This window comes from Gracilibacillus sp. D59 (genome assembly GCF_052246695.1).
Lineage (GTDB): Bacteria > Bacillota > Bacilli > Bacillales > Amphibacillaceae > Gracilibacillus.
This window is the reverse complement of record NZ_JBQQCK010000008.1, coordinates 115,344-173,014: the sequence shown is the minus strand read 5'-3', so window position 1 is coordinate 173,014 and position 57,671 is coordinate 115,344. Positions and strand designations below refer to the sequence as shown.

Annotated in this window: 47 protein-coding genes, 1 tRNA gene and 2 pseudogenes (2 of these 50 cut by a window edge); 36 read left to right on the top strand and 14 right to left on the bottom strand. The window is 34.6% G+C overall.

Features of this window, described 5'->3' with window-relative positions; all coding sequences use genetic code 11:
* Nucleotides 1-574, bottom strand: partial view of an alpha/beta hydrolase gene (locus ACTWP4_RS14775; protein ID WP_443129547.1) — the 5' portion only. Its footprint begins 143 nt before the window's first position; 574 of the gene's 717 nt are visible here — the first part of the coding sequence; it begins with the start codon at nucleotides 572-574; its stop codon lies beyond the left edge, outside the window.
* A gap of 53 nt (nucleotides 575-627) precedes the next feature.
* On the bottom strand, nucleotides 628-1,797 hold the full coding sequence (locus ACTWP4_RS14770) for a cation:proton antiporter (RefSeq protein WP_443129546.1): 1,170 nt from the start codon (nucleotides 1,795-1,797) through the stop codon (nucleotides 628-630).
* 107 nt (nucleotides 1,798-1,904) lie between these two features.
* Between ACTWP4_RS14770 and ACTWP4_RS14765 the strand changes: the two genes are divergently transcribed.
* Nucleotides 1,905-2,561 (top strand): DUF3298 and DUF4163 domain-containing protein, encoded by a 657-nt coding sequence (locus tag ACTWP4_RS14765; RefSeq protein WP_443129545.1) that lies wholly within the window; start codon nucleotides 1,905-1,907, stop codon nucleotides 2,559-2,561.
* A 22-nt stretch (nucleotides 2,562-2,583) separates the two neighbouring features.
* On the opposite strand, the gene ACTWP4_RS14760 is transcribed toward ACTWP4_RS14765, so the two are convergent.
* Nucleotides 2,584-3,171, bottom strand: coding sequence for a cell wall hydrolase (locus ACTWP4_RS14760; RefSeq protein WP_443129544.1), 588 nt, complete (start codon nucleotides 3,169-3,171; stop codon nucleotides 2,584-2,586).
* A 307-nt stretch (nucleotides 3,172-3,478) separates the two neighbouring features.
* Here ACTWP4_RS14760 and ACTWP4_RS14755 point away from each other — a divergent pair, with 307 nt between their 5' ends.
* The 5 genes and pseudogenes from ACTWP4_RS14755 (at nucleotide 3,479) to ACTWP4_RS14735 (ending at nucleotide 5,433) form a co-directional block, all read left to right on the top strand.
* Nucleotides 3,479-3,664 (top strand): hypothetical protein, encoded by a 186-nt coding sequence (locus ACTWP4_RS14755; RefSeq protein ID WP_443129543.1) that lies wholly within the window; start codon nucleotides 3,479-3,481, stop codon nucleotides 3,662-3,664.
* A 173-nt stretch (nucleotides 3,665-3,837) separates the two neighbouring features.
* Nucleotides 3,838-3,909, top strand: a tRNA-Val gene (locus ACTWP4_RS14750).
* 164 nt (nucleotides 3,910-4,073) lie between these two features.
* Nucleotides 4,074-4,246 (top strand): annotated as a pseudogene (locus ACTWP4_RS14745) (amino acid permease); the annotation flags it as partial.
* 71 nt (nucleotides 4,247-4,317) lie between these two features.
* Nucleotides 4,318-4,893, top strand: coding sequence for a bifunctional transcriptional activator/DNA repair enzyme AdaA (locus ACTWP4_RS14740; protein WP_443129542.1), 576 nt, complete (start codon nucleotides 4,318-4,320; stop codon nucleotides 4,891-4,893).
* Between the two features lie 3 nt (nucleotides 4,894-4,896).
* Complete coding sequence (locus ACTWP4_RS14735; protein ID WP_443129541.1) at nucleotides 4,897-5,433, top strand: methylated-DNA--[protein]-cysteine S-methyltransferase; 537 nt, start codon at nucleotides 4,897-4,899, stop codon at nucleotides 5,431-5,433.
* Between the two features lie 313 nt (nucleotides 5,434-5,746).
* Here ACTWP4_RS14735 and ACTWP4_RS14730 read toward each other — a convergent pair whose 3' ends face one another.
* Nucleotides 5,747-6,508 (bottom strand): protein kinase domain-containing protein, encoded by a 762-nt coding sequence (locus ACTWP4_RS14730; protein ID WP_443129540.1) that lies wholly within the window; start codon nucleotides 6,506-6,508, stop codon nucleotides 5,747-5,749.
* Nucleotides 6,509-7,300: 792 nt separating this feature from the next.
* Here ACTWP4_RS14730 and ACTWP4_RS14725 point away from each other — a divergent pair.
* Nucleotides 7,301-8,803 (top strand): extracellular solute-binding protein, encoded by a 1,503-nt coding sequence (locus ACTWP4_RS14725; RefSeq protein WP_443129539.1) that lies wholly within the window; start codon nucleotides 7,301-7,303, stop codon nucleotides 8,801-8,803.
* A 144-nt stretch (nucleotides 8,804-8,947) separates the two neighbouring features.
* Nucleotides 8,948-9,961, top strand: coding sequence for a pectinesterase family protein (locus ACTWP4_RS14720; RefSeq protein ID WP_443129538.1), 1,014 nt, complete (start codon nucleotides 8,948-8,950; stop codon nucleotides 9,959-9,961).
* 134 nt (nucleotides 9,962-10,095) lie between these two features.
* Here the strand turns inward: ACTWP4_RS14720 and ACTWP4_RS14715 are convergent, their stop codons facing one another.
* Entirely contained in the window at nucleotides 10,096-12,411 is a 2,316-nt protein-coding gene (locus tag ACTWP4_RS14715; RefSeq protein WP_443129537.1) for a helix-turn-helix domain-containing protein, read from the bottom strand.
* Nucleotides 12,412-13,049: 638 nt separating this feature from the next.
* On the opposite strand from ACTWP4_RS14715, the gene ACTWP4_RS14710 reads away from it, so the two are divergent.
* The 3 genes from ACTWP4_RS14710 to ACTWP4_RS14700 all read left to right on the top strand — a co-directional run bounded on the left by ACTWP4_RS14710 (nucleotide 13,050) and on the right by ACTWP4_RS14700 (nucleotide 18,735).
* A complete protein-coding gene (locus ACTWP4_RS14710; RefSeq protein ID WP_443129536.1) occupies nucleotides 13,050-14,558 on the top strand; it encodes an extracellular solute-binding protein in 1,509 nt (502 codons plus the stop codon).
* A 63-nt stretch (nucleotides 14,559-14,621) separates the two neighbouring features.
* Nucleotides 14,622-16,925, top strand: coding sequence for a glycoside hydrolase family 95 protein (locus ACTWP4_RS14705; protein WP_443129535.1), 2,304 nt, complete (start codon nucleotides 14,622-14,624; stop codon nucleotides 16,923-16,925).
* A 298-nt stretch (nucleotides 16,926-17,223) separates the two neighbouring features.
* On the top strand, nucleotides 17,224-18,735 hold the full coding sequence (locus tag ACTWP4_RS14700) for a glycine betaine uptake BCCT transporter (protein WP_443129534.1): 1,512 nt from the start codon (nucleotides 17,224-17,226) through the stop codon (nucleotides 18,733-18,735).
* A 94-nt stretch (nucleotides 18,736-18,829) separates the two neighbouring features.
* Here ACTWP4_RS14700 and ACTWP4_RS14695 read toward each other — a convergent pair whose 3' ends face one another.
* From ACTWP4_RS14695 to ACTWP4_RS14680, 4 genes are read right to left on the bottom strand one after another with little or no spacing between them, the layout of a single operon-like run.
* Entirely contained in the window at nucleotides 18,830-20,404 is a 1,575-nt protein-coding gene (locus ACTWP4_RS14695) for an FMN-binding glutamate synthase family protein (protein ID WP_443129533.1), read from the bottom strand.
* Between the two features lie 14 nt (nucleotides 20,405-20,418).
* Entirely contained in the window at nucleotides 20,419-22,905 is a 2,487-nt protein-coding gene (locus ACTWP4_RS14690) for a cbb3-type cytochrome c oxidase subunit I (RefSeq protein ID WP_443129532.1), read from the bottom strand.
* Between the two features lie 42 nt (nucleotides 22,906-22,947).
* Complete coding sequence (gene coxB / locus ACTWP4_RS14685; protein WP_443129531.1) at nucleotides 22,948-23,652, bottom strand: cytochrome c oxidase subunit II; 705 nt, start codon at nucleotides 23,650-23,652, stop codon at nucleotides 22,948-22,950.
* A gap of 14 nt (nucleotides 23,653-23,666) precedes the next feature.
* Nucleotides 23,667-25,379, bottom strand: a complete 1,713-nt coding sequence (locus ACTWP4_RS14680) for a pyruvate oxidase (protein WP_443129530.1) — start codon at nucleotides 25,377-25,379, stop codon at nucleotides 23,667-23,669.
* Nucleotides 25,380-25,629: 250 nt separating this feature from the next.
* Here ACTWP4_RS14680 and ACTWP4_RS14675 point away from each other — a divergent pair, with 250 nt between their 5' ends.
* The 3 genes and pseudogenes from ACTWP4_RS14675 (at nucleotide 25,630) to ACTWP4_RS14665 (ending at nucleotide 27,391) form a co-directional block, all read left to right on the top strand.
* Nucleotides 25,630-26,085, top strand: a complete 456-nt coding sequence (locus ACTWP4_RS14675) for a GNAT family N-acetyltransferase (protein ID WP_443129529.1) — start codon at nucleotides 25,630-25,632, stop codon at nucleotides 26,083-26,085.
* Between the two features lie 63 nt (nucleotides 26,086-26,148).
* A complete protein-coding gene (locus ACTWP4_RS14670; RefSeq protein WP_443129528.1) occupies nucleotides 26,149-26,667 on the top strand; it encodes a GrpB family protein in 519 nt (172 codons plus the stop codon).
* Between the two features lie 153 nt (nucleotides 26,668-26,820).
* Nucleotides 26,821-27,391 (top strand): annotated as a pseudogene (locus tag ACTWP4_RS14665) (GNAT family N-acetyltransferase).
* Between the two features lie 151 nt (nucleotides 27,392-27,542).
* On the opposite strand, the gene ACTWP4_RS14660 reads toward ACTWP4_RS14665, so the two are convergent.
* Nucleotides 27,543-29,405 carry a beta-L-arabinofuranosidase domain-containing protein gene (locus tag ACTWP4_RS14660; RefSeq protein ID WP_443129527.1) on the bottom strand — a complete coding sequence of 621 codons (1,863 nt, stop codon included), beginning with the start codon at nucleotides 29,403-29,405 and terminating at the stop codon, nucleotides 27,543-27,545.
* A gap of 131 nt (nucleotides 29,406-29,536) precedes the next feature.
* Here ACTWP4_RS14660 and ACTWP4_RS14655 point away from each other — a divergent pair, with 131 nt between their 5' ends.
* Nucleotides 29,537-30,370: a helix-turn-helix transcriptional regulator gene (locus ACTWP4_RS14655; RefSeq protein ID WP_443129526.1), complete on the top strand. Its 834-nt coding sequence runs from the start codon at nucleotides 29,537-29,539 to the stop codon at nucleotides 30,368-30,370.
* 140 nt (nucleotides 30,371-30,510) lie between these two features.
* On the opposite strand, the gene ACTWP4_RS14650 is transcribed toward ACTWP4_RS14655, so the two are convergent.
* Nucleotides 30,511-31,407 carry a selenium metabolism-associated LysR family transcriptional regulator gene (locus ACTWP4_RS14650; RefSeq protein ID WP_443129525.1) on the bottom strand — a complete coding sequence of 299 codons (897 nt, stop codon included), beginning with the start codon at nucleotides 31,405-31,407 and terminating at the stop codon, nucleotides 30,511-30,513.
* A gap of 24 nt (nucleotides 31,408-31,431) precedes the next feature.
* On the bottom strand, nucleotides 31,432-32,436 hold the full coding sequence (locus ACTWP4_RS14645; protein ID WP_443129524.1) for a YeiH family protein: 1,005 nt from the start codon (nucleotides 32,434-32,436) through the stop codon (nucleotides 31,432-31,434).
* Between the two features lie 295 nt (nucleotides 32,437-32,731).
* Here ACTWP4_RS14645 and ACTWP4_RS14640 point away from each other — a divergent pair, with 295 nt between their 5' ends.
* The 13 genes from ACTWP4_RS14640 to ACTWP4_RS14580 all read left to right on the top strand — a co-directional run bounded on the left by ACTWP4_RS14640 (nucleotide 32,732) and on the right by ACTWP4_RS14580 (nucleotide 46,324).
* Nucleotides 32,732-33,676 carry a hydroxyacid dehydrogenase gene (locus ACTWP4_RS14640; RefSeq protein ID WP_443129523.1) on the top strand — a complete coding sequence of 315 codons (945 nt, stop codon included), beginning with the start codon at nucleotides 32,732-32,734 and terminating at the stop codon, nucleotides 33,674-33,676.
* Between the two features lie 15 nt (nucleotides 33,677-33,691).
* Nucleotides 33,692-34,405: a FadR/GntR family transcriptional regulator gene (locus tag ACTWP4_RS14635; RefSeq protein WP_443129522.1), complete on the top strand. Its 714-nt coding sequence runs from the start codon at nucleotides 33,692-33,694 to the stop codon at nucleotides 34,403-34,405.
* A 28-nt stretch (nucleotides 34,406-34,433) separates the two neighbouring features.
* A complete protein-coding gene (gene dgoD / locus ACTWP4_RS14630; protein ID WP_443129521.1) occupies nucleotides 34,434-35,582 on the top strand; it encodes a galactonate dehydratase in 1,149 nt (382 codons plus the stop codon).
* 37 nt (nucleotides 35,583-35,619) lie between these two features.
* On the top strand, nucleotides 35,620-37,053 hold the full coding sequence (locus ACTWP4_RS14625) for an ABC transporter substrate-binding protein (protein WP_443129520.1): 1,434 nt from the start codon (nucleotides 35,620-35,622) through the stop codon (nucleotides 37,051-37,053).
* A gap of 47 nt (nucleotides 37,054-37,100) precedes the next feature.
* Complete coding sequence (locus ACTWP4_RS14620; protein WP_443129519.1) at nucleotides 37,101-38,078, top strand: carbohydrate ABC transporter permease; 978 nt, start codon at nucleotides 37,101-37,103, stop codon at nucleotides 38,076-38,078.
* Entirely contained in the window at nucleotides 38,075-38,905 is an 831-nt protein-coding gene (locus ACTWP4_RS14615; RefSeq protein ID WP_443129518.1) for a carbohydrate ABC transporter permease, read from the top strand. The genes ACTWP4_RS14620 and ACTWP4_RS14615 overlap by 4 nt, the downstream gene beginning before the upstream one ends.
* Nucleotides 38,906-39,006: 101 nt before the next feature.
* Entirely contained in the window at nucleotides 39,007-39,636 is a 630-nt protein-coding gene (locus ACTWP4_RS14610; RefSeq protein WP_443129517.1) for a bifunctional 4-hydroxy-2-oxoglutarate aldolase/2-dehydro-3-deoxy-phosphogluconate aldolase, read from the top strand.
* A gap of 114 nt (nucleotides 39,637-39,750) precedes the next feature.
* A complete protein-coding gene (locus ACTWP4_RS14605; RefSeq protein ID WP_443129516.1) occupies nucleotides 39,751-40,539 on the top strand; it encodes an MBL fold metallo-hydrolase in 789 nt (262 codons plus the stop codon).
* Nucleotides 40,540-40,578: 39 nt separating this feature from the next.
* A complete protein-coding gene (locus tag ACTWP4_RS14600; protein WP_443129515.1) occupies nucleotides 40,579-40,860 on the top strand; it encodes a UxaA family hydrolase in 282 nt (93 codons plus the stop codon).
* A gap of 2 nt (nucleotides 40,861-40,862) precedes the next feature.
* Nucleotides 40,863-42,017, top strand: coding sequence for a UxaA family hydrolase (locus ACTWP4_RS14595; RefSeq protein WP_443129514.1), 1,155 nt, complete (start codon nucleotides 40,863-40,865; stop codon nucleotides 42,015-42,017).
* Nucleotides 42,018-42,062: 45 nt separating this feature from the next.
* On the top strand, nucleotides 42,063-43,115 hold the full coding sequence (locus ACTWP4_RS14590) for an Ldh family oxidoreductase (RefSeq protein ID WP_443129513.1): 1,053 nt from the start codon (nucleotides 42,063-42,065) through the stop codon (nucleotides 43,113-43,115).
* A 46-nt stretch (nucleotides 43,116-43,161) separates the two neighbouring features.
* The gene (locus tag ACTWP4_RS14585; RefSeq protein WP_443129512.1) at nucleotides 43,162-44,610 is read left to right on the top strand and encodes an NAD-dependent succinate-semialdehyde dehydrogenase; all 1,449 of its coding nucleotides are present in this window, start codon (nucleotides 43,162-43,164) and stop codon (nucleotides 44,608-44,610) included.
* A 313-nt stretch (nucleotides 44,611-44,923) separates the two neighbouring features.
* The gene (locus ACTWP4_RS14580; RefSeq protein WP_443129511.1) at nucleotides 44,924-46,324 is read left to right on the top strand and encodes an ABC transporter substrate-binding protein; all 1,401 of its coding nucleotides are present in this window, start codon (nucleotides 44,924-44,926) and stop codon (nucleotides 46,322-46,324) included.
* Between the two features lie 283 nt (nucleotides 46,325-46,607).
* Here the strand turns inward: ACTWP4_RS14580 and ACTWP4_RS14575 are convergent, their stop codons facing one another.
* Nucleotides 46,608-47,441: a helix-turn-helix domain-containing protein gene (locus ACTWP4_RS14575; protein WP_443129510.1), complete on the bottom strand. Its 834-nt coding sequence runs from the start codon at nucleotides 47,439-47,441 to the stop codon at nucleotides 46,608-46,610.
* A 222-nt stretch (nucleotides 47,442-47,663) separates the two neighbouring features.
* Here ACTWP4_RS14575 and ACTWP4_RS14570 point away from each other — a divergent pair, with 222 nt between their 5' ends.
* Complete coding sequence (locus ACTWP4_RS14570) at nucleotides 47,664-49,619, top strand: beta-galactosidase (protein WP_443129509.1); 1,956 nt, start codon at nucleotides 47,664-47,666, stop codon at nucleotides 49,617-49,619.
* Nucleotides 49,620-49,849: 230 nt separating this feature from the next.
* On the top strand, nucleotides 49,850-50,800 hold the full coding sequence (locus ACTWP4_RS14565; protein ID WP_443129508.1) for an acetylxylan esterase: 951 nt from the start codon (nucleotides 49,850-49,852) through the stop codon (nucleotides 50,798-50,800).
* 141 nt (nucleotides 50,801-50,941) lie between these two features.
* On the opposite strand, the gene ACTWP4_RS14560 is transcribed toward ACTWP4_RS14565, so the two are convergent.
* The gene (locus ACTWP4_RS14560; protein WP_443129507.1) at nucleotides 50,942-51,553 is read right to left on the bottom strand and encodes a YesL family protein; all 612 of its coding nucleotides are present in this window, start codon (nucleotides 51,551-51,553) and stop codon (nucleotides 50,942-50,944) included.
* A gap of 152 nt (nucleotides 51,554-51,705) precedes the next feature.
* Between ACTWP4_RS14560 and ACTWP4_RS14555 the strand changes: the two genes are divergently transcribed.
* The 6 genes from ACTWP4_RS14555 to ACTWP4_RS14530 form a co-directional block, all read left to right on the top strand.
* Entirely contained in the window at nucleotides 51,706-52,734 is a 1,029-nt protein-coding gene (locus ACTWP4_RS14555; protein ID WP_443129506.1) for an iron-containing alcohol dehydrogenase, read from the top strand.
* Between the two features lie 552 nt (nucleotides 52,735-53,286).
* Nucleotides 53,287-54,219: a ribokinase gene (gene rbsK, locus ACTWP4_RS14550; protein WP_443129505.1), complete on the top strand. Its 933-nt coding sequence runs from the start codon at nucleotides 53,287-53,289 to the stop codon at nucleotides 54,217-54,219.
* 154 nt (nucleotides 54,220-54,373) lie between these two features.
* Nucleotides 54,374-55,720 (top strand): ABC transporter substrate-binding protein, encoded by a 1,347-nt coding sequence (locus tag ACTWP4_RS14545; protein WP_443129504.1) that lies wholly within the window; start codon nucleotides 54,374-54,376, stop codon nucleotides 55,718-55,720.
* Nucleotides 55,721-55,784: 64 nt separating this feature from the next.
* Nucleotides 55,785-56,678, top strand: coding sequence for a carbohydrate ABC transporter permease (locus ACTWP4_RS14540; protein ID WP_443129503.1), 894 nt, complete (start codon nucleotides 55,785-55,787; stop codon nucleotides 56,676-56,678).
* A gap of 13 nt (nucleotides 56,679-56,691) precedes the next feature.
* A complete protein-coding gene (locus ACTWP4_RS14535) occupies nucleotides 56,692-57,519 on the top strand; it encodes a carbohydrate ABC transporter permease (RefSeq protein ID WP_443129502.1) in 828 nt (275 codons plus the stop codon).
* 39 nt (nucleotides 57,520-57,558) lie between these two features.
* On the top strand, nucleotides 57,559-57,671 hold the 5' end (the start) of the coding sequence (locus ACTWP4_RS14530) for a DUF6259 domain-containing protein (protein ID WP_443129501.1). Its footprint extends 2,125 nt past the window's final position; the window shows 113 of its 2,238 coding nt (coding positions 1-113); its start codon is at nucleotides 57,559-57,561; its stop codon lies off the right edge, out of view.

The following is a 57,671-nucleotide window of genomic DNA, read 5'->3' as shown; positions in this document are numbered from 1 at the left end:
CAGCAGATTCACCGTTTGTCATCTGTACTTTGGTTTCTTCTTTTCCAATTGAATGATATATTTCAAGATTGGGAAATATAGTGGTTATTCGTGCTCTTTCCAAAACATCTCCATCTACATACGGTGATTGCATTATGACGGTATCAAATGTATGTGGGAATTGAGTTGCGATCATAAATGCTAAAGTTCCAGCTAGCGAATCTCCCATTAATATCCGCTTTACCGGTGTTATATGTAAATGATTCTCGACATAAGGAATCGCTTCTTTTACGAGAAAAGCGATATAGGTATCCTGTTGTTCACCACTTGGATGGTATTTTTCCCGTCGATCATGCTTATCTTGATAATGAATGCCAACAAAAATGGTCGGTTCAATTTCTATATTTTCATGTAGCTGATCACTTAAAGTGGCAACTCGTCCCATTCTGAAATAATCATCACCATCATTCATGATACATAATTGATAATCTTGAAAAGCTGTAAATCCTTCTGGAAGGTACCATTTTATCTCAATTTCTTCACGTAAATGTTTACTTTGAATAGTTACATCTTCCATTGTGCCATTACGTCCCACAGAAACTCCCCCCTTATCATAAAGTATTTTAACAGGATTTTTCTTTACATGCATTATTTTAACAACCATCGTGAGATTGGTGCCATGCTAAGACTTTGTATGGTTAGTGACAATAAAATAACGGTAAAGCTAACTCCAACAATCCAATCACTATTTATACCACTGGCACTTTTGGCGTATAAGGTCAGGACTAAAAATACAGACATAGAACCTTTTAATCCTGCCCATGATATTAACAGGTTGTAACGCCAGGAAAGGGGGGCGATTACCTTTGTTACAGCGTAGGTAATAACAAACCTTACGAAAATCATGAACAAAAAAATGATGATAGCATAAAGCCAGTAATTAAGTGATAAGTACTCGGTTATTTCAATCCCGATTACTAAAAACAATATCGCAAGTAAACTGTTTTCAACAATTTCCCAAAATCCGTCCAATGATTCTCGAAAATGATCTTCTTTAATTGCGCGACCATATTCAAATGAAATCATCATGCCGCTTGCAACAGTCGCTAAGACTCCAGAAACATGTAGAGCTTCAGCAATTAAGAAAGAACCATATGCCAAAATAATACTGAGCATAATTTGATAATTACGATAATGAGAATAGTGAACAATTTTGCTTACTAAATAACCACAAAAAAGCCCAATTGCAATTCCTCCTAATGAAATGAGCAGAAAGTCACCTAAAAATGCAGAAAAAGAAAATCCTTTTTCACGCGTGGCTATAGCAATTAAAGTTGTGAAAAGTACAATACTAGTTCCGTCATTCACCATCGATTCCCCTTCGACCATACTAGCTACCTCTTCGTTTCCGGTTGCTTTTTTGATTATGGATACAACTGAAACTGGGTCAGTAGGTGTCAGTATAGCGGCAACAACAAATGCTCCGGCTAAACTAATAGGGGAAATAACAGAAATCAAATAACCTAATAGCAGTACATTCAAAATGATTCCGATAGTTGCAAGGGATATAATTAAGTTAGCATTTTGACGGAAATCCTTTATGGGAAATTGGTAAGCCGATACAAATAGTACCGCTGGCAAAAAAATATGATAAATGGTATTCTCCGTTAGTTTTACCGATTCGAAAAAAGGAATAAAAGCTAGTCCGATTCCCAGTAATATTAATACGGATGGGACAGGAAAGTTTTCTTTCTTTGTATCAATCGTAAAAATGATATAACCAATAAAAAGTAAGATAACGATATGTTCAATTGACATTTTCTTCACCACCTATGATGTAGTTATTCCCATAATTTTTCATCAAAAACACATGTATGAATCTTATTATTCAAGGTAAGCTAAGCAAAAAAAGGATGTGTGCTTTGGTGAAGAAGCTTTGTTTATTTTTATTAATTTTCACGATGATGACTTCAACAGCATTTGCGAATAGTCAAACTGCTCTTGTAACAGATGAACTATATAAAGATATGGAGGCATTAAAATATCCGCAAGTTTCGGAAATGGAAAAACCTGAGATGGAGGATAAAATTAATAAAACATTTCAGAAGTATATTAAAGAGTCATATAAAGAACTAAAGGAAAATGAAAAACAAGCAGAAAAATACGATTTCCAAGCGGAATATCAGACAGATTATGAAGTGAAATATAACAAATCTCCTAAATTAAGTATTTTGACAAGTAATTATATTTTCAGTGGAGGAGCCCATGGTAACACTACTGTTGAATCGTTTAATTTTGATGTTGATAAGGGAAAACGTGTATATTTAACCAATATACTTACGGAAAAAGAACAAATTGAAGCTGTTCGTGATTATGTGTGGGAATATGCCACTGATCGTCCAGATATATTTTATCCGGATTTAAAAAAGGAAGATATTAAGTTAACGAAAGATACTGCTTTTTATTTTACTGATGATGGTATTACATTGGTGTTCCAGCAATATGAGATTGCACCATATGTTGCAGGGAATCAGGAAATCCATATACCGGCAGAAGTATATATAAATAGCAATAAAAAATAAGAGAACTGGAGCTCCAGTTCTCTTATTTTGCAAATACATGATTGCCAATTTTAACAGTAGTTTGTTGCTCAAAAATCCAAGAGCTTACTGCTGTATCTGGGTTGTAAAAATAAATTGATCCTTGTCCTTGTCCACGAAAAGCAATGGCTTCTTCGACAGCACGTTTTGCTTCACTATTAGCAGGCTTGTTGATTTCTCCATTAGCAACAGGGCTGAACGCATGAATTGCTCCATTCTCATAAGTTTCATACACAACGCCTTTTATCGTATTTGGAAAATTCGGATGATCAACTCTATTTAAAATAACAGTTGCTACTGCCACTTTTCCTGCATAAGGTTCTCCTTTTGCTTCTGCATGAACTAATCTAGCTATTAATTCTTTGTCAGATTCTGAAATAGACGCTGGTATCGTGAGATTCTCTCCAGGGTATAACATAGAAGAAGAGTAGTTATTAATATGCATAAGTTCATTCGTAGATACACCGTATTTTTGCGCTATTTTCCAGAATGTATCCCCTTGTTTGACTGTATATCCTTCAACGAAACCAGGCATGACTGTCAAGCCTGTAACGATAATGAAACTAGCTAATAAAACTTGAATTTTTCTCATCTAATACCTCCTGCAATTTGATCTATTTAATAGCTTAGCAGATGTAATATAAAGAATCGTTATGATAAATTTCCCAATCTATAGGAAGCTTGATATAATAAGTAACAGAAAAGTTTACCAATTTCAATAGATTGGTAAGAAGAGGGTAATATGTAAATAGGAGCTAAGAATATGACAATTGTAATGGTATTGAAACAATGGGTAGGAGCATTATTCAGTAAAAATGGTTGGACAATTTACAAGGAAAGTGACATAAAAATTTGACTATCCTATGATCGATGTAATGAATCAACAGGTGGAAGCAAGAGTGTTGTACAAGAAACAAGTATATTTTCGTGTTTTGGTGGATTTCAAAAACGAAAGTATGGATGTTGAAGGAGATATAGACAAGTTAAATAGAAAGATAAAAAGAGAATTACGTGCTTCAGAAGAAGAGTATATGAAATTACTGCGAGCTAATTCATGGTATGTCATGGAAAACATTAAAAGATAATTGAATTCTTTTTATGGATGAACTAGGATTTTAAACAGTTTTCATCATACATCGGATAGCTCGTGATATTATTTATTGACAGATTATAATAGGTTGATTATAGTAAAATTACTGCTATTATTGTATAGCTCATTTGATTGATCACTTTGAGTGGGAGCAAAGTTAAATATTACGATCTGATAGTTCAGCGGGAGAATGCTTGCTTGACAGGCAAGAGGTCGGGGGTTCAAATCCCTCTCAGATCATAGTTTCAAGACACATGTCATAATTTTGAATGTGTCTTTTTTTGTTCATTTTTTGGATTTAGAGTTATAACTTACTAAATCTATAATCAGAATTAGAACGCAAGAAAAGATAAGATTCTAATTTCTTTCAAGTGTTAAAGTTTTATTGAAGGAAGGGATGTTTAATGGAAAAGCGTTCTATTGGTTTTTATGAAGGTATAGCATTGTATATTGCTTCCATATTGGGTTCGGGTTTCTTTTTATATCAGCAGTTACTGCTTCTATAACAGGTCCTGCATCGATCTTGTCTTGTATAATTGTTATTTTTATTAATTTCCCATTAGCCTACTCAATTGCTTGATTGGATTTAATTAGAAAAGCCTAGAGTGGTTGTCAGTTGGTAGATTCTTTATTGATTGGACTGATTTTATGAAATCAAATACTCTGTCTTTAAAGTTAATGTTTAAAGCAGTAGCTACATGTGATAAAAGATATGATGGTAAGTTTATTTATGCGGTAAAGACAACTGGTATCTTTTGTCGACCATCTTGTAAATCTAAAACCCCGAATTTTGAGAATATATGTTTCTTTGAAAATGCTGTGATTGCAAAACAACAGGGGTTTCGACCATGTAAAAGGTGTCAACCTGAACTATCTGTCGACATCTTCGATCCTCAGCAAGATATGGTAGTGGAAGCAAAAACCTTTTTAGAACAGCACTATCAAGAAAAAATCACGTTAAACATACTTGCGTTCAAAATTGGTGTAAGCCCGTATTATTTAAGTCGAATCTTCAAAGAAAAATATGGTGTGACACCACACAAATACCTTGAAATCATAAGAATTCACAAAGCAAAGAATTTGTTATTAAACACAATGCATAACAGCACGGAAATATGTTTTCAAGTAGGATTCAACAATTTTTCTAGTTTCTACAAACAATTTAAAAAAATATGCGGTTGCTCACCATCTCAATTTAGAAGTAAAAACGGAAGGGGAATTTAAGCTGTGAAGCAAACAAAACGTAAAGTTGCTTATTGGAGTTTGTTTTCCCACGATCAATGGAAAATGTACCTCATTGCTACAAATAAGGGGTTGTGCTACTTAGGCCCTCAGGATAACAGTTTTAAGAAATCTACAAACTTTTTTGAATCGAGATTTCCAGATTATCATTTAGAACAAAATAACGAAAAGTTACAGCCTTATCTAGCTGAGTTAACGGAATATTTTCAACGGCAAAGGACTTTTTTTACTTTTCCATTTGATATGCGTGGAACTGATTTTCAATTAACCATATGGTATGAATTAAGGAAAATTCCGTATGGACAAACCTTTTCCTACTCACAAATCGCATCTAAACTTGGAAGACCTCATTCTGCTCGTGCTGTTGCAAAAGCCATTAGTGCTAACCCGGCGCTAATCGTAATTCCTTGTCATAGAGTTGTAGGTAAAAACGGAGGTTTAGTTGGTTATCGTGGGGGCGTAGAAATGAAGAAACAACTTCTGGAGCTAGAAGTTAGTAAATTTTACAATAAAGCGAAGTAAAGAAAGAGCTAACTTAGGGTTAACTCTAATGTATCATAATAAATCCTTCTACAAATAATAATGAAACCTTTTGATGAAGATTACCGTATCTAATATAAGGAGGTTTTGTTATGTTTAAGAAATTCCTGAAAAAAATATCGCATGAAATGAACAAGCATAGTAGTAGTCGAAGATCCAGACACCATCACTATAGCTCCAGTAAAAGAAAAAAGCACCGCTATTACGGAAGCAGCAGTAGTGGACGTCGAGGTCATTATCCGTACTCCGGGTCCCATCGTTATAAAAAACGTGGTTTCTTTGGGAGCAGTAGCAGTTAATTGATATGATCACTAATAGCATGATTGACATCTTGTAAAATGTCATTAACATTTTGGTACGGCTCTTCTATTTGTAGTAGCTTTTTTAAGATGCAAGTGGTATTAGTTTGCAAATTTAATTCTTTGGTCCAAGGTTGATTTTTTTTAGATGGAGCATCATATGTAGAATAAAGTATGAACAGAAGAAAGTCTCCTAAGTCATAAAAATCATCTTGGACGTTTTTCTTGTGAAGGTTTTGTGATAATCCAAAATCAATTAAAAATAACCTTTCATTGTTCATAATAACATTTGGGATTCTTATATCCCCATGTGCCACTCCTTTTTTATGAATATGTTGAACTATCTCTAGCAATTCTTTAAAAAATAGTAAGGCCTCTTTCTCTTGATATTGTTTTTTCTTAGTAAATAATAAATCTTCTAAATTTTCTCCATCTATAAATTCCATGGCAAAAAACATGTTGTTTTGGTAAGTAAAGGTTTCCATTAGTTTTGGTATGCTTGGATGATTTAATATGCTAAGTACGGCTGTTTCTTGCTTATACATCGTTTCATTCTCTTTCCGCTTACTCTTGCGCATTTGTTTTACCACGCATTTTCCACTTGTGTTCAAATCCCAACATAAATAAACAATTCCATAACTTCCCTCGCCTAACACTTTTTCAACTTTATAGCGATTCGCTAATATATGGATAGGAGAAAAAGTTTTGTCCATAAGTGTCTGCCATAATTTTTTTATAATCCAACGTATGACTTCCATAGGCACCTCGTATTTTTAATGAAAAATAGTACTATTATTATATCAAATGGAAGCAACGGAAGGAATATAAGGGACAATGAAAATTAATGGTATTGTTTCGTAAAACGTTTAATGAAAGAATCTAATGCTTCTTGGAGACAATCACTGGATTAACTTGTCTAATAATTGGTAAGTTAGAAAATCCCATCTAATATTAGAAAGCCTATTTCTTGCCTAATTATATTTTAGAATAGCTAGATAATCATTTAACTAGTTAAAGCAAAATTCTTTGTGGAGCCGAATAGCAGATAATATCTTTACCATTAAGCTTTTCCTAACATTCCTATTGTTAGCCAGGGATAATCATTTTTACAGAAGGATATTCAGATACGTAGGATTCAAGTATTTTGTTGGTATACTTATGAAGATTCCTGATTGAAAGGGGGGTAATCTGTAATTTTGTAATCGCTTTCTGTTTGGTTTAATTTTTAGTTTCAAATAAGAGGAGGTAAAAAAATGAAGGGTATAAATTTAGATTAGTAAGTATTTTCTCCATCTTATTTTATTAATTAAACACAACATCCTGGAAGTGAAAAGGAAAGAAGAAATGGCCCTGGAGGGTAAGGTTTTACGATACTGGAGCATCAAACATATGAGGAATGTGCTTATGTAAAGGATGTGAATGATTACTCCTATATCAAAGTTGATCGAACATTAAAAATCGGTGGATTGCATCGATCGAATCAGAATAATGAAAAATGTGAAGGGATTTATCTTTTTCTTAAAACGTTAATTACGAAAGGTGGATTATTTATGAGAAAGGTGCAAATCAAAATTTTAAGTGTTATATGTTTTTTATTACTAATATTAATTGCGTGTAGCAAAGATGAAGGCGCTTCAAGTGGAGATGCTGAAGGGGAAAGTGGTGAACGTCCGACCATTCACTTTATGACTAATCTTTTAACACCGAATGTACCTAATGAAAATATCTTAACTAAAGTGGAAGATGCTACTGGCTTTAATTTAGAAATAGAATGGGTACCAGATAATAACTACAATGAAAGATTAAATACGGCTTTTGCGACGAACTCACTTCCAGATGTAGTGGGTGTTGGATTCCAACAAATGGAACAATTCAAAGATGCCATCCGTGATGGACAGTTTTGGGAGATTGGTCCGTATCTTGAAGAATATGAAAATTTGAGTAAAATGAAAGATGAAATATTAGAGAATTCAAAAATAGATGGAAAAATTTATGGTATCTATCAAGGGCGCCCATTATCCAGATCAGGAATTATTTATCGCAAAGATTGGGCTGATAATTTAGGTCTTTCTGCACCAACCACAACAGATGAATTTTATGAAATGGCGAAAGCGTTTAGCGAAAAGGACCCAGATGGAAATGGTAAGGATGATACAATTGGGTTAACAGATAGAAATGACCTAATTTATGGATCATTTAAGACAATTGCTTCATGGTTCGGTACACCAAACTATTGGGGAGTGCAAGATGGTGAAATATTACCTCAGTTTATGTACCCGGAATATATAGAAACTATGGATTTTATTAAAAAATTACATCAAAATGGGTATATGAATCAGGATTTTCCTGTAACAAGTAAAGAAGATCAAACAGAAATGTTCAAAAACGGAACTGCTGGACTATATGTTGGTTCCATGTCAGATGTAAAATCTTTGTATGATGATGCCTCAAAAATAAATCCTGATGTAGAATATGATGTTCAAAATTATGTAGAAGGTCCTCATGGTGAATTTGGAGTTTGGTCTATTCCTGGTTATGGAAGTTTAATGTTGTTTCCTAAATCTGCAGTAGCATCAGAAGAAGAATTAAAGAATATTCTAAAATTCTATGATTATCTAATGACACCTGAAGTAGCGAATTTAGCATTATGGGGAGAAGAAGGTGTACATTATGAATTAATAGATGGTCAGGCTAAAGTAATTGATCAGGATAAATATGATGCAGAAGTTAGACCGTATAAAATATTTGAAATTGGTGAACCAGAAACAAGTGGAAAATATGAATCCTATAATGATTATGAGACAGCTATAAAAGCATTAGAGCTAGAGAAAGATAACGAAAACTATCTCATTAAAGATCCTACTGTCACATTAGATTCAGAAACTTATGCCGCAAATGCTGGCCAATTAGATCAAATCATGACTGATGCCACGTATCAATATATGATGGGGAAATTAGATAAGGAAGGATTTGAAGCTGCCATTGAGAAATGGAAAGAGGCAGGTGGTACAGCGGTAATGGAAGAATTTAATGAAAGTTTAAGTAATCAATAAATTTTGGTGGATATTTAAATCATGTCCCTTGCTTAATAACATAGGGCATGATTTAAGGTCTGTAATAAGAATTAGAAGACTTAGCGCAAGACCAAGTAAGAAAAGTTGACGGTAATAAAAAAAGGATGATATAGGGGGATTATAGTGTATCAAAAAATAAAAGATGCGGAAAAAGAGTTAGAGCTATCCATTGATTGTGTAGTAGACATCCGAAATAATTCCTCATCAAAAGATTCAGAATATTTACACTTCACATCCGTTCAAGAAGCTATAGACAGTGCAGAAGAAAATCAACCATATATTATTTATATTTGTAAAGGAATCTATAAAGAAAAATTGGATATAGATAAGTCTTTTATTACTTTAATTGGTGAAGATAGAGAAGAGACAATATTGTGTTTTGATGTAGCAAGCGGATCGAAAAAAGAGGATGGAAGCAAGTATGGTACTTTTGATAGTGCGAGTGTTATCGTCAGAGAGAAGGGCTTTACCGCAATAAACTTGACAATAGAGAATTCTTTTAACTATATGCAAGAATATGTAAAAGAAGACGATGATCCAACGAAAGTAGAAGGTTTGCAAGCAGTCGCGTTTCGTACAACAGAGCGAAGTGACCAAGTAAAATTTCAAAATTGCCGTTTTCATGGTTATCAAGATACATTACTTATCGATCAAGGAACCCATTATTTTTATCAGTGTTTCATAGAAGGAGCTGTTGATTTTATTTTTGGGGCGGGATTAGCAGTATTCGAAGAGTGTAATATTATTTCCTTAGACAGAGGTGATGACGTAAATAACGGATTCATTACAGCTGCAAGTACTTCCATATTTACTCCATATGGATATGTTTTTGAAAGGTGTAATATTATTAAAGAATCGAGTGAAATGATCGATTATACTGTATATTTAGGTAGGCCATGGCACCCTAGAGGAAACCCTGAGGCTCAAGCAAGTGTATTGTTTATGGAATGTACTCTAGATAAACATATAAAACAAAAGCCTTGGACGGAGATGGGGGGGTTTTCAGCTTTAAATGCTAGATTATTTGAATATGATAATACTGGTTTAGGAGCTGGAAAAAATGAGATAAGGAGAGAACTTACTCAGGCAGAAGCAAAGAGTTTTCTTCACTATTTACGAGAAAAGTGTGTAAGATAAAGTGAAAATGGCGAAGTAGGTATTATAAGAAGATTATATAATATTTGCATATCAAAATGAGGAAAAAGACTTAACTGTACTGAAGAGGCTGGGACAAATCACTTTTGTCTCAGCCTTCATCTTTTTTAAGTACCCTAAATGCTATTGTTTAGTTTATTTCTATTTATACTTTTAAAGTTTAGTCGATATTTACCAGGAGTGATACCTTCCAATTTTCGAAATGATCGAATAAAGTTTTGAGAATTTTTATATTGAAGTTGTAAAGCTATATCTTTTACAGACATATCTGTAGATAAAAGCCAAAGTTTCGCTTTACTTATCCGGTAGTTTATTAAATATTCGCTAAAAGTGCAATCCGTTTCTTTTTGAAATATATTCCCTAAATAATTCGGGTTGTAATGAAGATGTTCAGCAATAATATCTAGTGTAATTTTAGTATTATAGTTTTCTTTAATAAACTGAATGACTTTATCTGATATGTTTTTTTCCTTATTATTATTTTTTGCATCAAGTCGGATAATAATAGTTTGAACGACATCATCCATTATCCATCTTTTTGTTTCTTCTAATGATTTTAGACTATGATAGTGATTAATCATATCAAGAGAGTCCAAGTCTTCAAGATGTATTCCTAATAATTCTTTAAGTTCAAATAATTCATATAAAAATCGTGACAAAATGATGGTAAGATGTTGATGCTTGATATTGTTTCGTTCGATGAATTCAAATAGATTCATCGTTTCTTTGCTAGCGTTTTGATAATCGCTGATCTTGATAGAATCAAGTATCTTATTGATAATTGCTGTTGGGTATGGTGCTAACTTTGAATAACTCCGATCCAAATTTTTATAGAAAATCACTGAAGAATCTTTAGTTTTTAAGCGATATTTTAGTGCTTCGTTACTTTCTTGATAAGCTTTTTCTGTCTCGATAAGGTGTTTAAAACGATTACTAATACCAATACTTATATTTATGTTGAAATACTCTTGCACTTTCTGTTGAATTGTTTCGACAGTTTGATTAATTTTTTTAGTATATGTGGTGTCATTGTCACTATCTATCAGAATGATCGTTGTTTGTGTTTCATTAAATACAATTGGAGATAATCTCTGATCTATCGGTATGAGATCTTCTAATAGATTATTAATTGCAAATAAAATCAAGTCTTGATCGTTTTCATTAAATTTCTTTTGATTTATGGCATCTATTTTAATCGAAAAACAAATTAACCAGTTCCATTTATCGGGGTATTTATATGTTTTTAGCTTATAGTTAATTTCATCATCATTAATTTTGCCTTGTAATAAACGGATCATAAATAACTGTTTTAGTTGAGTCACATGATTCTGCGTTTTTTTGGTCAGTTGACTATTATGATTTAATAATTTATCAATATGAGACTCAATCATTTCAAATTCATTTTTATCTTGATCTACAGGGTGTACATTCGAACATATAGAATTTCGTAGCTTTTTAATTGGTTTATATATGACGTTACTTCCAATATAAGCAAAAGCTATCGAGATCATTAACAATACACTGACAACTAATAAAGTTAACCAACCAATAGAATTAGATTTTTCTTGTAAATCATCAATTTTGACAAAAGAGATATAAGTCCAATTATTATAGTCTGAAGTATGATGAGTAACCTTAAAGGCGGTATCATTGTGAGAAAAGTTAAACTGATTCTTCATATTAGTTTGGGTAATTTTGTTTATTAAAGGTTCTGGGATTGTTTGGAAATCCCCGGTATATTCTGGATTACTATGTGCAATTATCTGTCTGTGTTGGTCAAGAATCATAAATGATTCCTGGTTTTTACTTTTAGTCATAATATTCGTTAATTTGCAAGATGGCATAAATATAGATATAAGTCCAGTTGACTTTGTAGAGTTTAATGGTAATTTTTTTACCAGATATATATATTGAGAACAATTATTCCTAGTTTCATTAGGTAAAGTAATTTGATCCCAATCTTCGATAAACCAATGTGTTTTACCAGGTCCGTTAAGGTATGTATTGTATATTCTATTAGTAGTCTCTTTATTTAATAGGATAATCCCATTATTATTTATTAACCAACGCTCATCTAAGTTAGCAAATACTATATCTTCAATACCATAATCCACATTTTGTAGCTCTGCTAAATCATTGTTTAGCTTTCTAATATCGATATAAGACTCTCGATTAATATCTTTGTTTAGTAATTCCTCAGCTTGACCAGAATTTATAAAATGTACTGTTGATAGTTCCACATATTTTAAAACCTGTTCCACATTGGATTGAATCTGTTTGATGTTTTGTTGTTTTTCCGTGTTAGATAAATCCATAATAGCATCTGAAGATTGAATATATGAAAGGATTCCTGTAATAATTACTGGTACACAACTTATTACGAGTAGTATGGAAATTAACTTAGAATAATGTTTGTTGATGAAATTTTTCATAATGACATCCTTTTACAATATATTTCTTTCATTAAGTTCAGAATTGACATTATAATACAAGCTATATTTAATAAAGTAAATAGGGTGATTTGCTGGTTTGATACTAGAGTAATCATTTTATTAGATAACAAATATTCATCTGCTAAGTCTTTTTAGTTTCATCATTCAGAAACCAATCATTTAAAAATAAGTTAATTATTTTAATTTTTTAATCCATTTTATTGCAAACCAAATGATTGGTAAAAAATATAATCCGTTTATTTTCGAAACATTTTATAAAGAAGTTTTCCTTGTAAATATACTCTTATCAAATGTAGTAATAGTTCAATAATCATTATATTAGAAACATTTCTCCCCTTAATAACAAGGCTTTAAAAGATAAATCTCATCCCAGATGATCATTTGTAAAGAAAAAAACGTTCCGGTCAAAATGATTATTCGTTTAAGTGAATGTATATAGAACACCATTTTAGTAAGCGGTTTCTTTCCCTTATAACCTGATTATATACAATGGGCCTCATTTCTACTACATTTATTATATACCATTTATTAAATAGCTGGGAGGGAATTCACGAGTCATAACTTTTTATAAATTCAAAGGATGCTACATATTTAAAAATAATGGGGGCGTGACTAAAGTGAAAAGAAGAAAACATCTAAAGTTATTATTTATTAGCATTTTATTGTTGATTACAATTGGGTGTAATAATAATTCAGAAAATACTAGTAATAATGAGGAGAATTCATCCAATCAACCATTTGAATTCTCCATGATTGCAGGTCTCCACACAGCTGAAGTTCCTGAAGATAGGATACTTAACGAAATCGAAGCACAAACAAATGTCAAAATTGATATTCAGTGGATTCCATCTAGTAACTATTATGACAGAATAAATTCAGCTTTTGCTACAAATTCATTGCCAGATGTAATTAATTTAGGGTCACAAGAAGTCAATCAATTTAGAGATGCAATTGAAGATGGACAATTTTGGGAGATAGGACCTTATATAGATGAATATGAAAATTTATCTAAATTAAAAGACAATGTTATAGAAAATACGTTAATTAATGGGAAGATTTATGGTTTGTATACTGGAATTCCGTTATCACGACAAGGTTTTATTTATCGTAAAGATTGGGCAGACAATTTAGGATTAGATACACCTACTACTACCGAAGAGTTTATGGAGATGGCCCGGGCATTTACCGAAGATGACCCTGATGGTAATGGAACTAATGATACCATCGGATTAGCTGATCGAGGCGACCTCATTTACGGTGCATTTAAAACAGTTTCTTCTTGGTTTGGAACACCAAATTATTGGGGAGAAAAAGATGGACAACTATTGCCTGAATTTATGTTTGATGAATATATCCAAACAATGGATTATTTTAAAGAGATGCATGCTAATGGATATATAAATCAAGATTTCCCAGTAGCAAGTAAAACGGATCAACAAGAGATGTTTAAAAACGGTACAGCAGGTATATACGTAGGAGCAATGGGAGATGTAGGTAGTTTGTACAATGATGCTAGTGCGATTAATCCGGATTTAGAATACGATGTGAATAACTATGTAGAAGGGCCAAAAGGAGATTTTGGTGTATGGTCATTGCCAGGATATGGTAGCGTAATGATGTTCCCAAAAAGTTCAGTGAAAAATGAGGAAGAATTAAAAGGTATTTTAGCTTATTTTGATAAGATGATGACACCTGAACTTTCAAATATGGCTAATTGGGGAATAGAAGGCGAGCATTATGAAGTAGTTGATGGTAAGGCAAAGATTTTAGACGAAGATTTGTATGAACGTGAAGTAAAACCATATACAGCGTTTTTAATTGGAGAAGCGGAAACAAGAGGTAGTTATGAAATGAAGGTGGAATATGAAATAAAAGCTAAAGCCGAAGAATTAATTAAAGATAATGAGAACTATTTAATTAAAAACCCAACAGAGCCATTGTATTCACAAACTTTTATACAGGATGGAACTCGTTTGCAGCAATTTATTACAGATGCTACTTATCAATATATCTTAGGTCAAATTGATATGGCTGGTTTTGAAGATGCTATCGATAAATGGAGATCTCAAGGAGGAGATAAGATTATCGAGGAATTTAATGCTTCAAGTCAAGAAGTAGAAAATTAGATTTTGGAAAAGTTCTTTAAAAATAACTTAATGAAACGATTGAACTAATTTGAGGTGTTAAATATGAATTCTAAAAATAAAAAACTATGGTACAAAAATCCAGCTAATAATTGGAATGAAGCATTACCAATAGGAAATGGTAGACTTGGTGGTATGGTGTTTGGACAGGTAGAGAATGAAAAAATCCAATTAAATGAAGATTCTGTTTGGTATGGGGGTCCACGTGATAGATTAAATCCGGATGCCCTAGCTAATTTGCAAGTAATAAGAGGACTGTTAGCTGATGGTCGATTAAAGGAAGCGGAAGAATTGGCAAAATTAAGTTTTTCGGGTACTCCAAAAAGTCAGCGTCATTATGAACCATTAGGTGAGTTAAATATAAATTTTGAAAATATGGAAAATCATAGTGAATATTATCGGGAACTGGATTTAAGCACAGCTGTTGCAAAAACTACTATTAGATCTAATAACAATGAATATCAAAGAGAATGTTTCACGAGTTATCCAGATCAAGTATTGGTGATGCGTCTTACCTCTACGGAATTGAATGAACTATCATTTCAGCTTCATTTAGACAGAGGCAATACTAGAAATTTAGATACCACAAGACAACTTTCGGATTCTAGTATTGTGATGTTAGGAGAAACAGGTGGAAAAGATGGGATCGCATTTTCAGCATTAGTAAAAGTAATAGTAGAAGACGGTGAATTAAGAACAATTGGTAATCGAATATGTGTCAATGGGGCGAGTGCAGCAACCATTTTACTTACTGCAGCAACTTCATTTAGATATAGTGATCCTGTTGAGCAGTGTATGCAAACAATAGAAAACAACATATTAAACGATTACGATATGCTAAAGAAGCGACACATCGAAGATTACCAAAATTTATTCAATCGAGTAGAATTAGATATTGCAGATCATACTGATGTGCATGAAGATTTACCTACAGATGAAAGGTTAGGAAATTTAAAACAAGGAGGTACTGATTTAGGCCTAATCAGTACATACTTTCATTTTGGTCGATACTTAATGATTGCCTCGAGCCGACCGAATTCCTTACCTGCTACACTCCAAGGTATCTGGAATGATTTAATGATTCCACCATGGGATAGTAAGTATACGATCAATATTAATGCTCAGATGAATTACTGGCCAGCAGAAGTATGTAATTTATCCGAATGTCATTTACCTTTATTAAATCATATTGAAAAGATGAGGAAATCAGGCAGAATAACTGCTGAAAAAATGTATAACTGTCGAGGGTTTACCGCGCATCACAATACAGATATTTGGGGAGATACAGCACCACAAGATATTTATCCACCTGCTAGCTATTGGCCTTTAGGTGCAGCTTGGCTCTGCTTACACTTGTGGGAGCACTATGAATATACTTGTGATATCGAATACTTAAAAGAAGCATATGAAACGATGAGAGAAGCGACGCTATTCTTTGTAGATTTTCTCATGGAGAATAAAGAGGGATTATTGATTACAACACCATCAGTTTCACCAGAAAACACATATTTGTTACCAAATGGCGAGAAAGGTAACATGTGTGAAGCTCCAGCGATGGACAGTCAAATTATCTACGCCCTCTTTTCTAGTTGTATTGAAGCAAGTGAATTATTAGATATAGATGAAGATTATCGTCAACAATTAATCAACTTAAGATCAAAATTACCGCAAATACAAATCGGTAAACATGGGCAAATTCAAGAATGGTTGGAAGATTATGATGAAGCAGAACCTGGTCACCGCCATATATCTCATTTATTTGCACTTCATCCAAGTAATCAAATTTCACCAACGACTACTCCTGATTTAGCAAAAGCGGCAGAAGTTACCTTGAATAGAAGATTAGAACATGGTGGAGGACATACTGGTTGGAGTAGAGCATGGATTATTAATATGTGGGCACGCTTACAAAAGAGTGAGGAAGCTAATGAAAATGTTATTGCGCTTTTAAAGTCTTCTACCTTACCAAACTTGTTTGATAACCATCCCCCATTTCAAATTGATGGGAACTTCGGAGGAACTGCTGGAATCGCAGAAATGATCGTTCAAAGTCAAAATAGGGAAATTTATTTGCTACCATCTGTTCCTGAAGCTTGGAGAAATGGATATGTGAAAGGATTGAAAACAAGAGGCGGTTATGAATTAGAATTAAAATGGGAAAATCATCAATTAGTCTATGCTAATATTATTTCAATTAAATCTGGAGTTTGTCGTATTAGAGTACCCTACCCATTAGAAATTACTATTAACCATCATACATTGACGGAAGTAGATGCTTGTTTATTTGAATTTCCTGTTGAAAAAGAAAAAAAATATAAATTATCATTTAGAGCTAATGATAATCATTAATAGGTAGGAATTGAATTATCCAACTGTTTAAGATGCTCTCCTTAAGTAGATTCGTTACTTTAGGGGGCATTTTTCGTTGTTAATAAAATTTTTACTGGTTTTCGACATCTATATATTTTCGATTCATTTAGGGAATCCCCAACAAGCCATGATTTTACGATTTAACAATAAAAATCAATAATAAATGAGAAAAGATCATATGTAACATAGCTACCATAAAGATTAGCTACTTTTTACATTAAATAAGAAAAAAAGAGAATACTAATATATATCGTTAACACATGTAGGGGGTAATCTAATGAAACAACGTTATGTAGTGTTTTACATATCAATATGTATACTTTCTTTGCTCGTTATTGCCGGAATTATTATTCCTGACGCATTAGACAAGATCACATCAAATATTCAGGCTTTCTTTTCTGATGCATTTGGATGGTATTATCTTATACTGGTCACGGTTGTTCTTGTTATCTGTCTATATTTATTAATTTCACCTGTTGGTCGTATTAAGCTTGGAAATCAGGATGAAAAACCGGAATTTTCTAGGCCGACTTGGATTGCTATGTTATTTAGTGCTGGAATGGGGATAGGGCTTGTTTTTTATGGCACATCAGAACCAATTAGTCATTATGCAATTAGTTCGCCTACTGGTGAAATAGGCACGGATCAAGCTATAAAGGATGCACTTAGATTTACTTTTTTTCATTGGGGGATTCATGCTTGGGCTATATATGCCATCGTTGCTCTAGCAATTGCATATTTTCATTTTAGACATAATGAATTGGGTTTAATAAGTGCAACTTTACAGCCAATTTTCGGTGATAAGGTGAAAGGGAATACAGGTAAAGCTATTGACATCTTTTCTGTATTGGCAACTGTTTTGGGTGTTGCAACATCGCTCGGATTTGGAGCAGTTCAAATCAATGGTGGTTTGTCATATCTATTTGAACTATCTACAAGTATTTGGATACAATTTATTATTATTGCCATTGTTACAGTACTATTTTTAATATCGGCATGGTCTGGATTAGGTAAAGGAATAAAAATATTAAGCAACGCTAATATGATTTTAGCCGGTGTTTTATTTTTGCTTATGTTTCTATTCGGTCCAACGTTATTTATTTTAAATTTATTCACTAATACGATTGGTGCATATATTCAAACGTTACCACAGATGAGCTTTAGAATTGCACCTTTAAACGAAGACATTCGTGGCTGGATTAATGGATGGACAATTTTCTATTGGGCCTGGTGGATTGCATGGGCACCATTTGTCGGAATCTTTATTGCCCGGGTTTCTAAAGGTAGAAGTATTAGGGAATTTGTTTTTTTTGTACTACTAATACCTTCAATCGTTATTTTTTTATGGTTCTCAACTTTCGGAGGTTCAGCAATTTCACTAGAACATAATGGTATTGCTGAAATATCAAGCTTATCTGCAGAAGAATCGTTATTTGGCGTCTTTTCGCATTATCCATTGCCCCTACTAACATCTATTATTGCAATCGTGCTAATTGGCTCATTCTTTATTACATCTGCTGATTCAGGAACATATGTATTAAGTATGATGACAACAAATGGGTCACACTCTCCCGGCAATAAAATCAAATTCACATGGGGGATTTTACTATCTGCAATAGCAATAGTGCTTCTATATACAGGCGGTCTTCAAGCATTAGAAAATATGATGATTATTGCAGCATTACCGTTTTCTGTCATTATCGCTTTAATGGCGATTAGCCTATTGAAGGCATTACGAGAAGAAGCAAGAGTACTTGGAATAGGGCGGATTAAAAAAAGAAAGACATAATGTAATAAGCTATATAGTTTGTACAGAAAAGTAATTTAATTTTCCCTTATAAATAAAGCACCATCTTTCTATAGGAGATTGGTGCTTTAGAATTTTAGTAACTATCTATTTTCTTTTCTCGTATAGAATATTCTTTAAACATTGAATGATAAACAATGTGCTCTCGTCTGAATTTTGTTGGACTGTCTAAGCCTGCAACCGCTGCTAAATCAAATAAATCTTGTCTTAAAGTTACAAGATAATTGGCTACACGGTACTTTTTTTCTTCGATGGAAAGAGCTTTTTGCAATTTTTTATCCGTAGTAGCCACTCCAACTGGACATGTGTTGGTATGACAAACCTGTGACATAATACAGCCAATACTGATCATAAAACCTCTCGCAACATTAATAAGATCCGCTCCCAAACATAACGCCATTGCGATTTTATTAGGTGTCAATAATTTGCCCGAAGCAATTATTTTTGTTTGATCTCTTAGTTTATATTTTTGAAGGTATTCATCTACCAGAGGAATAGCGGAGAATGCCGGTAAACCAACGGAATAAGCTAGTGCATAATACGATGCTCCGGTACCACCTTCACTGCCATCTACTGTAATGAAATCAGGAACGATATCAATTTCGGCCATTGTTGAGATTAATAGATCCACTTGATTTTCATTACCTACTACAATTTTTATCCCTATTGGTTTCCCACTAAATTCCCTCAGTTCATCAAGAAACTCAAGAAGCTCTTTCGCAGTGTCTATGCCAGGAAATCGGTTTGGACTGTTGATATCTTTCCCAATTTCTACTTTGCGAATTTCAGCAATTTCTTCGGTTATTTTTGATCCATCTACATGTCCACCACGGGTTTTTGCGCCTTGCCCCAGCTTTAATTCAAATCCTTTGATCTGTTCAATATTAGCTTTTTTGCTGAACTCTTCCCATGAGAAATTACCATCTTTATCTCTCACACCAAAAAAGCCTGGGCTTATTTGCATGATGATATCGACATCACCTTTCATATGATACGCTGAAATACTTCCTTCACCAGTGTTCATCCATGAACCGCCCGCCATTCCTAAGCCCATGGATAAAGCAGAAATGGCATGTTCTCCTAATGAACCGTAACTCATGGCGGACTGCCCAATGATCCCTTTTAAACGAAATGGCTGACGTGTATGTTTTCCTAAAACGACACACTCCTCATTCGGTAAATATGCAGGAGAAATTTCTGTATTATTCCGATGTTCTTTTCGACTAAAGAGCTGCTCTTGATCAATTTCATAAAGTCGTGTTTTAATCTTCGGTAATTGTTCGATTTTCAATTCTTCTGTTTTTTTAGGAAACATGTTATTAACTAAATAGAGCCCATCTTTTTCAAAGTTTCGTTCCGCACCGTAACCCATCATACTAGTATTATATTTGCCTGCTTTAACAACAAATTCAAATTCTTTTCGGTTAAAAGGTTTGCCTTCCCGATCATTATTAAATAGATATTGTCTCAGTTCTGGCCCCATCTTTTCTAAAATATATCTCATTTTTCCTAACACTGGATAGTTTTGTAGTACAGAATGTTCTTCCTGTTTAACATCATGTATATAGATTCGAAATAAAAATAAACCTGGGAAAATAATTATAAAAATAAACAAAGCAACTAAGGTAATTATAATCCAATTTTCAGTCATGCCTTTTACCTCCATCATAGTATATATGGTAAATACACAATTAAAATAATTAAAATCCAGATGATATCTACGAAATGCCAATAATATTGAAAGATTGTTTGTTTTTCATGATAGAGAAAATCTGGAATTTTTTTCACTTTGTGTTGAATGAATAACTGACAGAGCCAGCCTAATCCAAATAGAACGTGCGCCCCGTGATATCCTACTAACACATAAAAAGACGAAAGAAATCCATTTTTTGAAATCGTATAGCCTTCCTTCCAATATTTGAGAAATTCATGAACTTCTGAGCCAATAAATAATATACCGAGTAAAAAGGTTAAGAGAATACCAATGTAAAACTTATTGTAATTTTTATTGGACATACCTTTTTCGCTATAATGAAGCGTTAAGCTACTTGATAATAGAAATAGTGAAGATATAATAATTGTCCTAGCTTCAAATACTTCTGATGGATGTGGATCTGTACCTGCAGGTGTAAATAGAAAATAGGTAGCAAATAGGATGATAAACATGGTTGCATCTATCACTAAGTACAGATAAAACCCTAGACGTTTGTCCTTAAATAAAGTCATTAGATCTTCTTTACGTATATTCCTTTTCTCATAAACTTCTATTCTCTTATCCTTCCAGGACATATAAATCATCGTTGCAAGAGTTACCAAACCTATGGCTAAACTTGCCATAAACCATTTATAAATCATGGTTATACTAAATAAAAACAATAGTGTAGCAAGTATACTTGGTAAAACACTTGTTGTTGAAATCGGTTCAGGTCTACTATTTTTAGTAGTTGATAAGGACTCTTTGTTCATTTTAGCTTTCCAGAAAGGGTCTAAGCTACCCACGACTGGTGCAGGTGTAAATATGTTTTCTGTTGGTGGGGAAGAGACTGACCATTCCAAGGTACGGCCATCCCATGTGTCAGCTATAACATCCTGTTGTGATCTATGCGTTTTAAAAATATTCCAGGCAAAAAACACCATTCCTATTCCCATAAGAAACGCCCCGATTGTACTGATTGCGTTAAATAAAAACAAACCATCTCCTGGAGCATAAGTGTATACTCTACGTGGCATCCCTTGAAGACCTGAAAAATGCATCGGTAAAAAGGTTAAATGAAAACCAATTATAAAGAGCCAAAAATGCCACTTACCTAATCTTTCATTTAATTTTTTTCCTATTATTTTAGGATACCAATAATAAATACCGGCAAAGATACCTAAAATAGTTGCCCCAAGTATGGTGTAATGAAAATGCCCGACAACAAAGTAACTGTCATGAAATTGGAAGTCGGCTGCAGGAACTGCCAGCATAACACCAGTTACACCCCCCATGACAAAGGATGGGATAAAGCCAATCGCAAATAACATCGGTACGGTTAATTGGATCCTGCCACCTTTAATGGTAAATAACCAGTTAAATACTTTGATACCTGTAGGAACAGCAATCATCATCGTTGTAATAGCAAAAAAAGTATTGACCATAGGCCCTAAACCAACGGTAAACATATGGTGAACCCATACCATAAATCCTAAAAACCCAATTAAAATAATCGATAAAACCATGGAAGCATAACCAAAAATAATTTTTTTCGCGAAAGTTGAAATCACATCTGAAAATATCCCAAAAGCTGGCAGTGCTAAAACGTATACTTCGGGATGACCAAATATCCAAAATAAATGCTGCCAATATACAGGATTCCCCTCATTTGCACCAAAAAAGCTAGTTCCAAATAAGCGGTCAAACATAAGTAAATACAACGCAACAGATAAAGCACTAAATGCAATAATAATCAAGACGGAAGTAACTAGAGTACTCCATGTGAATAAAGGCATTCGAAACAGTTTCATTCCTGGAGTCCTGAAACGGATAATGGTCACAAGCATATTAATTGCTGTTAACAGTGTCCCTAAACCGGATATCTGGATACCGAATATGTAAAAACTGTTACCAGGACCCGCAGTAAAAGTATCCGTACTTAATGGAGCATAGGCGGTCCAACCGGCATTTGACGGTGTCGCTAAAAAAAAGGACAAGTTAAATAAAATTGCACCACTAAAAAATAGCCAAAAACTTAGCGAGTTCATAATAGGGAAAGCTAAATCTTTTGCTCCAATTTGCAACGGTACGGCAACATTCATTAATCCAATCAATAATGGCATTGCTACAAAAAAGATCATCATGGTTCCATGTGTTGTAAACAAGCCATTATATTTATCTTGTTGAAATACCCAGAAATCTAGTTGAGGTGCAGCAAGTTGTGTACGAATGAGTAAAGCATCCATACCGCCTCTAAAGAAAAAAATGACACCACTTATCAAGTACATAATTCCTATTTTACGATGATTAGATGTTGTAATATACTCTAACAACATACCCCATTTTTTCTTTTTGGTTAGATAGAGGAATAGACAACCTCCAAGTATAAGTGAAAAAATCCAGGCAGCAATAACATCTGAATTCTGATATAAGTTATAATTGGTTAGATCAATATTCATATAAACCCTTCTTTCACTTTTGAAACTTATCTCTAGATTGTTCTATTTTTTATTTAACCAACTACTAAATGCATTGTCAGAGACTACATGTGTTGTAAATCTCATCCTTGTATGGTTTGTACCACAAAATTCAGCACATTTTCCTTGATACGTTCCTTCTACCATATTTTTAATTTCCATCGTGTTCTCTTTATGTGGCAACACGTCCACTTTTCCACCTAAAGATGGAATCCAAAAGGAATGAATGACGTCTTTTGATTGCAGATGAAATACAATCGTTTTATCTTTTGGAAGATACAACTTATCCCGAGAGACCTTCCCGTTATCATAAATGAATGACCATGAAAATTGCTCAGCTTCTACTTGAATATGAACTGTATCATCCTTACTATTTCTTTCATAATCCTTACCATTTGGCGATTGTGAATAAGTTGCCAAAACGGTTGGTACCGCTAAAATAGTAAGCAACAATATTGGGATGATTGTCCATGTCCATTCAAGTTTTTTATTTCCCTTGATTTGTTCTGGAATGTCATTATTATTATTTTTGTCACGATATTTTCGAACAAATTGAAAAAGCATTGCAAATACAGTGATCAAAACTATCACCATAATCATAAAACTAAAATAAATTAAATCGGTTTGTGTACTAGCTGTCTCACTTTTAGGATTTAGTACCCGAATGTCACAAGCACTTAGAAAACTAATCAAAGTCGTTAGAGAAAGAATAAATTTAAAATTTCTCATTTTACCAAAACTCCTTAAAATAACCGCTTAAGAATGGTTTTAAGTGAAGGCATATCCCATTCTCCTTCATTTTCCTTCAATTTTTTCCAAAGATGTTTGGAGTAAGAAAGGGCTTGATCCCATTCTATTTTTCCCGGTAATGGGGCACGATCTTCGATTTCTACATCAATAATAGTAGGTAAGTTTTGATTTTTCGATGCTTGCAATGCTTCTTCCAACTCTGTCGTGCTTTTGACTTGAAAACCATTTCCACCACAAGTAGCAGCAAATTTTCCAAAGTTAAAATATTCTAAATCTGTCTGATAGGGAATGTTTCCGAGCAATTCTTGTTCGTATTTAATCATGCCGATTTTTTCATTATTGAAAATAATAACTATAATTGGCAATTGATACTTTACAGCCGTTAAAAAGTCCTGCATTACCATTGAAAAACCTCCGTCACCACAAATTGCGATGACTTGCTTTTTTGGTTCCTTTAATTTGGCAGCAATAGCACCTGGCAAACCACACCCCATCGTAGCTAACCAACTTGAGATGATGAGTTGCTGGTTTTTCATTCTTAAAAAGCGAGCTGTCCAAGATGTTACATTCCCTACATCGACAGATAATATTGCGTCATCTTCGATATATTGGTTTAATGAATGGATTACGTCTGGTCCTTGAAGATTTTTATTTTTATTCGTAACAATTTCATCGATATGCTTCCACCAGTTCTTCATATTTTCCTGGCAAGCTCTAAGAAATTCACGGTTATTTTTATAGGAGAGCTGTTCATTAAATCTATATAATACATCTTTTGCTGACCCAATTAATCCAACATCCACTGGATACCATTTACCTATATTATTTGGATTTATATCAAGTTGAATAGCCGGAACATTTTCTGGGAGAAATTCTCTATATGGAAAAGCTGTTCCGATTAATAACAACAAATCTGTTTCTTGCATTGCTTCATAGGCCGGCTTTGTACCTATTTGGCCTAAGTTCCCTATATTTAATGGGTGTTCATCCGGCAATAGTCCTTTACCTCGTAGGGAGACAACAACTGGCGCCGCAACCTTTTCAGCAAATTCCGCTATTTCTATTCTTGATTCGAGAGCTCCTTTCCCTGCCAAGATAACTGGTTTCTCCGCCTTTTGTATGAGTGAAACAGCTTGTTTGATGCTTTCTTTATCAGGAAAAAGATTATAATCAGATGTAATAGATGAACGTAAGGCGGTTTTTTTGATTGACTCATTGAACACATTATCAGGTATTGTAAGGACTGCTACACCTTTTTTATTCGAAGCTTCTCTAAATGCTTGTTTTATTAAAGGAGCCATTTGATCACCTGAAGTAATCCGTCGATTAAAAACAGCTACATCATCAAATAACCTTTCCAAATTGACCTCTTGAAAATTGTCCGTACCTAGTAAATGATGTGAAATTTGTCCTGTAATAACCACCATTGGAGCATTGTCTTCCTTGGCGTCATACATACCATTTAATAAATGAATGGCACCTGGACCACCAATAGAGACACAAACTCCAATGTTTCCTGTAAGTTTCGCTTCTGCTGACGCAGCAAGTGCAGCTACTTCTTCGTGTCTTACTTGAATGAAGCGAATACGGTTTTTGGATTTACGTAGCTCTTCTATAAAATTATTTACTGAGTCTCCTGGGTAACCATAAACATGATGAATGTTCCAATCATGAAGCATTTCAATCAATATTTCTGAAGCCTTCATTTAATCAACTCCTGTATTCAGCTCTAAATATTTCGTAATCTACAAATCTCTACCCATTTCAATTTGTACTAAACATAAACCTAGGAAGGTTCAGCACTCATGCTGCATCTATGTGAAGAAACGGAATATAAAAAAAGGCGGTACATACTTTATTGTTCTTCGAATGTATAGTGGAGTAATTAATGCGAAGGATCTAAAAATGATTTAATATTGAATAGCATATAATGAATTTTTAAAAGGGGGAGACACAATGCAAATTAGAAAGTTAAATAGAAATGAAATACCTCCAATAGAGTTATTATTGTTGGCTGATCCTTCCCGAATATTAGTAGAGGAATATCTGAAACGCGGAGAATGTTATATAGCTGAGAGAAATAATAAAATAATGGGAGTATATATTCTGCTCCCTACAAAAAAAGATACTATAGAATTAATCAATATAGCTGTTTTTGAGCATGAGCAAGGAAAAGGTGTTGGAAAACAATTAATCATGGATGCGATTCAAAGATCAACAGTAAATGGCTATAAAACTATCGAAGTAGGAACAGGCAATTCCAGTATCGGACAGTTAGCTCTATATCAAAAATGTGGATTCAGGATTACAAGTGTAGATCGTGATTTTTTTGTAAGAAACTATGAGGAAGTTATTTTTGAGAATGGGATTTGGTGTAGGGATATGATTCGGTTATCGCAAGATTTGGAATAATAAGGCTGAGTTTTGCCCCTAGAACTACCCTAAACATACAATAGGTTAGGAGGGAAGAAATTTATGAGGAAAGTTGAAGTGTGTCCATATAATAAAGATTGGCGATTAATGTTTAAGAAAGAGGTTGAAAAGCTCCAAACCATTTTTAATAAAGAAATGGTAACCATCCACCATATTGGGAGTACCTCTGTTCCAGGTTTAAAAGCGAAACCAATCATCGATATTATGCCTATCGTGAAAGACATTACTAACGTAGGTAAATTCAATGAAGCAATGCAAGAGATTGGTTATAACCCTAAAGGCGAAAACGGTATCACAGGACGAAGGTATTTCCAAAAAGGTGGAGACAATCGTACTCACCATGTTCATATTTATCAGGTGGGAAGCTCTGAAATAAAGCGGCACTTGGCTTTTCGAGATTATTTACTAAATCATCCGCATGAAAAGAAGAGATATGGTGACTTAAAAGAGAGTTTGGCACAACAATTTCCTTATGACGTTGAATCATACATAAATGGAAAAGAATCTATGGCAAAAGAAATAGAAGGTAAGGCACTTGAATGGTATAATCAAGTCAAATAACAGAATGGTATAAAAAGCGAGTCTCTCCTATAAATTAATGTTATAGTTAGATTGAGAATATAAACGGAAAGGTGTGATGTCTTATGATGAAATATTTAATTGAAAATGCCAATTTAGAAAATTTCGAAAGATTAATTAAAAGGAGATGTCACATTGGTATTAAGTAGCAACAAATTTGAAATTACTTCAGAAACAGAAAGACTTGTTATAAGACCCTTAACGAAACAAGATTACGAGAATTGGCTGAATGAATTTGAAAATAGATTTCCATCTCAACACAGGCATGATAAAGGAAAAATCGATATGAGTGAATGTACCGTTGAATGGTTTTCTAATCTGGTGGATAAACATCGGAAATTAGCTTTACTAGATGATGGATATATCTTTGGTATATTTAGAAAAAAAGAAGGTATTCATTTAGGGATGGTGGACTTTTCCATTTTTGCAAGAGATGAGTTTCAGTGGGGAAGGATTGGCTACACTATTCACAATCAATATTGGAGAAATGGGTTATGGTAAAGAAGCGGTGACAGAAGCTTTGAATATCGCGTTTCGTGAATTGAATTTGCACCGAATAGAGGCCCATATAAATCTGGATAATGCGCCATCTAAGAATTTAGCTGAAAGTGTAGGGATGGAGTTTGAGTGCAAAAGAAAAGGATTTATTTTTGAGTTTGGTGAGTGGACGGATAATCTGATATATTACAAAAATTTTAGTGAATAAGGGTATAAAAGAACGGTTGTTTAATGGGGAACAATCGTTTATAACAGAATCCCCGTATCAACGTAAAAATGATACGGGGATTTAATTTTAATACTGGCGATAGCCCAAAATTTAAAAATCTGGACTAAATCAATAGTTAAAAGTAACATGATTAATTATTCAAAGTAGGAAATTCTGCAATTCGTAATCTTGCACATCCGTAAGGGATTAGCTCAATATTTTCTTCGTAAGCATGGCTATATACTTCTGGATTAAGTGGCGGTTCACCTGCAGAATTATTTTCCATTAACCAGTTACTTATTTGCTTTCCTTTGGCAAGAATTTTAATTGGTGCGTCCAAATCGAACGGTTGCTTATTGATAGCTTGTTCTTTGACTAGGAACTCCGATTGACGCATTAGTCCAAACTGCCAAGCTTTCTTAGGGTATATTTCCCAATCATGAAATCTTTCTCTTTTGTTCATACAAATCCATTGTTCTCCAAGCGAAAGCGCATAGACTAATGGACCACGTTGGACACTAACAGCCCCATTATTGTGATCATTGAACATGATATCCATTGGTAAAATTACTTCAACGGTATCTAGATTGGACCATTGCCGCTCGATGATGGCAAATTGATTTTCTGTACGATAGTATTGCTCTTTTCCATTAACTTTTATAAGCATATGCTTACACCAATTTGGAACACGTAAATACAAAGGAAAATGGACGCTATTTTCTACGTGTACTTTGATGTTAACATTCTCCCGGAAAGGATACTGACTATCAATATTTAATGTAATAGGTGTTCCATCGGCAACTGTTGTCGTTGTTTGACAAGGGATATAAGATATAGCTGCTAATCCCCCATCATTTGTAGCCATCCAGGCACTTGAAGTAAATTTTGGCCAACCTTGGTGCATATTTGCAGTACAACAACCGAAATTAGGTTTTAAACCAAACATGTTTGAATCAGGTGCATTTACCCAAGGACGCTGTGCTCTATTACATAAGATTTGATTAACTTGTTGATCATATTGATGTGAGTCCCAAGTTGGGGAAATAGCTGCAGGAAGAGCATTAAAAGCAACCTTTTCCAATATATCACCGAAACTACCATCCCCAAGTATTCTGATTAAATTTTCCATGCTATACATGTATTCAACAACCGCACATAATTCCACGCCTTGGCTTGGGTGTGTACCAGACAGCCATTCGTCACCAGAAAACATGCCGTGTGCCTGCCCATGATAGGTCATTAAGCTTTCTATACCTTTATAGACAGCATTCTTTTCCCATTCGTTATCCGTTTGTCGATAAAAGACAGCGGGTGTTTTAATTCCCATCGCAACATTTACAACATGTGTCCGATGATCCCATTGGTTTTGTTTACGCCAAAAAGGAAACTTTTCAAACAAAGAGCTCCAATCGGTAGTTTGCTGGCGGACTTTTTCAGCGAGTGTAAGAAGTTCAGGATTTTCTGTTCGTTCATACAGCCAATGAATACTTAGTAATAAATCTGCACCTCTTGCTTCCATCCATTCTTTTAAAGGATATTGATCCAATGCGTTTTGAAGATATTGAAAGTAACGAGTTAAAAAAGGGATAACTCGTTCATCTTTTGAAACTTCTTCGTATTGTGTTAATACTTTGAGCATAATCGCTTCCTGCCACCAGTCCTGATTGTCACCTAAAACCTCATTCAATTGAATCAGATTATTAGGACCGAAAGAGCCATCTTCTTGCTGGCTGTTTAGTGTCCATTCGATCCAAGGTTGTACTTTTTCAATTAGCTGGTTATCTTCTAAAAGATAGGCTAGTGGAAGGAGGCCATCTAAATAGTATGGCCCCCGTTCCCAACTGTCTCCAGTTCCTCCTAGCCAACCATTATTAGGGCCAACATCTTCCCAATGTTCATCTAAGTGACCAGTAAATCCGTTAGCTTGTATTTGTAATTGCTCCCGCAGCCACCCTTTAGGTTTAATACTCCCTAAGTGTAAAGAAGTTAAGACAGTGTCCTTAAGTGAATTCATTTATCCAATCCTCCTCGAATATTTTTCATATTTAAACATGGTGTATGATTAGTCTAATGGTATAATCAAAGAAAGTGAATGCAAAATTCTAACAATAATTTGTATTATCTAAACAATAGAGGAGAGATAGAATGCTACAAATAAAAGCACCACCATTGCCAACTTTTATCGAAGCTGGTGAAGATACATATATAAAAGGAATGACCCATCCTGATCGCCATCATATTGGTGTGTTTGATTTATTATTAGTTACAGAGGGTTGTTTAGAAATGGGAGAGGGAGAGAATATATATGAGGTAGAAGGGGCACATATTCTTATACTTTATCCGGATCGCCACCATTTTTCGGTAAAGCCGTGCAAAGACAAAACCCATTTTTTCTGGATGCATTTTCAGCCAGAAGAATGGTCGGATATGAATCATAATACATTCAGGATAAAGGATTACAGTAACAGTGGCCCTTTTAAAGAAAAGCCTTTTTCTTTTTTGCTGCCTAAATATAGTCGTATTCACAATGAAAGAGTAGTTATTCCTTTATGTGAACAAATTCTTTCTTCGGAAAATCAGTGGCATAAACAATTATTATTTCAACAGCTATTATTTCAAATTAGTCAAAATGTAACACATCAAACAAATTCTCATGATTTAATTATTGCAGAGCAAGCTGCAGGCTATTTGAAAAATCAACTTTCGCAAAAAATTAGCTATCAAGATTTAGGCAGTTTTTTAGGTTATCATCCCAATCATATTGCAAGATGTATGAAGGAGGTGTTTAATTGTACACCGATAGAGTATCTTAACCGGGTACGATTGGATCAAGCAAAGGTGCTACTTGTAACAACTAATTTAAGTATGGAGCATATCGCAGAAAAGTGTGGCTTTTCACATATATCTTATTTCAGTCGGATTTTTAAAAAAGTCGAAGGTCTCTCACCAAGCGCCTATCGCAAAAAATACATCAGATAATTATTTTATTACGGTGCTGATAGTCCGTAAAACCCCAACTGATGGAAGTCTCACTTTATAATGCTATTACCAATTATGTGTAGTTCTGAAAAGTAAATGCTTAGCTCTTCTTTTTTCTTTAAGCTAATTATAGTAAAGTATTAGAAATAACTTTTGATAAACGTAAGAAAGGAATCACTCACAGCTGTAAGATTTCTTTCTTGATACAAACTAAAAAAGTTCCGACTTAGATGAATACCACTTATAGATAACTCCTTAAGTGTGTTCAGTTTTAGTTCTTTTGAAATGGCAGATTTTGAGATGAGTGATACTCCCAATCCTGCTTCCACAGCGGATTTTATTGATTCTGTACTTTCTAATTCCAAAATAACATTCAAATTCTCTGGGTTAAGTTGATTCTGAATTAATTTTTCTTCGATGACTTGTCTTGTTCCAGAACCGCGTTCTCTTAATATTAGAGGAAGTGAAAACAATTCTTCAGGGCTAATTTGGTCTTTATGGCCAATCTTATCATCACAAAATGAGCGAGATGCAATGAGAACTAATTCATCATCCATAAAAGCTGCCTGATTTAAATGGGGGTAATTTACCATTGATTCAATAAAGCCTAGATTTATCTCTTCATTAAGCAATTTTTCAACGATTATTTCGGAGTTGTATACTTTTAAATGTACTTTCACCTGTGGGAATTGTTGTTTATAGAAACCTAGCAATCTAGGAAGAATATGCTCTGCAATGGTTAAGCTAGCCCCTATTTCAAGATTACCATTCATTTTTTCAGACATTAACGCAATCTCATTTTTTGTTTGATTTACTAATTTTAATATTTGATCAGTGTGACGAAAAAGAAGCTCACCTTCTGGGGTCAAATACACTTTTTTTGTAGATCTGTTAAACAGTACTACTCCTAAAGAAGCTTCAAGTTGTTTAATCTGCGAACTTACGGAAGGTTGTGATAAATGAAGGTTTTTGGCTGATTCAGAAAAATTCCTTTTTGTTGCAACAGTATAAAATACTTTTAGGTGTTCAAAATTCAAATCAAGCCCTCCCATTTTTATATCTTAAAATAATTGAATTAATACCAATACTAGTATTAATAAAGAAATATATCCAGCGATAGATACAAAAACAGGTCTAATTCCAGCTTTTTTGAGATCATTGAAGTCCACGTTCAAACCTATTCCTGCCATAGCCATTGAGATTAAAAAGGAACTGATAAGTATCAAAATATCAGCTACTGAGTCTGAAATCCAGCCTGCTGAATTAATCATTGCCATTCCTAGAAAGCCGAAAATAAACCATGGTATAGGTAATTTATCGCGGTATACAGTAGAATCCTTTATTGCGTTTCTTTGGAATAAACGTCCAATAACTATTGCTACTGGTATAAGTAGTGCAACCCTTCCAAGTTTCGCTATAACAGCTGTATCATAACTAATTTGACTCGTAGATGCACCAGTTGCTGCTACATGTGATACTTCATGTAGAGTAGCGCCTACCATCACTCCAAAGTCCATAGAATTAATGTTGAAAATGGAGAATATTAGTATATAACTTATTGCTGCAATGGTTCCAATTATGGAAATACAAGTAACAGCTAATGCTGTGTTTTGTTTATTACTTTTAATTAAAGGTGCGACAGCCATAATGGCAGAAGCGCCACAAACTGCAGTACCTACAGCAATTAATGTGGTAATTTGTTTGTCTAGGGAAAGTAGTTTACCTAAGTAGAAGATTGTTGTTAAGGTAAATAGGATAACGATTACATTAATCCATATAATAGAAAACCCATCTTCAAATATTTGAAAGATGTCAAGTCTTACCCCTAGCAAAATGATTCCTAGCTTAAGCAAAGATTTCGTGCTAAAAGTAATTCCTGGTTCTAATTCACTACGAACTCCAAACCACCTTCGCCAAATCATTCCCATAAAAATCGACAGTATCATGACTCCCATAATAGTTAAAAAAGGTAGTCTAGCTAGAATAGTAGAAATAATGGCTAAAATGGAGGTGAGTAGTACTCCCTTTGGCAATGTTCGAATTTGTTTACGTAACGAGTGTAACAATTTTTCGTTCCCCCCCTGACTTAACATAATATATGATAATCACAGTAGCACAAAGTGTAGCTATAGAGTTATTTTATTTGATTATAAGTGTAATTACTGATTCTTATAAATCCAGCTGAAAGAGTAATAGAAGCTTGCGAATCTTAACTATTTGGATTCTAGATAACTGTTATAAATAAAATTAATATGTTTTTTTCTTGTAAATGGCATAATTACCATTTACAATTAATAAAAATGGTATAGTGGTTGGGCCACTCGTTCACTGGATGATTATGTGGAAGAAGGAGGGGGTTTCTTGCAAGTATTAGTTACTGAATTGATATGGAAAGACGGGTTAGATCGTTTGACGAAGATTGCTGACGTCTACTATGATGATTCGTTATGGAATAAACATGAAGAATTACACGAAAAGGTTAAAGATGTTGATGGAATCATTATCCGTAATCAAACGAAAATAACCCCATTACTGCTAGAAAAGGCAAAACGTCTAAAAGTGATTGGAAGACTCGGAGTAGGCTTAGATAACATAGATATTCAAGCCTGCAAAGAAAAAGGAATAACAGTTGTCTATGCTCAAAATGCCAATGCCATCTCAGTTGCAGAGTATGTTATGAGCGCTATCCTATCTTTCAGAAGAAATTTATATGAGGCAGACATTAGTGTTAAACAGGGGAACTGGGATAGAAGACATCATACAGGTTATGAAGTATACGGTAAGACATTGGGTTTAGTCGGTGTTGGGGAAATTGCCCACCGAATAGCGAAAAGAGCTCTTCCTTTTGGATTAGAGGTATTAGGGTATGATCCATTTCGTTCTTCTTACGATTTTCAGGTTGCAGAAACTGGGATACAATTAGCTTCTATAGATGAACTCCTTACCAAATCTGATTACGTAAGCATACATGTTCCGTTATTAGAATCCACACAAAATATGTTTAACTTAGAAACTTTAAAATTAATGAAAAGTAGTAGTTGTCTTATTAATACTTCAAGAGGTGGAATTATTGATGAAGATGCCTTGAATATTGCGTTGGATAGTCATTATATTGCAGGTGCTTATCTAGATGTACTGAATGCTGAACCACCTGCCAAAGATAATAAGTTATTGACTAATAACAAGGCAATTTTCACTCCGCATATTGCAGGATTAACGGAGGAATCACAAGTGAGAACTTCTATTCTTGTGGCTGATGAAGTGTTAAAGGTACTTAACGGAGAATCTCCGTTATTTGCTGTATGAGAAAGGGAGAGAAGCATGTTCCAATCTATTAATTTTCAAAAGACTACAATTTCAAGAAAAGTCGTTGATTATATCAGGAATCTGATTATAAATGAAGAATTAACTCAAGGAGAAAAGCTGCCTTCCGAAAGAGAAATGTCAGAGATTCTTAATGTCAGCAGAAACACAGTGCGAGAGGCATATCAGATTTTAGCTTCTTTAGGTTATGTACAGATCAAACATGGGCAGGGTGTATTTGTGTCAAGTGATACAGAATCTATTCAGCAATGGGCAGCTTCATTTTTTAATAAAAATGATCAATTAATTGAACTATTTGCAATAAGGAAATTATTAGAAACTCAAAGTGTAAAATGGGCAGTTAACAATATTCAAAATGACAACATTAATGAACTTAATAGTTTTATAGAAAAGGATATGGAATACATCAATAATAAGGAAAAATATTTTGATATATCTTCATCTGATCAAAAATTCCACTTGTTAATTGCGAAATTATCAGGAAATTCCGTTTTATTTAGAATAATGTATAATTTAATAGATTTAATGAAGGAGGTAAGGGTGGAAGCATTACAAATTCCAGGAAGAATGGAAAAATCTATTGGAGAACATAAAGAAATAGTAAAAGCTCTATCGGAAAAGGATGTTGATAAAGCAGAAAAGAAAATGCTCGAACACTTGAATAGCGTAGAAGAGACATTGGTTAAAAACATATCTGATAAAGATAATTAAAATTAAACATTATACAAGGAAGGTATTTATGAAAATTACAAATATGGAGTTATTTAAAGTCCCACCTAGATGGCTTTTTTTAAAAATAGAAACTGACGAAGGGATAACAGGCTGGGGAGAACCCATTGTAGAAGGAAAGACTGAGACTGTAAGAACAGCAGTAAACGAACTAAGCGACTACTTAATTGGCAAAAATCCGTTGCATATTGAAGATCATTTTCAAGTTCTGACACACGGATGGTTTTATAGAGGAGGTCCTATTCTTTCTAGTGCAGTATCTGGGATTGAACAGGCTTTATGGGATATAAAAGGGAAATACTATAATGCTCCTGTGTATGAACTCCTTGGAGGGAAATGTCGGGATAAAATCCGTGTTTACAGCTGGATAGGAGGAGATCGTCCATCTGGTGTAGCGGAGGCGGTGAAAGAGCGATTAGATGCAGGTTTCACAGCGATTAAAATGAATGGTACCGAAGAGCTTAATTATATTGATTCTCATTCAAAAGTAACAGCAGCTGTTGAGAGATTAGCAGCAGTAAGAGAAGTTACTGGAGTGGACTTTGGTATAGCTATTGATTTTCATGGTCGAGTGCACAAAGCAATGGCAAAAACATTAATGAAAGAAATGGAAGCGTTTCATCCTATGTTTATCGAAGAGCCGGTTTTACCTGAAAATAATGAGGCATTAAAGCAGTTAGCTACACATACAACCATTCCAATAGCAACCGGAGAAAGAATGTATACAAGATGGGGTTTTAAAAACATAATTTCGGAAGGTGTAGTAGACATTATCCAGCCAGATCTGTCACATGCAGGTGGAATCTTAGAAACAAGGAAAATTGCTGCAATGGCAGAAGCCTATGATATTGCAGTAGCTCCACACTGTCCACTCGGACCCATTGCTTTAGCATCTTCTTTACAATTAGATGCGTGTACACCAAATGCATTTATTCAAGAGCAAAGTAAGAGCATTCATTATAATGTTGGCTATGATTTATTAGATTATTTAAAAAATCCATCCGTATTTGATTATCACGCCGGTTTTGTAGAAATACCAAAAGGACCTGGTTTGGGGATTGACATTGACGAAGAAAAAGTACGTAAGGCTGCAAAAATAGGTCACAATTATAGAGCTCCCATCTGGCGAAATGAAGATGGCTCTTTAGCAGAAAGATAAGTGAGGAGCCTGTAAGAATAATTAAGGAGGTAATAAAATGAAATCGCTTCATAAGTTGGTTTATTCTTTATTATTCATTTCTTTCTTTTTAGTTGGCTGCCAAGAAAACGAAAATACGGGTGCAGATGAAAATGGAAAAACTGTCATTACGATGTGGAATAGACTTTCAGGACTAGATGTCTATCTTCCTGAAATAATCACTTCTTTTGAAGAAGAGTATCCAGATATTAAAGTGGAGCTTGAAAATCTGCCGGTTGAATCTCAAGAACAGCAATATCAAGCAGCCGTTCAAGAAAATAAATTACCGGATATTTTTACAACTGGTGGAGGATATGGTGTACCACAACTTGTAGCTGCGGATCAGATTCGGCCGCTGGATGAAGTATTTACAGATGAAGTAAAAGAAAAATTTGTAACTGGATCATTTGAATCGGGACAAACCGTAATGGACGATAAAGTATATGCATTTCCAGTATTCTCCCCTTCTCATGGTGCTTTTATGACTTATTACAATAAGGATCTGTTGGAGGAACTTGGTATTGAACCAAGAGTACCTGACTCATGGAAAGAGTTTATGGAAATAGGGGAAGAGGTTTATGAAAAATCAGATGGAACAAAATATGGTTTATTGGTCGGAATGCAAGCAGGATGGCTAATCTCCGATGTAACTTTACAAATGGCAAAAGCTATTACACCAGAAACAGAAAGAGACTGGACTACAGGTGAGTTTAACTTTGCAACACAAGGTGTAATCGAAACAGCTGAATTTTATAAAACGATGCTCGATAATAACATAATGTCCATTCAAAGTTTAGAGTTAGGGGCACAAGATGTCTACACCCAGTTTGCTAATGGACAATCTGCATTTATGTTTGCTGGGAATTATGTAGGAGCTCAGCTGAAAGATCGCGGGTTGGAAAACTTCGGAGTTGCAAAGTTACCAACCAAAAATGGTGAAGGTGTACAATACGGTGAAAAGGCAACCCCAGAAATGATTACGGTTTCAAAATATACAGAAAACTGGGATGAGGTACAACTCTTTATTAATTTTCTGATTGATCATATGTATGATTACATTGTAGAAAGTGGAACTTCCGCACCTGCTTTAAAACTAGATCATGTCGGAACAACTGAATCGAATCTAGCACAGTTTAATGATATAGCCGAAATTATGAATGAAGTAATGGTAGTGGCACCAAATCCTACTAAGGTTAACCCAGAAACGATAAAGGTAAATCAGGAACATGGTGAAATGGCTCCAAAAGAAGGACTGGATACAATTATTAATGGTTATTTAACAGGGCAAGTAGAAGATTTGGAGGGCACGCTTCAGCAGTTGACTGACGATAACAATAAAGCTCTTAAGGAAGCAATCGAGCAATCCAATGGGAAAGTGTCGATGGAGGATTATATCTTCAAGAATTGGACCCCAGGACAGGATTATGTGGAAGAAGATTATTCATCCAGATAAGTAAATGAATGAACTTCGGAAATAACATAAAGGGAGGAGCCAAAACCTTGAATGATAAAAGAATTGATAAGTATAAGAATAGCAAGCCTCTCTCAATGAATAGAAAAAGATATATATGGGCTTATATTTTTATGATGCCGCAGATAATTTGGTTCTTCGGTCTTTCTATGTACCCGATAATAATGAGTTATGTTTATTCTTTTTATGACTGGAACGGGTTGGAGAAGTTAGAAAACTTTATTGGATTAGCTAATTATAAGGAATTACTTCAAACTCCTGAATTCTGGAATGCTTTTCAAAATTCTCTTAGTTATGCTATAGGTTTTACTACTGTCTCAGTGGTACTTGGTTTAATATTGGCATTAATTTTAAACGAACCGAGATTTAAAGCGAAAGGATTTTATCGAACGCTTTATTTTCTTCCGGTTGTCACTACAGCTGCAATTGTTGGGATTATTATTCAAACTATGTTTGGTACCCAGGGAGCAGTAAACCAGCTTTTATTAGCTCTAGGTATTATAGAACAACCAATATCATGGTTATTAGACCCGATTCTGGCAATGATCTTACTGATTGTGGTCGGTTCTTGGAAAAACATTGGTGTTACAATGATTTACTGGTTAACTGGTCTACAAACAGTTCCTCAAGACATACATGAAGCAGCACAAATCGATGGAGCAGGGTATTGGAAGCGGTTAAGATATGTTACTTTACCTTTATTGGCACCTATTGGATTTACGATTTTACTTCTTACATTGACTAGCAGTATGCACGTATTTGACCTTGTAAAAACATTAACTAATGGTGGCCCCTATTATTCTACTGAGACATTAGAGCTATATATTTACAGGTATGCATTTGCTTCTGTAGGAGGAGGAGCTCGGACCGGTTTTGCTTCTGCAGCTGGTGTACTTTTAGGATTATTTGTCTTTTTGATAACAGCAGTATTCGCTGCGATTGGCTGGGGTATGAATCGAAGGAGGAGAAATAATCTCATTAAATGGAACAGGGGGATACAAACATGAAATCGAGAAGTATTACTCATTTAATTTTACACATTCTTTTAATATTGTGTGGGATTGTTTGGATTTATCCTTTTGTATGGATGGTTTTCTCTTCTTTAAAAACGAATAATACCTTCTTAAGTTCTGGTATTAATCCCATACCAGAGGTGTTTCAGTGGGAGAATTATTCCAGGGCATGGGAGGTAGCTAATTTTGAAGGATATTTTTTAAATACTGTGATAATTACTATAGCAGTCATTCTGATTGTTGTGGTACTGAGCTGTCTAACAGGATATGCACTTGGCAGAGTTAAATTTCCGGGGCGAAAGGTTATCATTGGAATAATTATAGGGTTTTCTTTTATTCCTAAAGGGTATACGATTATTCCATTGTATCAGTTTATGGTTTTATTAGGATTAAATGATTCATTATTAGGGGTAATTGCCGCTGAATCATCGGGCGCACATGTGTTATTTATTTTATTATTTGCGTCATTCTTTGCAAAAGTGCCAAAAGAATTAGAAGAGTCTGCCATGCTGGATGGCTGTGGTTTTTTAGGGACATTTTTCAAAGTGATCCTGCCAACTGCAAAACCTGTATTTGCAACTGCGATTATCATGCAATTTATATGGACATGGAGTTCTTATTTAGTACCACTTGTGTTAACGATTACAAAGCCTGATCTAAGAACTCTAGCAGTTGGTATGACAGCATTTACAGAGCAATATTCAACCGATTGGACTGGAATGGCTGCTGGAGCCACAATTTCGCTCCTACCTGTTATGTTTATTTTTATTCTAATGCAACGTTATTTCATTGAAGGTATTGCTGGTTCTGTTAAACAATAGTTAAAAAGACATATGTAATCGTTTCCTTATTAAGGAGTGAATGAGAATAACGAAAAAAATCTTTACAGTTAATACAAACTATTTTAAAAAAGGGTGTCTCTATGGAAATGATAAAACAATTGAAAAATTCAGGTGTAGTCATCATTTATCGAGGATACACAGCTGAAAAATGCTTAGAACTCAGTGAAATATTAATGCAGGCCGGTCTCCGTTTCTTCGAAGTAACCATGAATTCAGAACATGCCCTAGAATCCATTCGTTTGCTTCGAAATACCTTACCAGAGGAAGTTCATATTGGTGCAGGTACAGTTACAACTGTTGAACAAGTTAAGCTAGCAGCTGAAGCTGGAGCATCCTATATTATTTCACCGAATACGAACATGGATGTAATTCATAAAACAAAGGAACTGCAATTGGTTTCTATCCCTGGCGCATTTACGCCAACTGAAATTGAGTCAGCATGGGAAAATGGTGCTGATATGGTAAAAGTATTTCCTATTAATGTTGTTGGGCATGAATATATTACGCAAATTCGTGGACCACTGGATCATATACCGTTGATGCCAAGTGGTGGTATTACGTTAGATATGGCAGAAAGTCTCTTTAAAGTGGGAGCGTCTGCAATTGGAGTAGGCATTCATTTATTAGGAAAAAATTACGTTGATACAATTAATCGAGATGGGTTACAGGCAAGTGCAAGAAAGCTAATCCGGGCATCTTCCAGCAGTTAATTTTATCTCGGTGCTAACCGTCTGTAAGACCACCATTTCAAGCATTAAGTAACATAAGGGAGCTAAGTGGGGGATAACAGACGCTAACCTCCACTGATCATTTTAGGAGAAGAGTTGATTTATATCGATCATTTTATAGAAAAACAACACAAATTAAATGTCCAAAAAGGACAAATAGGTTTATCTTGGACCGGGCAGGCTGGTTTTGCTTTGCTTGATGATGATCATGTTGTATATCATATTGATCCTTATCTCTCTAATGCATGTTCAAGAACAGTAGGGTTTAACCGCATAATTGGCCCACCAGTTCAAGCAAATCAAATGAAAACGGATTATGTATTTATTACACATGATCACAAAGATCATTTAGATCCCGATTCAATTCCAGAAATATTTAAAGCAAATCCAGAGGTTACTTTTGTTGGTCCTCCTTCATGTATAGAGATTTTAAAGGAGATGAAAATTCCAACAAGGAATCTAAGTGTTATAAGACGAGGAGAAAAGCAGGAAATTGGAAATCTGATTGTTCAAGCCGTTCTCGCTATCCATACGAAAGACAGTGTAGGTTATGTGTTGGATTTAAAAGGTCTGAAATTGTATATAACTGGTGACACCACTTATTCAGACGATCTTATTTTAAGTGAAAAGTTAGATCTAATGATGGTTTGCATTAATGGCAGATTAGGCTGTATGAATATACCTGATGCAGCGAGGCTTACTGCACATATACAACCAAAGTATGTTATCCCTATGCATATTGGCATGTTTAAAGAAAACACCGCAAACCCTACGGAATTTGTTCATCAGGCTGAAAATTACAGCGGAATGGTACAGGGATTTATCATGGAGCATGGCAGCTGGTATATATATGATAAAGCTGGTGGGCTTAATATAAAAAAATAGGTTAAAAGATTTCATTATAAATGGAAAGGATGAATTCATTTGAAACATAAGTTTCTCATTCACCATAAAGGTGATCATGTTGGAGTGGCAACAGAAGAAATGAAAAGTGGGGAAGAAGTGATGGGAGTTTATATGGATGATGATACTTCCGTCGTGATAAAAGCAAACGATAATATTCCTCTCGGTCATAAAATAGCTTTAGCCGATTTACAAGAAAGAGAACCTGTTATCGAATACAAGACACAAATTGGTATAACGACGGAAGTATGGCATGTTGGAGACTACGTTCATACACACAATATAAAAACGGCGAGGTGGTAATGATGAATAATCAATTGTTGGGATATCGTAGAGAAAATGGAAAAGCAGGTGTAAGAAATCATGTGGTCATTTTACCGGTAGATGATATTTCGAACGCTGCATGTGAAGCAGTAGCCAACCAAATTAAGGGTACGTTAGCACTTCCTCACTCATATGGAAGACTGCAGTATGGTGAAGATCTGGAATTACACTTCCGGACCATGATCGGTACTGGAAGCAATCCAAATGTTGCAGCTGTAATTGTTATAGGAATTGAAGAAAATTGGTCAAAAAAGATAGCAGATGGTATTGCTAAAACAGGTAAACCTGTCACGTATTTTTCCATTGAGAGATACGGAGATTTAGAGACTATTCGAAAAGCTTCATGGACGGCAAAAGAATATGTTCAATGGGCTTCCGAATTGAAAAGAGAGCCAATCGATTTAGCCGAATTAACAGTAAGTATTAAATGTGGGGAATCTGATACTACGACAGGATTAGGATCTTGTCCCACTGTTGCTCAAGCGGTTGATCGTTTAGTAGATGCAGGAGCTACAGTATTGTTTGGTGAAACATCTGAACTGACCGGTGGAGAACATATTATTGCAAATCGTATGGCGACACCAGAGTTAGAACAAAAATTTATGGAGACGTATAACAATTACGTTGGCTTTATCAAAAACCAAGGTGTGGACTTGTTAGGATCACAGCCAACCCAAGGAAATATTGCAGGCGGATTGTCTACAATTGAAGAAAAGGCTTTAGGGAATATTGAAAAAACAGGTACAAAGAAGATTGTTGGTGTCCTACAACCAGCGGAAGCTCCTGATGGACCGGGACTTTATTTTATGGATAGTTCATCTGCTGCAGCAGAACATATTACTTTGATGGCAGCTGGTGGTGCGGTCGTTCATTTCTTCCCAACCGGTCAAGGAAATATTGTAGGTAACCCGATTGAGCCAGTAATTAAACTAACTGCAAATCCAATTACTGCAACAACTATGAGTGAACATATTGATGTGGATGTCAGTGGACTACTTTCCCGAGAAATTAATTTGAACGAGGCAGGAAATAAGTTGATGGATATGCTTTATAGAACGGCAAGTGGTCGATTAACTGCTGCGGAAGCATTAGGACATAGAGAATTTGTAATGACAAAGCTTTATCCAAGTGCTTAATCAGAGTTTGTCAATATCATACTAGCAGAGGGTGTCTTTATCAATATGGCAAAATTAAAGTTTCAAATTGACCCAGTATATCAATATGGAGTTAATCTCCTAACCGCAGTAGGCTTAAGTAAAAGTGATGCAAATATTGTTATGGATTCGCTTGTAAGAGCAGAGTTGGAGGGAGCAAGCAGCCACGGATTAAATCGTTTAATTATTTATGCAACAAGAATAGAAGAAGGAAGGATAAACGCTGCTCCGAAAGTGATGATAGAGAATAATGGTTCATTTCTTAAAGTAGATGGTGACAATGGTTTAGGGCAGGTTGTTGCAAGTAAAGCCTTAGATCAAGCTTTCACAACTGCAAGAGATTTAGGTATGGTTGGTGTATTTGTTAAAGGGAGTAATCATTTTGGAACAGCAGCTTTTTACTGTCAAAAAGCTTGCCAATATAATATGGCATTGATTGCGACTACCAATTCGCCACCAGGCATTGCTCCCTGGGGAGGGAAAAAGGCGTATTTCGGTACTAATCCTATAGCTTTCGGCTTTCCTGTCCGAAATAAACCACCGATAATCATTGATATGTCTTCAAGTGTTGTAGCACGAGGGAATATTATTTTAGCTAATCAGAATCATCAAAAAATTCCTTTTGGATGGGCAATGGATCAAAATGGAAAGGAGACAGATAATCCTGAAGCAGCTCTAGACGGTGCTTTGTTTCCATTGGGTGGTGTAAAAGGTTATGCATTAGCAATGGCTGTAGAAGTATTATCAGGGATATTAACTGGTGCTGCTTTTGGTCCATATGTAAATAATCTATATAAAGAAAATGAGAAGGAAGCAAATGTTGGACATAGCTTTATCGTAATGGACATTAGTAAATTAGGGCATTTAGAACAATATTTTGACAGGATTGATTGTTTGTTGGATGAAGTGAAAGAATCTCCAAAAGCAGAAGGAATTACGGAAATCTATTATCCAGGAGAAAGGAGAAGTCAAACTTATAAAAATAGTACGGTTAATGGAATTATTCTAACAGAAGAAATTGTCAACGAATTGAGCATGTTTGGATTGAAGCATGGTGTGACCTTTCCTTCTCCAATATAATTTTCATGACGGATAGAATTAATTTTACAAAAGGTGGTAAATAGTAATGAATTATACAACGGAAAATAAATCGATGTTTATAAATGGTGCTTGGAGAGAGCCGGTAAAACAAGGTACCATTTCAGTTGTTAATCCTTCAACAGAGGAAATTATTTGTAACATCGGATATGGCGGAAAGGAGGATGCTATTTTAGCAGTGGAAGCTGCAGAAAAAGCGTTTGGTCAATGGTCCCAATTTTCTGTGCGAGAAAGAGCAAACCTGTTACTTAAAGTAGCTGAATTGTTAAGAGAAAAAGCCGAGTATATTGGTGAAATTTTGGCTGAGGAATCAGGTAAAAGGTTACAAGAAGGGATTGGGGAAATTAATTTTTCTGCTGAGTATTTTCAGTGGTTTGCTGAAGAGATTAGAAGACCCCATGGACATGTTGTGCCTAGTGATGCTAGGAATAAATCGCACATTTATTATACTGAACCAGCTGGAGTTGCTCTGTCGCTAACCCCCTGGAATTTCCCAGTGTCAATACAAGCTAGAAAAATGGCACCAGCTTTAGCGGCAGGCTGTACAGTAATTGCAAGAGGATCGCGGCTTGCTCCTCTATCGGTGATAGAATTATTTAAGTGTTTAGAAGAGGCGGGCTTTCCTGAAGGTACAGTTAATTTAATACACGGTCCAGGAGCAGAAACGACAGAAACGCTTATGGCTCAACCAGCTGTAAAGGTAGCTAGTTTTACAGGTTCAACAGAAGTAGGTAAAACAATTGTGCACCAGTCAGCAAATGGTCTGAAACGACTAGCGCTTGAGTTAGGAGGGGACGCACCATTTATTGTATTTGAGGATGCTGATATTGATAAAGCTGTAGAAGGGGCTATGGTGGCAAAGTTTCGTAATAATGGGCAATCATGTATTGGGGCAAATCGATTCTTCATTCACGAACAAATATATGATCAGTTCCTCTCTAAATTTGGAGAATCTATCAAGCAAATGAAAGTTTCTGATCCAGTGAAAGACCCTTCTTCAGATTTAGGTCCAGTAATTGATATGAAGAATAAAGAACGTTTAGAACGATTAGTACAGGAAGCAGAAGAGTGTGGTGCCAGACGTTTAACTTCTGAATTGGAGACACCGTCGCATGGTTATTATGTATCACCTGTATTGCTAGATAATATTACAAATGATTGTGAGCTTGCACAAACTGAAATATTCGGGCCAATTGCAACAGTTTATAAATTTTCAACTGAAGAGGACGCAGTTGAAAAAGCAAATGATACAATTATGGGCTTAGCTGGCTACGTCTTTACTAATAGTATTTCACGGGCTCAGCGAGTACAAAGAAATTTACAAGTAGGAATTTTAGGATTAAATAATGCACTTCCATCGGTTGCATATGCACCAATGGGTGGAATGAAGCAGAGTGGATTAGGCAGAGAAGGTGCTAGAAATGGTCTTGAAGAATATCAGGAAGTCAAATATGTTTCGCAGGAATTCGATCTTTAAAAAGTATTTCGGGTGTAACTGCTTATGCTGTGTGTGATAACGTTTACAGAAATAATGTTACCTGTAAAGTGTATTACTATACGCTTACAGACGGTGCTAATCGTCTGTAAGCCCCCACTTCAAGTTTCAAGTAACACAAAGAAGCTAAGTGGGGGATAACAGACCTAACACCCTGATAAGTTTTGCTAATGATCAGTGGGGGTAAAACCCCCTCTGGCCATAGTCTCACTTTACCTGATGAAAGGAGGTGAAAACATCCAAAAAAATCTTCAAACTTTCCAAATAAAGATTAAGAACTTAGGAGGAATCAAATTTGAAAAAATGGACAATTGTATTGGTGATGGGTTTGCTTGCGTTATTAGTAGTTGGTTGTTCCATCGGTAATACTGGCAGTAATACCGATAATTCATCTGAAACTGACAATAGCAGTGAGATGGATGCAGGGAGTGGCGGTTCTAAAGAGGAGACTGATAATCAGGTAGAACTAACTTATGATTCAGATTTAACAGGGGAAATTACATTCTGGACTTGGACTACTGACACATATGACGATATTATTAAAGCATTTAATGAAGTTTATCCTAATATTAAAGTTAATAAAGTAGTATTAGAAACGGGTGACTTACACAATAAACTACAAACAACTTTAGCAGCTGGAGAAGGTGCTCCAGATGTCTCGATGGTTGAGGTGGGGAATTTCCCGAGATATAGTGTGGATAACTTCTTAGAAGACTTATTACAACCACCATATAATGCTGGGAGGTTTCAAGATTTAGTACCTGAATTTTATTGGGAACAATGGAAATCTATTGACGGAAAAAGGTTACTAGGAATGCCATCAGGAATTGCTCCAGGGGTATTCTTTTACAGGCAGGATATATATGAACAATTAGGTTTACCAAGCGAACCTGAAGCATTAGGGGAATACATCAAGGATCCAGAGAATTTTATGACAGTTGCTCAAACTTTGACAGCAAATGATATGTATATAATGGAATTTAATGATTCCCCATTTATTCACACGGCCGATTCAGTAGGATATTTTGATAGTGAGTTAAATTGGTTACGTAATACAGACTTAACTGCAGAAAGATTGGATTTTGTGAAAACTGGTGCACAGTTAGAATGGGCTCCGCATTTATCTGGACTATATAGTGAGGAAGGTCAGCAGTTACTGAAGCAAGGGAAATTAGTTTCATTACCTCAAGGTAGCTGGGCAGCCAGAGCGATTGAAGCTGCTGTACCTGAACAGGCAGGAAAATGGCGGGCTACAAGTTTGCCTTTAGGAATAAATGTAGCAATTGGTGGCTCTACATGGGTAATACCATCACAAAGTGAAAATAAAGAGGCAGCATGGGCTTTTGTAGAGTGGATGAACATTTCAGAAGAAGCCTGGAAAATTTTTGTTGATAATAATCTTCAGCCTGCCTGGAAGCATATTACGAGCTTACCATGGTATCAAGAATCGACTAATCCATTTTTAGGTGATCAACAGGCAAATAAGTTATATGCTGAGTTGAGTGATCAACTACCAATCCGCAGATATACTCCACTTGATGGAAAGGCATGGCCAATATTTATTGAGCGGATTAACGAGTCTATTGAAAAAAATATTGATTCCAAAACAACGTTACAACAAATTGAGGATGCTGTCTTGAAGCAGTTAAGCGGTGATATTGAAGATTTAAAATCAAGAATGGAAGCAGCTGAATAAAAAAGTACATTATAAATGAAGAAAAATCCATAGAATAACTTCATGGATTTTTCTTCTGGTTACATGTCCTAATTGCCCCTAACATTACAGAAATGGCTGACAAAAGTAGTGATGATAGGGATACAGGCTAATACCAAAGGGAAGTAAGTATAATTTAAATGAGCAATCCTTCTGCAAAGTTGTATAATTTAATATTCAAAAGCAGCTGAAATAATTTGTTAACTTATTTTGGTTAAAAAAATTCTACTATTGAAGCTCTATCATGTTGTTGAAGTCTATCTGATTATTTATGACGTTTTCGATAGTATTTAGGGCTTACACCATAGTAAGTTGAAAATTGTCTTGTGAAGTAATAAGGATTTTGAAATCCAACCTCTTCTGCAATTTCCAAGATAGGATCAGAAGTATACTCCAATAGATTAGCAGCCTGTCGGAGCCGCATTTTTAATAAATATTGTACAATCGAATCACCAACTTCTTGTTTAAACAAGTGTGACAACCTTGATGGAGAAAGAGAGACATTTTTAGCTAGTGATTCTAGTGTATGTTTCTTTTTTAAATTTACCTGTAGATAGTCTAATAGTTTCTCCACTCTATAATCGATTTTTGGCGCTTGATTCTTTGCATTATGCTGGGCAATCAGTAAAAGTATATACTCTAGTGAGTTGTAAGCAATACGATTGTGGAAAAAATCTTGTTGTATATTGTTTTGCAAAAGTTGCTTAAAAGCCTGTAACACTTTATTTTGAATAGGTAAATTCTTGATACTTAGTAGAAATGCATTATCAAAGTTGTCTAGCGATTTTAATAAATCCAACCAATCTGTTTTAGGAATAAAATGTGCCCATGTAAAATTCCATGGTTCTTCACTGCTTGTTGCATAATAGTGTGGGATATTTGGCGGTATGATAACGATATCTCCAGTTTGACAATACCAAGTGTTGTTATTTACTTTATACATTCCTGTTCCAGAAAGTGTAAAAGTAATATGCCAGTTCATCACTCCGTCCGTTCGATTTACTGCATATCCGGTTGTTTTATTGTAATGGTCAGATACCAGAATGCCTGGTGGGCGTGTGTTTCTGGTTATAGCAGGATTGTTAATGAAATCAGTCATTTTCTGCATTCCTTTTAGAATTTTATTCTCTTAATATAATGATAGTAGCTTCCCTTATGATAACCAGATCTATTGTTGTTTTAAAAGATGTAACTGGACTTCAATGAAGGTAAAAGTATTATTGTCCATTTTTGATCATTATACAATTTCTCACCAATAATTAACAACAGTTTTCTATAGGTTTTTGTAAAGGAGCTAATATTTTAATAGGGAGTGTGTATTATGAAGAAGAATATTAAAGTTGGTACTACTTATTATCCAGAACATTGGCCAAGGGAACGATGGCAAAAGGATATCCAATTAATGAAAGAAGCAGGAATTAATGTTTTAAGACTTGCAGAATCTGCTTGGGCTAAGCTTGAGCCAAGGGATGGTAAGTATGATTTTAGTTGGTTAGATGATTTCATTTCAATGATATCGAAAGAAAGTATTGAAGTAATACTAGGTACACCAATTGAGGCATCACCAGTCTGGTTGCGACACACGTATCCCGAAGTTGTCGCTCACGACCAATTTGGACGTATTCATGCAGAAAGGGGATTCCATTGTCATAATAACCATAACTTTAAGTATTATGTTAATCGTCTGGTAAATCAAATGGCTGAACATTATGCCAATAATCCCGTTGTCGTTGGTTGGCAGATTGACAATGAATTACGAAGCGTACCTTGTTACTGTTCTGAATGTGAAGATGGGTATCGAAACTGGTTAAAGAAAAAGTATGGTACTTTAGATAATCTTAATAGAGCCTGGGGTACAACTTTTTGGAGTCAGGTGTATAATGAATGGGTAGAAATTAAACTGCCAACCGCTGATCAACTAACAAAATCAGTAAGTCAAATACTTGATTATAAGCGTTTTCAATCAGATTCAACTGTAAATCACCTTAACCGTCAGGTCGAAATTATCAAAAAACATGCACCACATCATTTGGTGACTCATAATTCCCTTGGATTATATCATGGTTTGGATATATATAAATTATCAGAAGATCTTGATTTCTTAAGTCTGGACATGTACCCTGATGTGGATGCTGATAATACTTGGACATGTCTAAATCTGGATATCCATCGCAGTGCAAAAAAAGACAATGTCTGGGTAATGGAGCAGAAAAATGGATATTTTAACTACAGCAATTATAATCTGGCTATTGAACCGGGATTGGTACGTTTGTGGGCATTACAGGATATTGCCAGAGGATCAAATGCTGTACTTTTTTACCGGTGGCGTTCTAATGGCTACAGCTGGGAACAAAATCCGAATGGCATACTAAGACATGACGGCTCACCAAGGAGAGCATTTGATGAAATAAAACAACTGACAAATGAGCTGGAAGATTTCAGTACTTCTATAGCTAACACAAAAGTGAAAGCCCCTGTTGCTATTCTTCACAGCTATGACCATATCTGGTCTTTTGAAGCACACACTCAATATAGGAGTTTTGATTATCGCAAACACATTGTTTCTTATTACAAAGCTTTACTTCAAATGGGAATTACACCAGATTTAGTTGATCCACTTATGGATATATCTGATTATCAAATAGTTATTGCACCGTCTTTAACAATGGTAAATGATGAAATATACGCTAATTTGAAATCATATACGGAAAATGGTGGCCATCTCATTCTGGGAGCAAGAAGTGGGTTTAAAACATGGGAAAATACGACAATAGATACTCCTTGGCCTGGATTATTGACAGAACTGACTGGTGTTAGTGTAGATGAATTTGAAGTATTACCAGATCGATGTACAAACACCATCACTTATAATAATAAAGAATACGAAGTGAAAGTTTGGTTGGATATGTTAGAATTAAATACAGCAAAAAGTTTGGCCACTTATACAAAAAAATTCTATGCAGGTCGAACCGCGATATCAAAGAATCAATATAAAAATGGAATCGTTTACTTTGTTGGAGTTATGGGAAATGACAGCTTAATGAAGGATTTACTTAAAGATGTAGCTAATGAATGTGGATTAGCTTATACATCGCTACCAGATGGTGTTTACAGAACATGCAGGCAAAATGAAGAGTGTAAATTTTACTTCTATGTAAATATGAATAATGAACCGAAAGAGCTAACGCTACCTGAGGTAGGAACTGACATACTAACTGGTGAACGTATAACAGGGAAAGTTACTTTAGATGCGCTAGATGCCCTAATCATCCAGTAGCTTAACAATATAAAGAATACATCAGAGCTAACTTTCATCGTTAGCTCTGATATCTGACTGAAGTTATTTTACGTAGAGTATTGGATGGCAGACAAGTAATCTATCATTTTGAAGATACTGGGATTACTTGACTACGTAACTTGGACATCAGATGAGATTAAAACAAGGATGGAGTATTGATCGTACGTATTACAAATAAGTTAGTAATGAAATATGGGAGAGGAATAAGGATGTCAAATTATATTGAGCAAATGATAAAACAGTACCAATCATATAATCCCGTTTTAACAAAGAAACATGACCATGATACTTTTTGGAGAGAAACATACGATCAAACAAGAAAAAAACCCCTTAATAGTAAATTGAAAGAACTGGATTATCCAATCCAACAAGTTTATTCTTATGAACTAACCTATCATGGATTCGATGAAACACCCATTAAGGCACATTATTTGTTACCTAAGGAGTCGAAAAATAAGCTTCCTTGTTTAATTTTCTTTCATGGATATGCTGGAAGTAAAGGTTCTGTTTCAGATTATATGAAATGGCTGATTCAAGGATATGCAATTATTGCAGTTGATTGTCGGGGGCAAGGAAAAAGTGGTGATTATTCCAATTATTCCTCCAACGAGATGGGAAGTTGGGTAACGCAAGGAATTTTGAATAAAAAAGAATATTATTATCGGAAAGTTTATATGGATGGAGTTCGAGCAATTGATTTTGCTTGTACACGTTCTGAAATAGATCATAATCGAATAGCTTTGATAGGCACAAGTATGGGGGGAGGGATTACATTAGCAGTCGCAGCACTTGATAACCGTCCAAAATTAGCTATTGCAGATATTCCTAATATGTGTGATATAGAATTGGCAATACATGAAAAATTAGAAGGTTCATTGACTATACTTGAACGGTTTCTAGATCGCCACACAGAGCAAATAGACCAAGTATTCTCAACATTATCTTATTTTGATAATTTGAACTTGGCTCCTAATATTAACTGCAGAATTAGAGTTTCTGCAGGCTTAAAAGATCCGGTTTGTCCACCAAAAACTATATTTGGGGTTTATAATCATATAAATGCTCCTAAAACAATAGAAGTCTATCCTTTTGCTCAACATTTTGTTCATCATGAGGAACATATCAAGAAGACTCTTCTATTTGTAAACGAATATTTGTAATTAATCCGTAGAACAACATAATGGGAGTTATGCAAATTCCCCCCCTTTTATCACGGTGCTAATCCGCAAATATTACACAGATGAAAGTCTCACTTTATATAAAAAGTTACCAATTAATTATAATTAAATGGTAACAAATCATTAGGAGGGTTGGGAATGTAATTGTTGTACTTTTAAAAAAATAGTGTGACAAAGAGAATAATTCACAAATGCTGTTAGACTAAAAATAAGTAATCCACTAACTGGGAAAATGTATAAAATAATAACCAGTAATGCAAAATTAATGATTATAACTATTGTGGTCGGAAAATAGGCAATTGAAAAAAGAAAAGAATTCTTAATAGCATACTTTATCGTAACTTGATAATGAGAAAGTACCGGGAATATATAAGCTGTTACAGCTAGAAATAATAAACTAACTAGTATTAATAATCCAGATAAGAGTATATTAATTCCAGACAGGGATTGTGACATAAAATAATAATCTAGATACAAAATAACTGCAAAGATAAACCAAATAATACCAATAACAAAGCTTTGGGTAAAGTTCTGTTTGAAATGACGAAAGAAATTGCGGGTAATATTGGTTACTCCTTCATCCATTTTCCACTTTCTAATAACACTAAACATGCTTGAAGTTGCTGGGAAAATAGTTATAATAGGAATGCACGATATGATCCAAAGAAAATTAAGAATGATTAGATTGGAGAGACCTTCTGTAAACGTATACAGTTTGTTGTTAAATAGATTCATAGTAATCACCTGCTTTTAGAATTTACTTTAAAAGTAACATATTATTATAAAAAAAGATAGATGAACTAATTTATTTCAGGTGAAATTTAGTATAGTTTTATACATATAGACTAAATAAGCAATCAATTAAAATGAAAGGAGAACATATTATTATGGCAGAGCATATTCAAATTGATTATGGAAGTGGCGTACTGGAAAAAGAAATGAAAACATTACCTAGCTATATAGTTGTGACAATGGAAATACCTTGGAGGCTTTGTGATAAATTTTTTAAAGTGAATCCACCTAAACAGGTTGTTATGGTAGATTCTTTAGACAAATCAAAATTAGATGAATTAAGCACTTTGCTACCACAGCATGTAGAAATTGTTGGTCTTGGTGGAGGGACTGCGATTGATGCTGCGAAGTATTTTGCATATTTACAAAATACAACTCCTGTTTTAGTTCCAACTATTTCATCTACAAATGCTCCATTTAGTGATTTTATTTCTATTCGTAAAAACGGAAGTGCTTTTGGTTTTAAAGTTGATGAATATCCAAAGAGACTTATCATTGACTATAAAGCACTCACTTTATCGGATTGGAGATATAATAGAGCAGGATATGGTGATCTGTTGTATATGCAAACGACACTTAATGATTGGTTAATAGCATCACAAAACGAGCAACTATATGCAATCGATGTTGAGGTTCAGCATGAAATTGAAGAAATTATGGATAAGATTATAAAAAAGGCAACAGAGATTGGTGCCATGACTAAAGAAGGACTATATATCCTAATGGAAAATACGAGACTATCAACTGAATTGTATATGGATCACCCACATACACCAATAAGTGCAGGATCTGAACATTTATTTGCTTGGAATTTAGAAATGGTGACTAATAAAACATATATTCATGGTGAAATTGTTGCGCTTGGTATTGTGATCACTTCTTATTTACAGCAGATTTTTATAACTAATAGTTACTTTCAAAGATTGCGACATGCATTAGATGAAGCACAAGTAACGTATCATCCAGTTGATATAGGCATATCTTGGGAGGAAATAAAAAAGGCTTTGTTAACGGTAAATGATTATAATAATGAATTTCGCCATTTTTATACTGTATTCAATTATGTTGATTGGTCTACAGACATATTAGAAGGGCTTAGGGAGTATTTATATAGTGAACGATAAATGCATCTATGTAAATTCGGTAGGCAAAATATTGGTAATATGAAATAAATAATAGTTGAAATAATTAAATGAATGTTGTATATTATCTGTAAACGATTACTCAGAGGTTCGAATTCCTGATATGAGTGATTAATAAGAGAACATAAATTATTTATTGCGACTTACAAACATCATAATGTTTTGAACTCAAAGTGATCACAAACTTAGTTTAATAGATTTACGTACTATAAAAATAAGTGGTGAAATCCTGAAATTAAAAGAAAGAACAGAAATTAAAAAAAATTAGTAAAAGTTGTTGTTTTTTCAAAAAGAATGTTGTATTATATGTGTAATCGATTACTTATGAAATAATAGAAATGCCTAGATTTAACTTAACTAACGAAGTTTTTATTATTGTCAATGTGATAACGATTACACATTTATGCAGTGTAAGTATGGAAAAATTACCTTCCTCGTGTATAATTAAAAATTTAACAGATTGATAAACAATTAGTGTGATAACGATTACACATAAAGAAAATAAATCATATTACAGTAAAGGAAGTAGATGTTGTGAGTATTTTAGTTATTGGAAGTTTTATGATGGATTTGGTTGTTCGTACTCCTAGAGCTCCTGAAGAGGGAGAGACAATTATAGGAGATAGTTTTTCTAGATTTCCAGGAGGCAAAGGTGCAAACCAAGCTGTCGCTGCAGCGAGACTTGGGGAACAAGTTACCATGGTAGGTAAATTAGGTACTGATCAATTTGGCGAAGAAGCAATTAAAACACTGATTAATGAAGGTATTAATACAGGCTATATATTGCGAGATCCACAGAAACCAACAGGAGTTGGTTCGGTTACGTTAGATCAACATGGAAGTAATCGGATTATTGTAGTCCCAGGTGCTAATTTAAGTTATTCAGTAACGGATTTAGAGCAAGTGGAAGATCTAATAAAGCGATCTGATATTTTAATAGTTCAATTAGAGATGGATATAAATATGATTGAGAAAGCAGTGTCAATTGCAAATGCTTATGATGTGCCTGTCATTTTAAATCCAGCTCCTGCTAGAGAATTAAGTGACCAACTGTTAAGTCAAGTAACTTATTTAACCCCGAATGAAACAGAAGTCGAAATTTTAACAGGAATTAAAGTGAACAATAATGAGGATGCAGAAGAAGCCGGAAAGATCCTGTTGAAAAAAGGAGTAAAAAATGTCATTATCACTTTAGCAGATAAGGGATCTTTAATTGTAAATAATAGCGAAGTGAAACATGTACCAAGTTTTAATGTGAAACCAGTTGACTCTGTGGCTGCAGGTGATTCCTTTAATGGTGCGTTGGCTGTTGGACTAGTGAGAGGAGAATCAATAGAGAAAGCAGTTAATTATGCAAACGCTGTAGGTGCGATCACCGTAACAAAAGAAGGAGCAATTCCTTCGTTACCGACTGTTGAAGAAGTTGAATCTTTTATTAATAAATCAAGAAATATAGTAACTAAATAAGAAGAAGGTTATTAAGATTTAAGGAGGTGATAGGAACTAGAAATTTCGCAGTAAATTGACCTTTTGTGAATGCGTTTACATCAAGAGAGCAAATGGATCATTAATGTTAGGACAACATGATATCAATGATAAAATTAAAAGGGGTGTTTGTTTAATGAAACGAAAATATTTGTTTGGAATGTTAATGTTTATTTTTGTTGTTGCAATCCTCGCTGCTTGTGGTGATGGGCCTACCTCCTCAAGTGAAACTGATGAGGAAGAAACAGAGACAGATAAAACCGTTATTAACTTTTGGACTCCTAAATGGGGGGAATCAGAAGAAGAATGGTTTAACAAATGGATTGAAAAATACAACAGTTCACAGGACGAAGTACTTGTGAAAATGGAAGTAATACCAGGGGATGCATGGGATCAAAAGATTACAGCAGCACAAGCTTCAGGTGATGGACCAGATATTACAACAATGAACTACAATAAAATTATTTTTTCCGCTGACCAAGGGAAAATTAAAGCATTAGATGAATATGTCGACCCAGCTATTTGGGATGATTTACATGATAACATTGAAAGCTTTGTTACTTATAAGGATAAGCATTATGCAATGCCATTACTAGCAGAACCATCTTCTTTATTATATTATCGTAAGGATTTCTTTGAAGAAGCAGGCTTAGACCCAGAACAACCACCTAAAACATGGGATGAATTAATTGAGTATGGAAAAAAACTGAAGCAAGATAGAAGATCAGGTTTAACGGCAGCTGGTACTACTGATGAACTTGCATGGACTCATTGGGGTATCCAAGGTATGACTGGATGTCAACCTATTAGTGAAGATTGGTCTAAATCTACTATTAATAGTGAAAATTGTAAGCAATTATTTGAATTCTGGGATACATTGTACGATGAAGAAATAATGCCGGTTCAAATGCCAGGTGGATATACTGATATTCAAGCGTTTGCCGAGGGAAGAACTGCAATGACTATCAATGGTTCATGGGCAGCAAATCAGTTAAAAACAGATTTTCCAGATGTTGTTGAAAATGTAGGTGTGGCAGTATTACCAACACCGGATGGAAACCAAGAGAAGACTACTGCTTCTTTAGGTGGATGGACGTTAACTATCGATGGTAATTCTGAACATCCGCAAGAAGCTGCAGATTTTATTTCTTACTTATTAGCTGGCGATACAGAAATATTAGTAGAATTTTTCAGAGATGCTACGAAATTCTCTAAATTCTCTGCACGTCAATCTGTAGACGAAGCAATTAACCAAGATCCAGATGCACAAAGTGATCCATGGAGAAAATTGGTTGCAGAAGAAATAATTCCTTATGCAATTCCTGAACCTATCTATGCTTGGGATATTAGTTTAGCTTATGCAACTGCGCTTGAGAGAGTTTATAAAGAAGATCAAGATGTTGAAAAATCTTTGACTCAAGCTGAAAAAGAAATAAATGACTATATCAAAGCAAATGAATACGCAGGGACAAACCCTAAATAATAAAGAAAGCGTTGGGAGGTTGTAAGTTTTCTACCTCCCAACATTCAAGAAGGTGGTGTTTATCATGGATAAATTGGCTACACGACGAAAAGCGGATGTAAAAACTGCTTATTTAATGCTCTTACCTCTATTAGGTTTATTATCAGTCTTCGTGATTATCCCGTTAATCTATGCAATAAATGTGAGTTTTTATCAATGGAATTTTTATCAAGAGAATATTTTTATCGGATTTAAAAACTATAAATTAGTTTTAACGGATCCGCTATTTTATGACTCGCTATTGACCGGTCTTAAGTTTACTTTATTTGTAATTCCGTCTCAATTTATTTTAGCATTTTTATTTGCAAATCTAATCAAAGTGCTGGGCGGAAAAATAGGTGGATTTGTAAAAACGTCGATTTACATTCCTCATGTTATTTCAGGGGTCGTTGCATCTATTATTTTTATCTTTATCTATGATTATAATGGTGGCTTGGCCAATTATCTGGTGGGATTAATCGGGGTAGATCCAGTTGCATGGCTGGCAGAAGTAAAAATTGCTCTTGGAAGTATTTCAATTCCAGCCATATGGTTAGGATTTGGTATGACAACTCTAATTATGCTTGCAGGTCTAAACGATATCCCTAGCACATATTATGAGGCTGCTGTCATTGATGGAGCTAACGCATTTCATAAGATAATTTATATAACTATTCCGTTACTGAGAAATGTGTTTTTATATCTTACAGTTGTTGGAGTTACAGGAGCTATTCAGCAATTTGATATTCCATATATGATGACAGGTGGAGGACCACTTAATTCGACAATGACTCCGAATTTATTTATTTTCAATCACTTTAAAAGTGACCCATATATGGGATACACAGTAACATCAGCATTGTTGTTATTTGTAATGCTGGGCGTTTTATCAGCAATCGTGTTTAAACTGTTCAATTCAAAAAAAGGTTTAGACGGCTAATTTATAATGGGGGGTGAAGATTTTGAAGAATAAATTTAATACTATTATTTTAAAACTTGTTGGTTTGATCGTTGCGGTAATTTCTATTTTTCCGTTAATTTGGATGGCAATGTCTGGATTTAAAAAAGAATCTGAAGTTTTAGCGTATCCATTTCAATTCTTTCCTTCTGAGTGGATATTCACTAACTATATTACATTATTTGAGAGTTCAGAATTTATACGTTCCATTGGTATTACTTTACTTGGAGCAGTAATTTTTACATTTTTGATTATATTGATCAATTCAATGGCAGCATATGTGTTTGCAAGAATTGACTTTCCATTTAAAAATTTTTGGTGGATGTATGTAATTATGACATTGTTCATTCCATCAATGGCGATTTTAATCCCATCATATATTGTGGTGGCAAAACTTCAAATGCTTAATACATTAGCGGTATTAATAGTTCCAGGTATTGCCTCTGCGATGAATGTATTCTTAATTCGACAATTTTATTTAAATATTCCGACAGAACTTGAGGATGCAGCATTTATTGATGGTGCGTCGAGATTTAAGATATATTGGTATATATTCATACCGCTTTCTGTTCCAGTGTTTGTATTAGTTGGAATTACAGCATTTTTAGGCTTTTGGAACTCTTTTATTTGGCCAATAATGGTGATCTCGGATGAAAATTTATATCAAATCATGCAATTGTTAGCGTATTTTAGATCTGATCAAAACAACCAATGGGGCATGATTATGGCCGGTTCTACTGTTGCAGCATTACCTGTGATCATTATATTCTTCATATTCCAAAGATACTTAATCGAAGGAATCAAAATATCAGGGATAAAATAATTCAAAAAAGTGTTATAGATAAGGATAAAGGGGATGGCCATGTTAAAACTTGAAAATGAGTATATATTGTTGTTGTTTGATAACCAGACTGGAAGTATTAAACGTATTTTTGATAAACAAAAACAAATAGATTATATCTCTCAATTGGAACA

Bases quoted from the DNA above. Each gene is read 5' to 3' on its own strand.
- ACTWP4_RS14680 (WP_443129530.1), bottom strand. From the start codon at position 25,379: ATGAAGGCTTCAGAAATATTGATTGAAATGCTTCATGATTGGAACATT.
- ACTWP4_RS14690 (WP_443129532.1), bottom strand. From the start codon at position 22,905: ATGAATATTGATCTAACCAATTATAACTTATATCAGAATTCAGATGTT.
- ACTWP4_RS14705 (WP_443129535.1), top strand. From the start codon at position 14,622: ATGAATTCTAAAAATAAAAAACTATGGTACAAAAATCCAGCTAATAAT.
- ACTWP4_RS14760 (WP_443129544.1), bottom strand. From the start codon at position 3,171: ATGAGAAAAATTCAAGTTTTATTAGCTAGTTTCATTATCGTTACAGGC.
- ACTWP4_RS14565 (WP_443129508.1), top strand. From the start codon at position 49,850: ATGTCAAATTATATTGAGCAAATGATAAAACAGTACCAATCATATAAT.
- ACTWP4_RS14675 (WP_443129529.1), top strand. From the start codon at position 25,630: ATGCAAATTAGAAAGTTAAATAGAAATGAAATACCTCCAATAGAGTTA.
- ACTWP4_RS14570 (WP_443129509.1), top strand. From the start codon at position 47,664: ATGAAGAAGAATATTAAAGTTGGTACTACTTATTATCCAGAACATTGG.
- ACTWP4_RS14610 (WP_443129517.1), top strand. From the start codon at position 39,007: ATGGAAATGATAAAACAATTGAAAAATTCAGGTGTAGTCATCATTTAT.
- ACTWP4_RS14655 (WP_443129526.1), top strand. From the start codon at position 29,537: ATGCTACAAATAAAAGCACCACCATTGCCAACTTTTATCGAAGCTGGT.
- ACTWP4_RS14770 (WP_443129546.1), bottom strand. From the start codon at position 1,797: ATGTCAATTGAACATATCGTTATCTTACTTTTTATTGGTTATATCATT.
- ACTWP4_RS14670 (WP_443129528.1), top strand. From the start codon at position 26,149: ATGAGGAAAGTTGAAGTGTGTCCATATAATAAAGATTGGCGATTAATG.
- ACTWP4_RS14615 (WP_443129518.1), top strand. From the start codon at position 38,075: ATGAAATCGAGAAGTATTACTCATTTAATTTTACACATTCTTTTAATA.
- ACTWP4_RS14740 (WP_443129542.1), top strand. From the start codon at position 4,318: ATGAAATCAAATACTCTGTCTTTAAAGTTAATGTTTAAAGCAGTAGCT.
- ACTWP4_RS14730 (WP_443129540.1), bottom strand. From the start codon at position 6,508: ATGGAAGTCATACGTTGGATTATAAAAAAATTATGGCAGACACTTATG.
- ACTWP4_RS14595 (WP_443129514.1), top strand. From the start codon at position 40,863: ATGAATAATCAATTGTTGGGATATCGTAGAGAAAATGGAAAAGCAGGT.
- ACTWP4_RS14575 (WP_443129510.1), bottom strand. From the start codon at position 47,441: ATGACTGATTTCATTAACAATCCTGCTATAACCAGAAACACACGCCCA.
- dgoD (WP_443129521.1), top strand. From the start codon at position 34,434: ATGAAAATTACAAATATGGAGTTATTTAAAGTCCCACCTAGATGGCTT.
- ACTWP4_RS14625 (WP_443129520.1), top strand. From the start codon at position 35,620: ATGAAATCGCTTCATAAGTTGGTTTATTCTTTATTATTCATTTCTTTC.
- ACTWP4_RS14540 (WP_443129503.1), top strand. From the start codon at position 55,785: ATGGATAAATTGGCTACACGACGAAAAGCGGATGTAAAAACTGCTTAT.
- ACTWP4_RS14715 (WP_443129537.1), bottom strand. From the start codon at position 12,411: ATGAAAAATTTCATCAACAAACATTATTCTAAGTTAATTTCCATACTA.
- ACTWP4_RS14635 (WP_443129522.1), top strand. From the start codon at position 33,692: ATGTTCCAATCTATTAATTTTCAAAAGACTACAATTTCAAGAAAAGTC.
- ACTWP4_RS14700 (WP_443129534.1), top strand. From the start codon at position 17,224: ATGAAACAACGTTATGTAGTGTTTTACATATCAATATGTATACTTTCT.
- ACTWP4_RS14725 (WP_443129539.1), top strand. From the start codon at position 7,301: ATGAGAAAGGTGCAAATCAAAATTTTAAGTGTTATATGTTTTTTATTA.
- ACTWP4_RS14660 (WP_443129527.1), bottom strand. From the start codon at position 29,405: ATGAATTCACTTAAGGACACTGTCTTAACTTCTTTACACTTAGGGAGT.
- ACTWP4_RS14590 (WP_443129513.1), top strand. From the start codon at position 42,063: ATGGCAAAATTAAAGTTTCAAATTGACCCAGTATATCAATATGGAGTT.
- ACTWP4_RS14560 (WP_443129507.1), bottom strand. From the start codon at position 51,553: ATGAATCTATTTAACAACAAACTGTATACGTTTACAGAAGGTCTCTCC.
- ACTWP4_RS14695 (WP_443129533.1), bottom strand. From the start codon at position 20,404: ATGACTGAAAATTGGATTATAATTACCTTAGTTGCTTTGTTTATTTTT.
- coxB (WP_443129531.1), bottom strand. From the start codon at position 23,652: ATGAGAAATTTTAAATTTATTCTTTCTCTAACGACTTTGATTAGTTTT.
- ACTWP4_RS14545 (WP_443129504.1), top strand. From the start codon at position 54,374: ATGAAACGAAAATATTTGTTTGGAATGTTAATGTTTATTTTTGTTGTT.
- ACTWP4_RS14585 (WP_443129512.1), top strand. From the start codon at position 43,162: ATGAATTATACAACGGAAAATAAATCGATGTTTATAAATGGTGCTTGG.
- ACTWP4_RS14555 (WP_443129506.1), top strand. From the start codon at position 51,706: ATGGCAGAGCATATTCAAATTGATTATGGAAGTGGCGTACTGGAAAAA.